At 41.8% G+C, this 57671-nt stretch carries 59 protein-coding genes, 1 riboswitch and 1 other annotated feature (2 of these 61 cut by a window edge); of the genes, 41 read left to right on the top strand and 18 right to left on the bottom strand.

The annotated features are described in order from the left end of the window. Positions 1-624: the 5' portion of an ABC transporter substrate-binding protein gene (locus tag MKY83_RS14480; protein WP_126741762.1), read on the bottom strand. It extends 378 nt beyond the left edge of the window; 624 of the gene's 1002 nt are visible here — the first part of the coding sequence; the start codon lies at positions 622-624; its stop codon lies off the left edge, out of view. A gap of 173 nt (positions 625-797) precedes the next feature. Here MKY83_RS14480 and MKY83_RS14475 point away from each other — a divergent pair, with 173 nt between their 5' ends. Genes MKY83_RS14475 through MKY83_RS14450 form a run of 6 tightly spaced genes read left to right on the top strand, consistent with a single transcriptional unit; the run spans position 798 to position 5934 of the window. After that, positions 798-1526 carry a carotenoid biosynthesis protein gene (locus MKY83_RS14475; RefSeq protein ID WP_268485082.1) on the top strand — a complete coding sequence of 243 codons (729 nt, stop codon included), beginning with the start codon at positions 798-800 and terminating at the stop codon, positions 1524-1526. Beyond that, positions 1495-2241 (top strand): lysophospholipid acyltransferase family protein, encoded by a 747-nt coding sequence (locus MKY83_RS14470; protein WP_342487440.1) that lies wholly within the window; start codon positions 1495-1497, stop codon positions 2239-2241. Before MKY83_RS14475 ends, MKY83_RS14470 begins: the two co-directional genes overlap by 32 nt. Beyond that, on the top strand, positions 2226-3353 hold the full coding sequence (locus tag MKY83_RS14465) for a glycosyltransferase (RefSeq protein ID WP_065098656.1): 1128 nt from the start codon (positions 2226-2228) through the stop codon (positions 3351-3353). The genes MKY83_RS14470 and MKY83_RS14465 overlap by 16 nt, the downstream gene beginning before the upstream one ends. Then, a complete protein-coding gene (crtI, locus tag MKY83_RS14460; protein WP_342487439.1) occupies positions 3350-4831 on the top strand; it encodes a phytoene desaturase family protein in 1482 nt (493 codons plus the stop codon). The genes MKY83_RS14465 and crtI overlap by 4 nt, the downstream gene beginning before the upstream one ends. Before the next feature lie 26 nt (positions 4832-4857). Further along, positions 4858-5652 carry a prolyl oligopeptidase family serine peptidase gene (locus MKY83_RS14455; protein ID WP_342487438.1) on the top strand — a complete coding sequence of 265 codons (795 nt, stop codon included), beginning with the start codon at positions 4858-4860 and terminating at the stop codon, positions 5650-5652. 39 nt (positions 5653-5691) lie between these two features. Continuing rightward, the gene (locus tag MKY83_RS14450) at positions 5692-5934 is read left to right on the top strand and encodes a DUF2584 domain-containing protein (RefSeq protein ID WP_044142154.1); all 243 of its coding nucleotides are present in this window, start codon (positions 5692-5694) and stop codon (positions 5932-5934) included. A gap of 45 nt (positions 5935-5979) precedes the next feature. Here the strand turns inward: MKY83_RS14450 and pckA are convergent, their stop codons facing one another. After that, on the bottom strand, positions 5980-7566 hold the full coding sequence (gene pckA / locus MKY83_RS14445) for a phosphoenolpyruvate carboxykinase (ATP) (protein WP_012010978.1): 1587 nt from the start codon (positions 7564-7566) through the stop codon (positions 5980-5982). Positions 7567-7793: 227 nt separating this feature from the next. Further along, a riboswitch (SAM riboswitch) is annotated at positions 7794-7927 on the top strand. Between the two features lie 195 nt (positions 7928-8122). On the opposite strand from pckA, the gene metK reads away from it, so the two are divergent. Continuing rightward, the gene (metK, locus tag MKY83_RS14440) at positions 8123-9325 is read left to right on the top strand and encodes a methionine adenosyltransferase (RefSeq protein WP_106066859.1); all 1203 of its coding nucleotides are present in this window, start codon (positions 8123-8125) and stop codon (positions 9323-9325) included. A gap of 148 nt (positions 9326-9473) precedes the next feature. Then, positions 9474-11372: an asparagine synthase (glutamine-hydrolyzing) gene (gene asnB, locus MKY83_RS14435; RefSeq protein WP_044142155.1), complete on the top strand. Its 1899-nt coding sequence runs from the start codon at positions 9474-9476 to the stop codon at positions 11370-11372. Positions 11373-11514: 142 nt separating this feature from the next. Here the strand turns inward: asnB and MKY83_RS14430 are convergent, their stop codons facing one another. Then, complete coding sequence (locus MKY83_RS14430; protein WP_012010975.1) at positions 11515-12030, bottom strand: gamma carbonic anhydrase family protein; 516 nt, start codon at positions 12028-12030, stop codon at positions 11515-11517. A gap of 45 nt (positions 12031-12075) precedes the next feature. Between MKY83_RS14430 and MKY83_RS14425 the strand changes: the two genes are divergently transcribed. Together MKY83_RS14425 and MKY83_RS14420 are read left to right on the top strand one after the other, a co-directional pair. Then, the gene (locus MKY83_RS14425; protein ID WP_065098653.1) at positions 12076-12855 is read left to right on the top strand and encodes an alpha/beta hydrolase; all 780 of its coding nucleotides are present in this window, start codon (positions 12076-12078) and stop codon (positions 12853-12855) included. Between the two features lie 31 nt (positions 12856-12886). Then, complete coding sequence (locus MKY83_RS14420) at positions 12887-13966, top strand: tetraprenyl-beta-curcumene synthase family protein (protein WP_065098652.1); 1080 nt, start codon at positions 12887-12889, stop codon at positions 13964-13966. A 15-nt stretch (positions 13967-13981) separates the two neighbouring features. On the opposite strand, the gene MKY83_RS14415 is transcribed toward MKY83_RS14420, so the two are convergent. Both MKY83_RS14415 and MKY83_RS14410 read right to left on the bottom strand, forming a co-directional pair. After that, the gene (locus tag MKY83_RS14415) at positions 13982-14563 is read right to left on the bottom strand and encodes a class I SAM-dependent methyltransferase (protein ID WP_065098651.1); all 582 of its coding nucleotides are present in this window, start codon (positions 14561-14563) and stop codon (positions 13982-13984) included. Further along, positions 14560-15525 (bottom strand): TIGR01212 family radical SAM protein, encoded by a 966-nt coding sequence (locus tag MKY83_RS14410; RefSeq protein WP_012010971.1) that lies wholly within the window; start codon positions 15523-15525, stop codon positions 14560-14562. Before MKY83_RS14410 ends, MKY83_RS14415 begins: the two co-directional genes overlap by 4 nt. A gap of 152 nt (positions 15526-15677) precedes the next feature. Between MKY83_RS14410 and MKY83_RS14405 the strand changes: the two genes are divergently transcribed. The 7 genes from MKY83_RS14405 (at position 15678) to MKY83_RS14375 (ending at position 20564) form a co-directional block, all read left to right on the top strand. After that, on the top strand, positions 15678-15953 hold the full coding sequence (locus MKY83_RS14405; RefSeq protein ID WP_034665376.1) for a YtzC family protein: 276 nt from the start codon (positions 15678-15680) through the stop codon (positions 15951-15953). A 141-nt stretch (positions 15954-16094) separates the two neighbouring features. Further along, complete coding sequence (locus tag MKY83_RS14400; protein ID WP_003217546.1) at positions 16095-16274, top strand: hypothetical protein; 180 nt, start codon at positions 16095-16097, stop codon at positions 16272-16274. A gap of 17 nt (positions 16275-16291) precedes the next feature. Continuing rightward, positions 16292-16684 (top strand): GntR family transcriptional regulator, encoded by a 393-nt coding sequence (locus tag MKY83_RS14395; protein WP_065098650.1) that lies wholly within the window; start codon positions 16292-16294, stop codon positions 16682-16684. Continuing rightward, a complete protein-coding gene (locus MKY83_RS14390) occupies positions 16677-17555 on the top strand; it encodes an ABC transporter ATP-binding protein (RefSeq protein WP_044142161.1) in 879 nt (292 codons plus the stop codon). Before MKY83_RS14395 ends, MKY83_RS14390 begins: the two co-directional genes overlap by 8 nt. Beyond that, entirely contained in the window at positions 17549-18544 is a 996-nt protein-coding gene (locus MKY83_RS14385; protein WP_065098649.1) for an ABC transporter ATP-binding protein, read from the top strand. Before MKY83_RS14390 ends, MKY83_RS14385 begins: the two co-directional genes overlap by 7 nt. 21 nt (positions 18545-18565) lie before the next feature. Continuing rightward, entirely contained in the window at positions 18566-19264 is a 699-nt protein-coding gene (locus MKY83_RS14380) for an ABC transporter ATP-binding protein (protein ID WP_065098648.1), read from the top strand. After that, on the top strand, positions 19254-20564 hold the full coding sequence (locus tag MKY83_RS14375) for an ABC transporter permease (RefSeq protein WP_065098647.1): 1311 nt from the start codon (positions 19254-19256) through the stop codon (positions 20562-20564). Before MKY83_RS14380 ends, MKY83_RS14375 begins: the two co-directional genes overlap by 11 nt. A gap of 65 nt (positions 20565-20629) precedes the next feature. On the opposite strand, the gene MKY83_RS14370 is transcribed toward MKY83_RS14375, so the two are convergent. Together MKY83_RS14370 and MKY83_RS14365 are read right to left on the bottom strand one after the other, a co-directional pair. Further along, positions 20630-21331, bottom strand: a complete 702-nt coding sequence (locus MKY83_RS14370; RefSeq protein WP_065098646.1) for a hypothetical protein — start codon at positions 21329-21331, stop codon at positions 20630-20632. Between the two features lie 86 nt (positions 21332-21417). Further along, positions 21418-22221, bottom strand: coding sequence for an STAS domain-containing protein (locus MKY83_RS14365; protein ID WP_003217570.1), 804 nt, complete (start codon positions 22219-22221; stop codon positions 21418-21420). A gap of 425 nt (positions 22222-22646) precedes the next feature. Between MKY83_RS14365 and MKY83_RS14360 the strand changes: the two genes are divergently transcribed. From MKY83_RS14360 to MKY83_RS14335, 6 genes are all read left to right on the top strand, one after another. Further along, positions 22647-22976 carry a DUF4257 domain-containing protein gene (locus tag MKY83_RS14360; protein WP_223250657.1) on the top strand — a complete coding sequence of 110 codons (330 nt, stop codon included), beginning with the start codon at positions 22647-22649 and terminating at the stop codon, positions 22974-22976. Positions 22977-23079: 103 nt separating this feature from the next. Further along, positions 23080-23301, top strand: a binding site (T-box leader). A 97-nt stretch (positions 23302-23398) separates the two neighbouring features. Next, positions 23399-25813 (top strand): leucine--tRNA ligase, encoded by a 2415-nt coding sequence (gene leuS, locus MKY83_RS14355; RefSeq protein WP_065098645.1) that lies wholly within the window; start codon positions 23399-23401, stop codon positions 25811-25813. 130 nt (positions 25814-25943) lie between these two features. Further along, a complete protein-coding gene (locus tag MKY83_RS14350) occupies positions 25944-26846 on the top strand; it encodes a dienelactone hydrolase family protein (protein ID WP_065098644.1) in 903 nt (300 codons plus the stop codon). Positions 26847-26892: 46 nt separating this feature from the next. Then, positions 26893-27645 carry an NAD(P)-dependent oxidoreductase gene (locus tag MKY83_RS14345; protein ID WP_065098643.1) on the top strand — a complete coding sequence of 251 codons (753 nt, stop codon included), beginning with the start codon at positions 26893-26895 and terminating at the stop codon, positions 27643-27645. A gap of 219 nt (positions 27646-27864) precedes the next feature. After that, positions 27865-28725 (top strand): carbohydrate ABC transporter permease, encoded by an 861-nt coding sequence (locus MKY83_RS14340; protein ID WP_113768708.1) that lies wholly within the window; start codon positions 27865-27867, stop codon positions 28723-28725. A 25-nt stretch (positions 28726-28750) separates the two neighbouring features. Then, the gene (locus tag MKY83_RS14335; protein ID WP_065098641.1) at positions 28751-30250 is read left to right on the top strand and encodes an extracellular solute-binding protein; all 1500 of its coding nucleotides are present in this window, start codon (positions 28751-28753) and stop codon (positions 30248-30250) included. A gap of 45 nt (positions 30251-30295) precedes the next feature. Here the strand turns inward: MKY83_RS14335 and MKY83_RS14330 are convergent, their stop codons facing one another. Both MKY83_RS14330 and MKY83_RS14325 read right to left on the bottom strand, forming a co-directional pair. Continuing rightward, positions 30296-31135: an aldo/keto reductase gene (locus MKY83_RS14330; protein WP_065098640.1), complete on the bottom strand. Its 840-nt coding sequence runs from the start codon at positions 31133-31135 to the stop codon at positions 30296-30298. A gap of 12 nt (positions 31136-31147) precedes the next feature. Next, the gene (locus MKY83_RS14325; RefSeq protein ID WP_065098639.1) at positions 31148-32335 is read right to left on the bottom strand and encodes an MFS transporter; all 1188 of its coding nucleotides are present in this window, start codon (positions 32333-32335) and stop codon (positions 31148-31150) included. A gap of 155 nt (positions 32336-32490) precedes the next feature. Here MKY83_RS14325 and MKY83_RS14320 point away from each other — a divergent pair, with 155 nt between their 5' ends. Next, positions 32491-32862 (top strand): winged helix-turn-helix transcriptional regulator, encoded by a 372-nt coding sequence (locus tag MKY83_RS14320; protein WP_003217763.1) that lies wholly within the window; start codon positions 32491-32493, stop codon positions 32860-32862. A gap of 37 nt (positions 32863-32899) precedes the next feature. Here MKY83_RS14320 and MKY83_RS14315 read toward each other — a convergent pair whose 3' ends face one another. Beyond that, the gene (locus MKY83_RS14315) at positions 32900-35200 is read right to left on the bottom strand and encodes a helix-turn-helix domain-containing protein (RefSeq protein WP_065098638.1); all 2301 of its coding nucleotides are present in this window, start codon (positions 35198-35200) and stop codon (positions 32900-32902) included. Positions 35201-35431: 231 nt separating this feature from the next. On the opposite strand from MKY83_RS14315, the gene MKY83_RS14310 reads away from it, so the two are divergent. The 7 genes from MKY83_RS14310 to MKY83_RS14280 all read left to right on the top strand — a co-directional run bounded on the left by MKY83_RS14310 (position 35432) and on the right by MKY83_RS14280 (position 40714). After that, entirely contained in the window at positions 35432-36397 is a 966-nt protein-coding gene (locus MKY83_RS14310; RefSeq protein WP_342487437.1) for a sugar ABC transporter permease, read from the top strand. A gap of 18 nt (positions 36398-36415) precedes the next feature. Further along, complete coding sequence (locus tag MKY83_RS14305) at positions 36416-37528, top strand: glycoside hydrolase family 105 protein (protein ID WP_342487436.1); 1113 nt, start codon at positions 36416-36418, stop codon at positions 37526-37528. Then, positions 37525-38049 (top strand): lipoprotein YteS, encoded by a 525-nt coding sequence (locus tag MKY83_RS14300; protein ID WP_126740829.1) that lies wholly within the window; start codon positions 37525-37527, stop codon positions 38047-38049. The genes MKY83_RS14305 and MKY83_RS14300 overlap by 4 nt, the downstream gene beginning before the upstream one ends. Before the next feature lie 17 nt (positions 38050-38066). Further along, a complete protein-coding gene (locus MKY83_RS14295) occupies positions 38067-39359 on the top strand; it encodes a Gfo/Idh/MocA family oxidoreductase (protein ID WP_126740828.1) in 1293 nt (430 codons plus the stop codon). Positions 39360-39380: 21 nt separating this feature from the next. Then, positions 39381-40064 carry a YesL family protein gene (locus MKY83_RS14290; RefSeq protein ID WP_342487435.1) on the top strand — a complete coding sequence of 228 codons (684 nt, stop codon included), beginning with the start codon at positions 39381-39383 and terminating at the stop codon, positions 40062-40064. A gap of 54 nt (positions 40065-40118) precedes the next feature. Further along, entirely contained in the window at positions 40119-40430 is a 312-nt protein-coding gene (locus tag MKY83_RS14285; RefSeq protein ID WP_044142182.1) for a rhodanese-like domain-containing protein, read from the top strand. A 101-nt stretch (positions 40431-40531) separates the two neighbouring features. Then, positions 40532-40714, top strand: a complete 183-nt coding sequence (locus tag MKY83_RS14280) for a sporulation protein Cse60 (protein WP_003217582.1) — start codon at positions 40532-40534, stop codon at positions 40712-40714. 45 nt (positions 40715-40759) lie between these two features. Here the strand turns inward: MKY83_RS14280 and MKY83_RS14275 are convergent, their stop codons facing one another. The 4 genes from MKY83_RS14275 to MKY83_RS14260 all read right to left on the bottom strand — a co-directional run bounded on the left by MKY83_RS14275 (position 40760) and on the right by MKY83_RS14260 (position 44761). Beyond that, the gene (locus MKY83_RS14275) at positions 40760-41284 is read right to left on the bottom strand and encodes a CbrC family protein (RefSeq protein ID WP_185107166.1); all 525 of its coding nucleotides are present in this window, start codon (positions 41282-41284) and stop codon (positions 40760-40762) included. Positions 41285-41623: 339 nt separating this feature from the next. Further along, positions 41624-43156 (bottom strand): BCCT family transporter, encoded by a 1533-nt coding sequence (locus MKY83_RS14270; protein WP_185107164.1) that lies wholly within the window; start codon positions 43154-43156, stop codon positions 41624-41626. 139 nt (positions 43157-43295) lie between these two features. Then, positions 43296-43493, bottom strand: a complete 198-nt coding sequence (locus MKY83_RS14265) for a hypothetical protein (protein ID WP_003217594.1) — start codon at positions 43491-43493, stop codon at positions 43296-43298. Continuing rightward, positions 43490-44761, bottom strand: a complete 1272-nt coding sequence (locus tag MKY83_RS14260) for an NAD(P)/FAD-dependent oxidoreductase (protein WP_185107162.1) — start codon at positions 44759-44761, stop codon at positions 43490-43492. Before MKY83_RS14260 ends, MKY83_RS14265 begins: the two co-directional genes overlap by 4 nt. Before the next feature lie 175 nt (positions 44762-44936). Between MKY83_RS14260 and MKY83_RS14255 the strand changes: the two genes are divergently transcribed. Next, on the top strand, positions 44937-46559 hold the full coding sequence (locus MKY83_RS14255) for a polysaccharide biosynthesis protein (protein WP_065098631.1): 1623 nt from the start codon (positions 44937-44939) through the stop codon (positions 46557-46559). A 16-nt stretch (positions 46560-46575) separates the two neighbouring features. Continuing rightward, on the top strand, positions 46576-47292 hold the full coding sequence (locus tag MKY83_RS14250; protein ID WP_268453153.1) for a pseudouridine synthase: 717 nt from the start codon (positions 46576-46578) through the stop codon (positions 47290-47292). A 76-nt stretch (positions 47293-47368) separates the two neighbouring features. Here the strand turns inward: MKY83_RS14250 and MKY83_RS14245 are convergent, their stop codons facing one another. Then, positions 47369-47590 (bottom strand): DeoR family transcriptional regulator, encoded by a 222-nt coding sequence (locus MKY83_RS14245; RefSeq protein WP_008356419.1) that lies wholly within the window; start codon positions 47588-47590, stop codon positions 47369-47371. Between the two features lie 371 nt (positions 47591-47961). Next, positions 47962-49260 (bottom strand): NCS2 family permease, encoded by a 1299-nt coding sequence (locus tag MKY83_RS14240; RefSeq protein ID WP_044142189.1) that lies wholly within the window; start codon positions 49258-49260, stop codon positions 47962-47964. Between the two features lie 94 nt (positions 49261-49354). Here MKY83_RS14240 and pepV point away from each other — a divergent pair, with 94 nt between their 5' ends. Both pepV and MKY83_RS14230 read left to right on the top strand, forming a co-directional pair. Continuing rightward, a complete protein-coding gene (gene pepV, locus MKY83_RS14235; RefSeq protein ID WP_342487434.1) occupies positions 49355-50755 on the top strand; it encodes a dipeptidase PepV in 1401 nt (466 codons plus the stop codon). A 23-nt stretch (positions 50756-50778) separates the two neighbouring features. Beyond that, on the top strand, positions 50779-51405 hold the full coding sequence (locus tag MKY83_RS14230; RefSeq protein WP_342487433.1) for a Type 1 glutamine amidotransferase-like domain-containing protein: 627 nt from the start codon (positions 50779-50781) through the stop codon (positions 51403-51405). 48 nt (positions 51406-51453) lie between these two features. Here MKY83_RS14230 and cysK read toward each other — a convergent pair whose 3' ends face one another. Next, positions 51454-52386, bottom strand: a complete 933-nt coding sequence (gene cysK / locus MKY83_RS14225; protein WP_111911330.1) for a cysteine synthase A — start codon at positions 52384-52386, stop codon at positions 51454-51456. 91 nt (positions 52387-52477) lie between these two features. On the opposite strand from cysK, the gene thpR reads away from it, so the two are divergent. The 4 genes from thpR (at position 52478) to MKY83_RS14205 (ending at position 56051) form a co-directional block, all read left to right on the top strand. Beyond that, entirely contained in the window at positions 52478-53029 is a 552-nt protein-coding gene (gene thpR / locus MKY83_RS14220; protein ID WP_052465550.1) for an RNA 2',3'-cyclic phosphodiesterase, read from the top strand. 25 nt (positions 53030-53054) lie between these two features. Then, complete coding sequence (locus MKY83_RS14215; RefSeq protein WP_044142194.1) at positions 53055-53990, top strand: hypothetical protein; 936 nt, start codon at positions 53055-53057, stop codon at positions 53988-53990. A gap of 48 nt (positions 53991-54038) precedes the next feature. Continuing rightward, positions 54039-54968, top strand: coding sequence for a YegS/Rv2252/BmrU family lipid kinase (locus MKY83_RS14210; RefSeq protein WP_044142195.1), 930 nt, complete (start codon positions 54039-54041; stop codon positions 54966-54968). 282 nt (positions 54969-55250) lie between these two features. Continuing rightward, positions 55251-56051, top strand: coding sequence for a phosphotransferase family protein (locus MKY83_RS14205; RefSeq protein WP_189286481.1), 801 nt, complete (start codon positions 55251-55253; stop codon positions 56049-56051). Here MKY83_RS14205 and MKY83_RS14200 read toward each other — a convergent pair. Beyond that, positions 56048-56323, bottom strand: a complete 276-nt coding sequence (locus tag MKY83_RS14200; RefSeq protein WP_268453160.1) for a YtzH-like family protein — start codon at positions 56321-56323, stop codon at positions 56048-56050. The two genes, MKY83_RS14205 and MKY83_RS14200, sit on opposite strands and share 4 nt — an antisense overlap. Before the next feature lie 188 nt (positions 56324-56511). Between MKY83_RS14200 and trmB the strand changes: the two genes are divergently transcribed. After that, entirely contained in the window at positions 56512-57153 is a 642-nt protein-coding gene (trmB, locus tag MKY83_RS14195; RefSeq protein WP_187704024.1) for a tRNA (guanosine(46)-N7)-methyltransferase TrmB, read from the top strand. 113 nt (positions 57154-57266) lie between these two features. Next, a protein-coding gene (locus tag MKY83_RS14190) for an MBL fold metallo-hydrolase (RefSeq protein WP_185107155.1) crosses the window boundary here: on the top strand, positions 57267-57671 show its 5' portion. The gene runs 444 nt beyond the window's last position; only the first 405 of its 849 coding nucleotides appear in the window; its start codon is at positions 57267-57269; the stop codon falls past the right edge of the window.

The raw sequence follows: 57671 nt of genomic DNA, 5'->3' as shown, positions 1-57671 counted from the left end.
GGCGGTAATGTACCCTTTCCCTTCTTTTTCGAGTAAGGAAGCGGTCGGTTCGAATAACTGTACAAAATCGCCAGTTCCAGAGGAGAACGCACCTGAAATGTTGGCAAAATCAATATTTTGAATCATACGAAGATCCTTTTTTACATCAATGCCTTCTTTTTTCAAGACATATTCACCAACCATTTGCGGCATGCCGCCTTTCCGCTGTCCTAAGAAGTCTTTTCCTTTTAATTGATCCCAAGAGAATTGGTTTACTTTCTCCCTTGAAACAAGAAATGTGCCGTCTGTTTGTGTCAGCTGTGCAAAGTTTATGACAGAATCCTTTGTGTCTTGAGCCTCTACATAGATAGAGGATTCAGACCCGGTCAGGGCGATATCAGCACCGCCTGATAAGAGAGCTGTCATCGTTTTATCGCCGCCCCAAGTGGTTTTTAGTTCAACCTCCAGGCCTTCTTCTTTGAAGAAATCCTCTGATAAGGCGACATATAGCGGAGCATAAAAGACCGAATGGGTCACCTCGGCTACTTGTACGGTCTGCTCCTGTTCTTTTTTACAGGCGACAAATGGAATAAAGAGCAGGACGACGACGATGAATGCCAGTCTGACTTTGATGGAACGATTCAAGAGTAATTCGCCTCCTTTGTTCTAGATCACTATTAAAGTATGTGAAAAGGGATTTTTGGTGAGTGCCTAGATGAAAATAAGAAGCGCATTGTTTATTTATAGAACGCGTCTTTTTTTCTATACTAGAGGCATGAAGGCTTTCTTGAATTTGGCAGAAATAAAGGAGCGGTTTCGTGTATAGATTGAGTTGGGTATTTATTGGATGGTATTTAGTAGGTCTGATCTTAATGGTCTTTTTTGAAGTGCCAGCATGGCTTCAGTTTGCAAACGGAATCTTTCTTGTGCTGTATGCTTGCTGCGTCATAGAGATTGGGCGACAGATTTATGGGTCATGGGGGTTTGTCATCAAAAGGGCAGCCATTGTCGGGGTGCTTACATTTACGGTGGAGTGGGTAGGGATCACAACGGGGTTCCCATTTGGGGCCTATGACTATTATCCGACGCTAGGTTTTCTAGTGGCGGGGGTACCGTTAACCATTGCATTTGCTTGGGTTGGCGTGTTTTTAAACAGCCTTTGTTTATCCAGTCAGCAGTCAAAGTGGAGACGAGCCGTCGAAACGGGAATATGGATTGTGTTGCTTGACCTCATATTAGATCCAGTAGCAGCTGAGCGGAAGTTTTGGGTGTGGTATGACGGCGGTGGGTTTTATGGTATCCCTTTTGAGAATTTTGTGAGCTGGGGTATGATTGGAGCAGGACTTTCATTTCTTTTCCCGCTTGTCTCAATTGATCAAAAGGCACTCAGCTGGACGAGTCGTATTTATCAGGCGATGGTGTTCTTTTTTGGTCTTTTGGCATTAAAGGGCGGACTCGATGTCATATTTTATTTAGCACTGATCATTGTCATTTTGTGTGAAGGAAGGGTTCGATTTGAAAGAAAGCGACAAAAGCCGATCGTTTAGACGTCTATTTTCACTTTATCTAGAGCGATATTTACTCCATAAGCATTTCCGCTGTGTCATGATGAAAGGTTCGGTGGACCCGAAGGAAAACCTGCCTGTTCTTTATCTCGCCAATCATAGCTCATGGTGGGATGGACTGATCATTTTTCTTTTAACAGAAAAGGTGTCTGAACTTGATCACTACATGATGATGGAAGAGAAGCAGCTGAAGCAATATGCTTTTTTCCGAAAGCTTGGAGCGTTTCCAGTTCATAAAGAGAATCTGAAAAGTGTGAAGCAAGCATTAATGACTGCAAGAGAGAACATGCAGGATGGCGGAGTGGTATGGCTTTTTCCACAGGGGAAAATTATGCACCAGGATGTGCGGCCGCTTCAACTGGAAGGAGGGGCTTCTTTTTTAGTGAGGCAATTTGAGCAAGTCGTGGTGAAGCCTGTAACCTTGCAGTATACATTTAATCAATTTCAAAAGCCGACAGTTTCTGTTGTGTTCGGTGATGATGCCATCGTATCTGGAAGCTCCCTGCGAAGCAAGGATGTGACGCGTATACTTGGCGATCTGCTTGAAACGCAGTTAAACAGGCATCAAGCACAGGTCATTGCGGATCCTGATTTTTCAATAAACGAAGAATTTAAACAGATCACAAGGACAAGTCAGTCAACAAGTGATGCGTTTGATTCTTTTAAAAAGTGGGTGAGAACATGGCGCTCTTCTTAACTGTAATCAGTGTGCTGTTGCTTTGTCAGTTTCTATTCACCATATGGAATATGAAGCAGTTCCCTGTGTTAAAGCCCGCTTCCTTTTCGCCAGATGAACCCATTTCGTTATCGATCTTGATTCCGGCTAGAAATGAGGAGAAACGGATAGAAGCCTGTCTTCAGTCGATCGTTGATCAACGTCTTTATCCGAAAGAGGTGATTGTACTTGATGATCATTCGACCGATCAGACAAGAGCGATTGTGGAGCGCTTCTCACAAACATATCCATGGATTCGTGTGCAGTCAGGCCGGCCATTAAAGCCAGGCTGGCTAGGAAAATCATACGCCTGTTCTCAGCTCGCTGAGGTGACAGCATCTGATTGGCTGTTATTTTTAGATGCGGATGTCCGGTTGAAACGGGGAGCAATTGAAGCTGTGTACGAGCAGTTATGCGCGCAAAAAACGGGCATGCTGTCAGGCTTCCCAGAGCAAAAAACAGGAACATTCTTTGAGCATCTTGTCGTTCCCATGATGATGTTTACGATTGGCTGTCATCTGCCTGTGAAGTGGGTCAGAAAATCAAAGAATCCGGCTTTTGCCGCCGCACATGGAGGCTTTATTGCCATTGAAAAGAATTGCTATCACGACATAGGCGGGCATGAAGCGATTAAGGATTCGCTAGTGGATGATATGGCATTGGCTAAACGGGTGAAGGAACAAGGCTTTCCGTTCACACTTGCAAGCATTCATCCGTTTGTGTATATGAGAATGTATGAGAGTGGACAAGAGGTATGGGAAGGTTACAGAAAAAATTTGTTTCCAGGTGTCAATCGAAGCATTGCTTTGTTAAGCAGTGTCTTTTGTTTATACACCCTGCTTTATTTGGCTCCAATCATTTGCTTGATGGTGGCTTTGCTAAAGCTGGATGTGCTTAGTATATGCTTAGCCATTCTTTGCTACGGACTAGGTGTGTCGATCAAAGCGGCAATTGATATTGAGAACGGAAGAACATCTGCAATGGCCTTTTTATTACCGGTCAGTATTTTGAGTCTGATCGCCATTGGCTTTGCTTCTATGAAAATCGGGCTGAAAAAAGAAGGGTATGAATGGAAAGGGAGAAGGTACGAATGAAAAAAGTGATCATCATCGGCGGCGGGCTTGGCGGATTATCAGCAGCGATCCGCTTACAGTCACGCGGGATTCAGGTCACCATATTAGAAAAAGAAGCAGCTTTAGGCGGGAAATTGCAGCGCCATCAGGAGGCTGGCTATTCTTTTGATCTAGGACCGAGTACCATTACAATGAAGTCATACTTTGAGGAAGTATTTGCTTCCTGTCATAGACGGATGGAGGATTACGTCACATTTTATCCGATTTCTCCTCTGACCAAAAATGTTTTTTCAGATGGACATACGGTCGAATTTACGCCGAATATTGAGCAGATGGAATCACAAATTGCAGCATTCAGTCCTGAAGATGCGAAGCAATACCGTGCATTTTTACAGGAATCAAAGATGCTTTTTCAACAGGCTGAGGATCAGTTTTTAAATCGTTTGTTATTGACGTGGAAGGATAAGGCGGATGTAAAGCTCGTGAAAGCACTTCTCTCTGTCAAACCGTTTACAACCGTTCAACGCTTGCTGCGTCAATATTTCCATCATCCGCATACATTGGCGATGTTTGGACGGTATGCTACATACATCGGCTCTTCTCCCTATGAGGCTCCGGCTATTTTTAATATGATGGCGTATTTAGAAGGGGAGAAAGGGATATATGGCATAAAGGGCGGTACATATCGTTTAGTTGAAGCATTTGAGACTTTGGCAAAGGAATTAGGCGTACAGATTCATCTGAATGAACAAGTCAACAAGATTCATGTGAAGGACCGGCGAATCAAAGGAGTAGAAACGGCTCACCAGATGTATGAAGCAGATCAAGTCATTGCCGGAGCGGACGCGCTGACTGTCTACCGCCATCTGATTGATGAAAAAGACCGTCCAAGCTTTTTAAATCAAAAGCTTGCTGCCATTGAACCGTCACTATCTGGCTTTGTTCTCTTATTAGGTGTACCTAAAGTCTATGAACAGCTGTCCCATCACAATGTGTTTTTCCCAGAGAATTATGAGCAAGAATTCAAGGATATTTTTCAGAAAAAACAACTGCCTCAGGATCCAACGCTTTACATATGTTATTCAGGTCATTCAGAACCAGCTTTAAGCGGAGGACCGGGAAGAAGCAACTTGTTTGTACTGGCGAATGCGCCTTATGTGACAAAAGAGCAAGATTGGGACATGCTAAAGGAGACATACCCGCAGCATATGAAAACAAAATTAAAGGAAAAGGGTCTCTTTGATCTGGATAATGTGGCCGAATATGAAGCGGTTCAAACTCCGCTTGATCTGCAGCAGAAAACGGGCGCATATCATGGAGCCATTTATGGTATGTCTTCCAACTCGTTCAAGCAGGCGTTCTTCCGCATCAATAATCAGTCAAAGGACATTGAAGGACTTTGGTTTGTTGGAGGAACGAGTCATCCAGGCGGCGGCACGCCGATGGTGACTAAATCAGGCCAGCTTGTGGCAGAAGCGATTATCAAGCATTTGACGTAAGAACAGATGAAAAGGAGAGAAATCCAGTGATTGTGGAAAAAAGAAGGTTTCCGTCCCCCCATCCGCATATTCACTTATTTACAGTGACCTATGAGGCAGATGGACTTCGGATCAAAGGGTTGCTCGCTGAACCAGCCGGAGAAGATCTCTATGACGGCTTTTTGTATTTAAGAGGCGGCATAAAAAATGTGGGGATGGTCAGACCAGGCCGGATTGTGCAATTTGCCGCGCAGGGATTTGTTGTATTTGCGCCCTTTTACAGAGGAAATCAGGGAGGCGAAGGAAACGAAGACTTTGCCGGAGAGGACCGGAAAGATGCTTTTGCTGCCTTTCAATTGTTAAAGCATCATAAAAAGGTGAAGCAGGAGCGTATTCATATCTTTGGTTTTTCGCGAGGAGGCATTATGGGCATTTGGACCGCTGTTGAAATGAAACAGGAGGCCGCTTCCTTTGTGACATGGGGAGGCGTCAGTGATATGAAGCTCACCTATGAAGAGCGTGTGGATATGAGAAGGATGATGAAACGTGTGATTGGCGGTCCCCCGCACAAGGTGCCAGAGGCCTATGAGGATAGAACGCCTTTAAATGATGTGGATAAAATTGAAGCGCCTATTCTCATCATCCACGGAGAAGAGGATCAGAATGTATCCATTGAGCATGCGTATTTATTAGAAGATGCGCTGCGCCAGCACGGAAAGTCAGTGGAGACTTGGTATTTCCATGGATACAACCATTATTTTCCGCCGCAGCATAATCGGGAAATTGTCAGAAGGCTGACGACGTGGATGCACAGCCGGAAAAACGGAAATGTGGTAAAATAAGCAGTATAACGAAATTTAGAAAGTAGGGGGATTTTCAATATGGGAATGCCTGTTGAATTTAATACAATGATTGTCACGAAGGGAAAAGAGACAAGAATTGAAGAGAATGTATTTGAACTCATGAAGGAAGGGTACCGCATTTATCCATTAAATATTCCGCTTGAGGTGCGTAAAACGAAAGACGGAGAAAAAACAGGGACAGCACTCGTTGAAAAGCTAGAGCTTACAGACAATGTGACAAAGGTGACTTACCGTCTCGTATCATTACATTCAACGAACTAACAAAAAAAGCTGAGGGAATGATTCCCCTCAGCTTTTGTCATTTGATTATACGAGTGGTCCGCCTTTGGCTTCAATGTCACTTGCTGCGTGGCTGAATTTTTGGAAGTTCTTTTTAAATTCATTGGCAAGGAAGTGTGCTTTTTCTTGATAAGCCTCTTGGTCATCCCATGTTTTAGATGGTTGAAGCACTTCATCTGGTACGCCAGGAATATGAAGCGGGATGTGTAATCCAAAGATGTCATCAGTGATCATTTCGGCGTTGTCGAGGTCGCCTTCGATCGCTGCTTGCACCATTGCTCTTGTATGCGCTAGGTTCATACGTTTGCCTGTACCATAACCTCCGCCAGTCCAGCCTGTATTCACAAGGAATACTTTTGCGCCGTGCTCATCAATTTTCTTGCCAAGCATTTCAGCATAGACGTGAGCTGGAAGCGGCAAGAATGGTGAACCAAAGCAAGTAGAGAATGTCGTTTCTGGTGATGTGACACCGCGCTCAGTTCCTGCTAATTTACTTGTGTAACCGCTCAAGAAATGGTACATCGCCTGTTCTTTTGTTAAACGGCTGATTGGAGGTAAAACGCCAAATGCATCAGCTGTTAAGAAGACAATGGCAGATGGGTGTCCTGCGATACTTGGCTTCACGATGTTATCAATCATTTCGATTGGGTAAGCAGCGCGTGTGTTTTCAGTAAAGAACGTGTCATCATAATCTGCTTCACGTGTTTCTTCATCAAGCACAACATTTTCAAGAACTGATCCAAAGCTGATGGCTTTGTAGATTTGCGGTTCTTTTTCTTCGCTTAAGTTCACACATTTCGCATAGCATCCGCCCTCAATATTGAAGACTCCTGAGCCAGACCAGCCGTGTTCATCGTCACCGATCAGCTTGCGGCTTGCACTTGCAGAAAGCGTCGTTTTCCCAGTACCTGAAAGGCCGAAGAATAGTGCGACATCGCCTTCTTGACCGACGTTTGCTGAGCAGTGCATGGATAAAATATCTTGCTCAGGAAGCAGGTAGTTCATGACAGAGAAGATGGACTTTTTCATCTCTCCTGCATACTCTGTTCCACCGATCAGAATGGTGCGTTTTTCAAAAGAAACGATAATAAACGTTTCAGAGTTTGTGCCATCTGTTTCAGGATCTGCTTTAAAATGCGGTGCAGATAAGATGGTGAATGGTTTTTCGTTTGAAGAAGGTGTTGATCCGTCAGGTCTGATGAATAGTTGCTTTGCAAAGAGATTGTGCCATGCAAATTCGTTTACCACTGTAATTGGCATACGGTATCTTTCATCTGCGCCGGCAAATCCTTCAAAGACGAATAGTTCATCACGTTCTTTTAAGTATGACACAACCTTTGTATATAAACGGTCAAATGCTTCTTTAGAAATCGGCTGGTTGACTTGACCCCAATCAATTTTATGTTCAGAGCTTTCTTCTTTCACGATAAATTTATCTTTAGGCGAACGTCCTGTGTAGGCACCCGTTGTAGCACGGACAGCTCCTGTTGATGTTAAAACGCCTTCATCACGTGCCAAAATCTTTTCAACAAGTTTCGGAACAGATAAATTTTGGTGCGTATTTTCTAATGAGAGCAATGACTGCAAATCTTCTTTTAAATCCACTGAGTTCATAAAAAAACCCTTCCTTTACCGTTGAATTTGTTTTGTTTCGATTAGTATAACACATTCATAACAATAGTCTATACTATTTAAATATTTTTGTGTGTGTTTTTTCATTTCTGCTATGAAAATATGCTTTTTGGTGATGCTCATATTGTGGTGAAAAAAAGGGAAGATAATTCTGATGAAGCATTGACATGACGCAAGTGTTTAAGATAAGATATCTTATTGAACGGATACTCTTATCCCGAGTTGGTGGAGGGACAGGCCCGATGAAGCCCAGCAACCGGTTTCTTATGAAAAGGCATGAATATGCTGAGAAACCAAGGTGCTAACCTGATGCAAGGTACAAGAACACCTTGAGCGATAAGAGTGAAAGGCATGCGATCCCAGACCCTTTCCTCGCAATGAAGGAAATGGTTTTTTTATTTTTGGGACATCATATGAACAAATTGCCAATAACATCTCTAATAGAAACGTTTTCAAATATAAGAGGGAACGAGTTCCGTATCATATTGGAGGCCTCATCTTGGGATGATGTGGTCTTGTACAGGAGGAAATAGCCATTATGAGTCAAAATCGTCGTTTATTTACTTCAGAATCAGTGACAGAAGGACATCCGGATAAAATCTGTGATCAAATTTCAGACAGCATTTTGGATGAAATTTTAAAGAAAGATCCAAATGCACGTGTTGCCTGTGAAACTTCTGTTACAACGGGTCTCGTATTAGTAAGCGGAGAAATTACAACGTCTACTTATGTCGATATTCCAAAGACGGTGCGTGACACGATTAAGGAAATTGGCTACACGCGTGCGAAATATGGTTTTGATGCGGAAACATGTGCAGTGCTCACATCTATTGATGAACAGTCTGCTGATATTGCGCAAGGTGTAGACAAAGCGCTTGAAGCACGTGAAGGCACAATGACTGAAGAAGAACTTGATGCGATCGGTGCAGGTGACCAAGGATTGATGTTTGGTTTTGCCAACAACGAAACCGAAGAACTTATGCCGCTGCCGATTTCACTAGCGCATAAATTATCTCTCCGTTTAACTGAAGTTCGCAAGGATCAAACACTTTCTTATCTACGTCCAGATGGAAAAACACAAGTAACAGTAGAATATGATGATCAAAATAAACCTGTTCGTATTGATACAGTGGTTATTTCTACGCAGCATGCACCAGAAGTGACGCTTGAACAAATTCAAAGCGACTTAAAAGAGCATGTCATCAGCCCTGTCGTTCCAAGTGAACTGATTGATGAACAGACAAAATACTTTATTAACCCAACTGGCCGTTTCGTGATCGGTGGACCTCAAGGGGATGCTGGTTTAACTGGACGTAAAATCATCGTTGATACGTATGGCGGATACGCTCGTCATGGCGGCGGTGCTTTCTCTGGGAAGGACGCAACAAAGGTTGACCGTTCAGCGGCATACGCTGCTCGTTACGTAGCGAAAAACATTGTAGCTGCCGGCCTTGCAGATTCTTGTGAAGTACAACTTGCTTATGCAATTGGTGTTGCACAGCCTGTATCGATTTCAATTGATACTTTCGGAACAGGAAAAGCTTCTGAAGAAAAATTAATTGAAGTGGTTCGTGCGAACTTCGATCTTCGTCCAGCTGGCATTATTAAAATGCTTGACCTGCGTCGTCCGATCTACAAACAAACAGCTGCATACGGACATTTCGGCCGTCATGATTTAGATCTTCCGTGGGAAAAAACGGATAAAGCCGATACACTTCGCAAGGAAGCATTAGGACAATAACAACATATAAAACCGCTTATTTTAAGCGGTTTTCCTTTTGATTAAAAAAAATTCTACAATAAGCGAAAAAATGTGAAACAAAATCGGACAAATAACTGTCTAATTATAGGTCTACTTTTAAGAAATAACATAACGTGGAGGCAATAATATGTGTGGGTTTGTTGGTGTGTTTAATCACCGTCCATTGTCCGAAACTACTGAGCAGGAAGAGTTAATTAAACAAATGAATCGTCTCATCGTTCACCGTGGTCCGGATGATGAGGGTTACTTTCATGATGAGCATGTAGGATTTGGATTTAGACGTTTAAGTATTATAGATGTTGAGCACGGAAAGCAGCCGCTTTCTTATGAAGATGAAAAGTATTGGATTATTTTTAACGGGGAAATTTATAACTATGTGGAGCTGAAGGAAGAGCTTGTGAAAAAGGGCTATACGTTCAGCACAGATTCTGATACGGAAGTACTGCTTGCCACATACCGTCATTATAAAGAAGAAGCGGCTTCTAAGCTTCGCGGCATGTTTGCATTTTTAATTTGGGATAAAGAAGCGCAGCAATTATATGGCGCAAGAGATCCTTTTGGTATCAAACCGCTTTATTTTACACAAATGGATGAGCAAGTGTATTTTGCGTCTGAGCGCAAAAGCTTGATGGCTGTGAACGAGAACATTTTATTTGATGAGACTTCATTGCAGCAGTACATGTCGTTCCAATTCGTTCCTGAGCCAAATACGCTTGATCAAAAGGTGCATAAAGTTGAGCCTGGTCATCAGTTTATTTTACGCCCAGGACAGGAGATCGAATTTAAGACATACTGGAAAGTTCAATTCAAGCCTGAGCAAACACAAGAACAGAAGTTAATCGAAGAAGTACGTGATGCGATCTATGATTCTGTGAAAGTTCACATGAGAAGTGATGTACCTGTTGGTTCATTCCTCTCAGGTGGTATTGATTCTTCCTTCATCGTGTCTGTCGCAAAGGAATTACACCCTGAACTGAAGACATTCTCTGTTGGCTTCCAGCAAGATGGCTTTAGTGAAGTCGATGTCGCGAAGGAAACAGCTGATAAGCTAGGCTTACAAAACTTCAGCGCCGTCATTTCTCCAGAGGAATATATGAACGAGCTTCCGAAGATTGTCTGGCATTTAGACGATCCTTTAGCTGATCCGGCGGCGATTCCATTGTATTTCGTGGCAAAAGAAGCGAAGAAACAAGTGACGGTTGTTCTTTCAGGTGAAGGAGCGGACGAGCTGTTCGGTGGATATAATATTTACCGTGAGCCTATTTCTCTTAAACCATTTGAATCTGTACCATCTATGCTGAAAAAGCTTCTTCTTCGTCTGGCTCGTTTAATGCCAGAAGGAATGAAAGGGAAGAGCTTTATCGTTCGCGGCTGTACGCCATTAGAGGAACGTTATATCGGTAATGCGAAAATCTTTGAAGAGCCAGTGAAGAAAAACCTCTTAAAGCATTATGATCCAAGCATCACGTATCGTGACGTAACGAAGACATACTTTGAGGAAAGCGCAGGCTACAGTGATATTAACAAAATGCAATATGTTGATATCCATACGTGGATGCGCGGAGACATCTTATTGAAAGCAGACAAGATGACGATGGCGAATTCTCTTGAGCTTCGTGTTCCATTCCTTGATAAGGTCGTTTTTGAAGCGGCTTCTAAAATTCCAGAAGAGCTGAAAACAAAAGATGGCACAACGAAATATTTATTGCGTAAAGCAGCAGAAGGCATTGTGCCTGACCATGTGTTAAACCGTAAAAAGCTTGGTTTCCCTGTGCCAATTCGTCATTGGTTGAAAAATGAGATGAATGCTTGGGCAAAAGACATCATCAAAAACAGTCAAACAGATGAATACATTAACAAAGAGTATGTGCTTGATTTATTAAATGAGCATTGTGCTGGTAAAGCAGATCATAGCCGTAAGATTTGGACCGTCCTTATCTTTATGATTTGGCACAGCATTTATGTGGAGCGCAGCATTGATCCAGAGCAGTTGAATCATCAACCGAAAGAAGTTATCTTTAGTTAATGAAAAAAGGTTTTCAGCACAAAGCTGAAAACCTTTTTTGTTATGATAGAAAGCGGCGGAAAAGGGTAAAATAACAAGCGGTTCATAGTTATTGCTTAATATCCTGAAAAAAACATGATAAAGTGAAGATACGCGTATGATGTTAACGGGATATAAGGGAACGATAGTATTGTCCTTTTTCTACATATTCTCTACGGATTCTGTCCATGTCTTGGATATCTTCATCTGTTAACTGCCGGACGACCTTGGCTGGACGGCCGAAAGCGAGTGATCCTTTTGGAATGACCTTTCCTTGAGGGACAAGACTACCTGCACCGATAAAGGCACCTTCGCCAATTTCTGCACCATCGAGAATGATAGACCCCATACCAATGAGGGCATTTTTTCGAATGATTGAGCTATGTAATGTGACTTGGTGTCCAATGGTAGCACCATCTTCTATAAGAAGTGTTTTTCCAGGACTTTGATGCAGACAGGATAAATCTTGAATATTGACGTTTTTTCCAATTCTCACAGGAGCGACATCGCCTCTGATGACGGTTTGGAACCACACGCTCGAATATTCTCCAATCGTGACATCTCCAGTAATGGTGGCGTTATCTGCAACAAAGACCGATTCATGAATCTCAGGTGTAAACTGATGATATGGATAAATCACTTTTTCGACTTCCTTTCTTAATACAACATTTGTGAGGTGTTTACTTTGTGGACTTGGCATGCTGAAAGACCAGTTGGTACAATTGTGATTGTACATGGTGCGAGTGAATATCACGGCCGATATAAATGGGTGATCGAAATGTGGCGAAATGCCGGCTATCACGTCGTCATGGGTGACCTCCCTGGGCAAGGGACATCGACACGTGCGCGCGGCCACATTCGTTCGTTTCAAGAATACATTGATACAGTAGATGAATGGATCGAACATGCGAAATCATTCAGACTTCCTACTTTTTTACTTGGACACAGTATGGGCGGACTCATTTCAATTGAGTGGGTCAAGCAGTATACCCATACGAAGATTGATGGCCTTATTTTATCATCACCTTGTTTAGGTCTGCAATTTAAACCGAAGAAGCTAATGGATTTTGCATCAAAAGGTCTAAATGTGCTCGCACCGTCCTTTAAAGTCGAGTCAGGGCTGTCGATTGAACTAGCCACACGAAATCAGGCTGTGATTGAGGCAGACTCAAATGATTCCCTTTACGTAACAAAGGTGTCGGTTCGCTGGTACCGAGAGCTGATCAAAAATATTGATGCAGCCATGCAGCCTACGAATGTCTTTAAATCGATTCCGCTCCTTTTAATGCAGGCGGGCGATGATAAAATCGTCGATAAAACGAGGGTGATCAAATGGTTCAATGGCATTGAATCAACCAATAAATCATATCGTGAATGGGAAGAGCTGTATCACGAAATTTTTAATGAACCGGAAAGAGAAGATGTGTTTAAGGCAGCAAGAGCCTTTACAGATCAATATATTTGATGGTGAGCTTTTAAGTTAGGGGTGGATTGATTTGTCAGTACCAGAGCGTCCTTTTGCACTGATGACAAAGGTGTATAAAGATATTTTTCCGCTTGTTCATCAGGAGCTAAAAAAGTGGCGAGCTCATGCAGAAATGATTGAAAATGAAGAACTGCGAACGCAGGCATTAGCAAGCATATCGAGTAAAACCTTTCACTGCGAAGGCGGAGGTATTTTATCTCTTCTAGCAGGTGAGGCGAAAGAAACGTGTATTGAATTCATTGTGGCGTATCAAACCATCAGTGATTACTTAGATAACCTATGTGACCGCAGTACGTCGCTTGATCCAAAAGATTTTCATATGCTGCATCAAGCAATGAGAGATGCGCTTGATATTCATGCTGAGCTCAAGCCGTATTATCAATTCCGTGATGAGCAAGAGGATCATGGGTATTTACATGCGCTTGTCCGCACATGTCAAGACGTGCTGTCACGCCTTGAGCATTATTCGATTATTCAGCCGTATTTACACACGCTGTGTGATTATTATAGTGATTTACAAGTACATAAACACGTGGTCCCTCATGAACGTGTGCCTCGACTAGAGTCATGGTTCCGCCAATATGAAAAGGATTTGCCTAAGATGGAATGGTATGAATTTTCAGCTTGTGCAGGATCAACGTTAGGGATTTTCTGTCTTGTGGCGTACGCGCTGCAGCCGGACTTTACAGAAAAGCAGGCGAAGCAAATTTACGAAAGCTATTTCCCTTATATTCAAGGTCTGCACATTTTACTTGATTATCTAATTGACCAAGAAGAGGACCGGCTTGGAGGAGATCTGAACTTTTGCTCCTACTATGCCTCTCATCATGAGATGATGGATAGACTTCAGCATTTTATTGAAAAAGCGGATGAACAGCTGAAAGGCATTCCGCACGAAAACTTTCACAAATTAATTAACAGAGGATTATTGGCAGTCTATTTGTCCGATGAAAAAGTAACAGCCCAAAAAGAGATGAATAAGCTGGCAAAACGGCTGATCAAATCAAGCGGGAAAACATCGTTCTTTTTCTATATCAACGGAAGAGCTTACCGGACCTATCAGAAAATGCCTTGGATGAAATCCTCATAAAAAAGCTCAAATCCATTAGGATTTGAGCTTTAGCTTTTTTTCAATGGCGACCACAAAAGGCGGGTCGTTTTGAATATTCATGTATTGATATGATAAAACTTGTACCTCTTCATGAGGAAGTGATCTGCAATAGTCGAGAAGCACTTCTTTTTCTCTTTTCCCTTCTGGGTGTCCATGATAAATCACAAGGACGATCAGACCTCCGGGTTTAAGCCAGTCGAGGAGCTGCTCAATGGCTTCAATGGTTGTATCGGCATGAGTAGTGACGGCTTTATCGCCTCCGGGCAAGTACCCAAGGTTAAACACCGCACCAGAGATATGTGCATATACATCTCTTGGCAAGTGTTGAGCCAGTTTTTCATGACCATCGTGAATCAGATGAACATATGGATATCCCTCGCCAAGCCTTTGGCGCGTCTGCTGTATGGCTTCTTCTTGTACGTCGAATGCGAAAACTTGTCCATCATGACCTACAAGATCAGCTAAATAGAGTGTATCGTGGCCATTTCCCATCGTTGCATCAATGACGATGTCGCCTTTTTGACAAGCCCGTTCTAACAGCTCTTTACTAAAAGGGAGCATGCGTTTCAAGATCATTTTGCTGCTTCTTCCAATCTGACGAAACGTTTGCCTTGGTAGCTGTTACGTCTTTCAAGCTCAGCATTAATGGCATTTAATACTTCCCACTTATTTACACTCCACATTGGACCGACCATTAATTCAATCGGGCCATCGCCTGTAATACGATGAATAATCATTTCTGGCGGCAGGATCTCCAGCTGATCACAAACAAGCTGGACATATTCTTCCTGGCTTAGAAACTCCAATTTGCCTTTTTCATATTGCTTGACCATTGGGGTTCCTTTTAAAAGGTGAAGCAAATGAATTTTAATTCCTTGCACATCTAAATCAGCAACAGCTTTTGCTGTCTCCATCATCATGTCCCGGTTTTCAAGAGGCAAGCCGTTGATGATATGCGAGCAGACACGAATGCCGTGTTTACGCAGTTTTTCTACACCTTCTACGTAGCATTCATAATCATGGGCACGGTTAATGAGCATCGCTGTCCGTTCATGAACCGTTTGAAGACCAAGCTCTACCCAGAGATAAGTGCGCTCATTTAATTCAGCTAAATACTCCACCACGTCATCTGGCAGGCAGTCAGGTCTTGTCGCAATAGATAAACCAACCACACCATCCAAATTCATCACGGTTTCAAATTTTTCCTTTAAAACAGGAAGCGGGGCGTGTGTGTTTGTATACGCCTGAAAATACGCCATATATTTTCCGTCTTTCCATTTTGTATGCATCCGGTCTTTGATTTCGTTAAATTGAGTGACGAGATCATCCGCCCGGTTTCCTGCAAAGTCACCAGATCCTGCGGCACTGCAAAATGTACAGCCTCCGTGGGCTACAGTACCATCACGGTTTGGGCAGTCAAAGCCGCCATCTAATGCCACTTTAAATACTTTATGACCAAAGTGCTCTCGCAAATGATAGTTCCATGTGTGATAGCGTTTTTCGCTGTTTGAATATAAAAAAGGGTTATGCTGATCCAAGTCAGTAACCTCCTTGCGTAATAATAGGCATCCTTAAAGTTTAACAAAAATCAAGAAGGAGGACAATTAAATCTGTCCAACATTTTCTTTAGTGAAAAAGCTTTACGTGGGCAAAATAGGCGTGAGCAATGATGAAATGGAGGGAATGCAGGATGGCAACAAGGCAGTCGATCGACGAATTTATCCAAAAAAGTACTGAAACCCTTGAGTTTGCAAATGAGCAATTTGATTTGAACTTACGCCAAGAGCATTATAATGAGGACGAATTTTCTAAGGCGCAGCTTATGCTTGAAGATGCAGTCAACGAATTAGAAAAATTAAAAGATGTCGCCAATGACCAGCAAAGAGAGCGGTTAGATAGGGCGCGTGTTCAAATTCAAAGCTTGCAAAATCAAATGATTTTAGGTATTTCTTACGACAACGAATGATAAACAGATCCTTTTTTAAAGGGTCTGTTTTTTATTTTTGAAAGGCTATTGACTTTTTATTTGAGTGTCTATATTGTATTGAGTGTACTACATCAACTAATACACTAAAGACACTTAAAAAGTGAAGAAAGGTGTTCAACCATGAAAAAAGAAAAAAAACCAATCAATTTGAAGTGGATGGTGCTGGCTGTTGTGTTAGCATGTACATTTTTTTTCGTTCTCGTTTTCATTGGTTTTGAAGTTCAAAAAGATTTGATACTTAATTCAATCCCTTTAATGCAAGGGCATGAACAAGCAATAGGACTGCAAAAGCATGAATGAGGAAAGAGGGAGCCGTCATGATTCAAATAGATCCACGAAGCGCTGCGCCAATATATGAACAAATCATTGAGCAACTCAAAATTTTATGTCTAAAAGGTGTAATGAAGCCTGGTGACAAACTGCCCTCTGTCAGAGAGCTCGCCACTATTATCATCGCCAATCCAAACACCGTCAGTAAAGCATATAAGGAGCTTGAGCGGGAAGGGATTATTGAAACACTAAGAGGTCGCGGTACGTATGTAACAGTAGAGGCTCAGTTAAAGCTGAATGAAGGGAAGGTATTGGAGATGAAGGAGCAATTAAGACAACTCATTATAGAAGCTCATTATGCCGGTATTGATATTCAACAACTGAAGGAATGGATAGAAGAGATCGGCTCAAGTCTTGAGGGAGGAAAAAAAGTTGATTGAGGTTAGAAATGTATCGAAGACATTAAATGGACGTGAAGTACTCAGTAACGTTTCCTTCAAAATAGGCGAAGGTGAGATCTTTGGTTTGCTTGGCAGGAATGGCTCTGGTAAAACAACACTTCTCCGCTTGATTCAGCAAATTCTTCTTCCAGATGAAGGAGAGATTTATTTTAAAGACGTGCTTGTGAAAGACCACCCGTTAGTAAAGCAAAATATTGTGTATATGCCAGTCGTCAATCCCTACTTTGACAGATACAATTACGGGCAGCTTGTCCAGCTGTTAAAGCATATTTATCCGAAGTTTGACGTGACATATGCCAATGAGCTTGTGAACCGCTATGAAATTCCGGAAAAAGTAAAATACCGTGAACTATCGACAGGGTTAAAAAAGCAGCTCTCATTAATTTTAAGCTTTGCGATCAAGCCAGCCGTGATTCTGTTAGATGAACCGACAGATGGTATTGATGCCGTCACAAGAAATGATGTTCTTCAGCTCATGATCGACGAGGTAGCGGAACGTGAAACGTCGATTCTCATCACATCGCACCGATTAGAGGATATTGAGCGTATGTGTAACCGAATCGGTTTTTTAGAAGGAAATCAACTCACAAGTGTCATGGATCTTGATGAATTAAAGAATGATTATCTAAAAATCCAGATGGCTTTTGAAGAAGATATGAACTTGAGTATACGAAAAAATGGTGTTGCTATATTAGATCAAGCTGGCATTTTTTATACAGCGCTTGTTCTTAAAACCGATGTAGAGGCTAAAGAGTACTTAAAGTCGCTGCAACCAAAAGTATGGCATGAACTGCCTGTGAATTTAGAAGAAGTATTCATTGCAAAGTTTGGAGGGAAACGGAGATGGTGAAGCGGCAATTATTATATAAGGAATGGAAGCAATCAGAGCTGACATTTATTTTAGTCATGCTGGTTGCGGTGTTTGCAACGCCATTATCCTTTTTACTGGGATACTCATCCTTTCAAACTTGTTTAAATGATACGACATGTACAACAGTAGATGATGGTTTTTATTATAATTTCAGTTCTGATATTTTTATCGCCCTCTCATGGCTTATGGGTTTGCTTTTTGCGATTATCCAGCTGGGATATGAAAGAAATAAAGGGCAAATCGATTTTACTTTATCCTTGCCGTTCAGTAGAAGTACCATTTATCAAACAAAGTTTTTCTTAGGTGCCGGAATCATAACGCTCGTTCATGTGTTGTCATATGCTTTCACTTACTTACTCATATTAGGTATTCAACCAAAAGAGACATTTGACTTTAATAGTGGTTACTTCATTGCGCTCGTGTCAACCTTAATGATTTATAGTTTGTGTCTTGCAGCAGGTGCTTTAACAGGAAGCGCAATTAGTCAAGCCATTGTTACATTCAGTACATCGATATTGCCATATTTATTAATTTGGCTTCCGATGTTTCATTTAGATTTTATTTTAAGAACGAATAGGCATTGGGTCGATGTCAGTTATGAATACTTTATTATGCCTATCGCCCCAATTACTTATATAACAGACCGTTTTCAATTTCGAGATATAGATAAATATCCACTTTGGTTCACTGGTGAAGAATTCATCATACCCATTGTGATGATGATTGTATTTTATCTCATTGGTTTGTTTAGCTTTATCAAGCATCCTATTGAACGAAATGGCCGTTTCTTCCTTTACTCAAAAATGGATAGACCGATTCAGATTTTGGTTATTGTCTTCGGTGTTCTAGGATTTGGCTGGGTTGGATTTTCTTCAGATAATTCTATATTTGGTTATATCGCTGGCATGCTCATCGGTGGAGCTGTAGGCGCACTAACAAGTTATTTCTTAATATATCGAAAAAGATAAACAGAGAGTAGGGGAGTAGAGATGATTCAGGTTCAAGCGTTAGATCATGTGTTTACAATTGGTAAAAAAGGCAGAGAGAATGAGATTCCTGTGCTGAAAGGGATTGACCTATCCATCAAAAGAGGCGACATTGCTTGTATTGTGGGTCGGAGCGGTTCGGGGAAATCGACCTTATTGAACTTAATTTCAGGATATATTACGCCAACGAGCGGACAAATTGTCATTGATGGGACCGATGTGACTGGCTTTAATGAAAAAGAATGGGCGGACTTCCGCTTAGATCACTTTGGTTTTATCTTTCAAAGCTTTCAATTGATCGGGAGCTTAACGACGTATGAAAATGTTGAACTTCCGCTCACTTTAAAAGGTGTGAAGCCGTCTGAACGAAAGGCGAAAGTAGAAGAAATGCTGAAACGAGTAGGTCTAGAAGATCATGCAGGGCATTACCCGAATGAGTTGTCAGGCGGGCAGCAGCAGCGTGTGAGTATTGCAAGAGCCTTGATTTTAAATCCATCTATTATTTTAGCGGATGAACCAACAGGCAGTCTAGATTCAGAAACCGAAGGAGAAATTTTAGCCTTTATCCAGCAGCTTAATCGTGAAAAAGGAATCACATTTGTCATCATTACACATGACGATGAAGTCGCTTCAATTGCAGATACCACGTTCCAGCTTCATGATGGTGTATTAAAGAAAGGGGAACAATCCATTGAAATTTAGAGATCAGGTCAAATTCATTAGAAGAAACATGAAGAAAAATAGATTGCGTGTGTTTATGACCATTCTTGCGACGACAATGGCATGCTCTTTCTTAATCGTTTTAGCATCTGTTGGTTTTGGTCTGCAAAAATCGGCGCAAGATGAAATCATGAAACAGCAAATCATCACAGAAGTGAAAGTGTTAGGCAAGGAAAAAGGTGACGTCAAAGTAGATGATTTAAAGAAATATGATCATGTGAAATCTGTCGTCTCAAGAACGGCGCTTATTCCAACGGTAAACGTCGAGCTCAATGATCGCTCAGGTGAAATGCAGGCTGCTCTAACCGATATGAAAGAAGAAAAAGAAGCAGGGCTTGAGCTAGACCGAGGGAAAGTCCCAACATCAGCGAACGAAATTGTGGTCGGGTATCATATGGCTGAACAACTGTGGACAAAAAAAGAACGCCAAGCCTATGAAAAAAAATTAAATCAGACATCAAATGGTGAAGAAATGCCAAAGGAGCCTAAGGGCTACACGAAAGATATTTTAAATAAAGTGATTCAAGTCAAAGTACCAAAACTCAATGAAGAAAATGAAGTCGTCAAAGAAAAAACATTTGATTTCCGTGTAGTAGGTGTGTTGAAAAAGCCGAATCTGGAGTGGCAAGAGGATCATAAAATTTTTATTCCGAATGCGTATGAAAAGGAATTTGGTCAAATACTCGATCTATCTCCTGAAGCAGGAAATGTCGAGAAAATGACTTCTGTTTATGCAGATAAATTCGACAATGTCGGTGCACTCACGAATAAGCTGACAGATGAGGGCTACCAAGTCATCTCTGTGACGAATCAGCTTGAAGGTATGGATATGTTCTTTACAGTCTTCAAAATTGGACTTATTTTTGTTGGATGTATTGCGGTCATTATTTCTGCAATTGGTATTTTTAATACGATGACAATGGCAGTAACAGAGCGAACACAAGAGATTGGTATTATGAAAGCCATTGGCGCGAATCCATCGATTATCAAGCGAATGTTCCTGATGGAAAGTGCTTATATTGGGGTGATTGGGTCAATCATCGGAATTATCATCTCATATATCATTAGTTTCGCCGTCAATTTAATCATTCCAGCTATTTTGTCGTCCATGTCAGAGGGAGGGTCAAGTGATCAATTCTCGATCACCTTCTCCTACATTCCACTCAGCCTTGTGATTACGGCAACAGTGATTAGCGCAGGGGTAGCGATCCTTTCAGGGCTCAACCCAGCACGTAAAGCAACAAAAACGAATGTATTAGCAGCATTAAGAAGAGAAATCTAAAAAAAGAACCTCCTAAGGCACCCAATTGGGCTGACAGGAGGTTCTTTTTTTCGTGACAAAAATGGCTATTGCTTAGGTGCCCGGTACCCTGCACGCTCTGCTTCTTCTACGGAGCAAAACATTTTGGTTACATTTTTGGTTCTAGAGTAGTATCTGCTGCTCGGTGTGTGATAAATACCGTTGACACTTCCTTTAATGTTACAGGCTGCAGATTCTTTTTTTGTTTCCTTCTGTGATTCATGACCGCCTGTGCTTTTTCCTTCATCTTTAGGAGCGGAGCGCTGAACGGTAGAAGACTCCGTATCGCTGCTGTTTTTCTTGTTCTCTTTTTTAAGTGTTTCAATGCTTGAGGCAAGCTTGTCTATTTTCTCTTCAAGCGCTTGAATGGTCTTTTCTTGCTTTTTGACTGTTTCTTTTTCTGAGGTGATGGTTTCTAGCTTTTTCGCTAGTTTTTCTTTATCCTTTGTTGCGTCCTCTAAAGAAGCGGTAAGTTCCTCTTTATCAGCTTTTAAGCGCGTTATGTCAGATGTGAGCTGCTTTTGATCCTTTAACAGCTGTTCTGAAGATGGATCTGCTTGTGCCTTCGGTGCATCTGTGGCAGCAAACGGTAATGACATAATGGAAAAGATGAGACCCAAGATCAAGAAAGGATAAAATAGTTTCTTTGAAAAGATCTGCGCATTCTGGTGTTTGAGTAATAAGAAATTGACGGCATATCCTATGGCAAAACAAACACATAAAAGACCTATGATGAGTAACATCATCATCTAGTAGCCCCCCTACATCTTTCATTACACCTATCATACCTCATTTTTCCATTTTTAGGGGGCGTTTCAACTAAAAAAACCCTGTTTTACACAGGGTTTTCAGCTAATGGTAATCCTTTGATTGCTTCCTTAACCGTCAAATAAGTGATTGTATCCTGAAAATCTGTATCCAAGTCTTTCATTTTCATTGCAAGCTGCGGTTTGATCCCTGTGATGATCAGTTCGGTTCCGGTTAGATTAAGAAGACGATGCAGCTTGAAAATGCGTGCTGCAACGGAATCATCGACATCGATTAAACCAGAAAGATCGACAATTAAATAATCATCCTTTGAATCATCTAATATACAAGTTAACTTCGCGACAATGGCATCAAAGCGTTCTTCAGATAGTTTTCCAATGAGTGGCAGAGCAGATACACCATTTTTGATTGGGACGATTGGCGTCGAAAGAGAGGTGACTTCCTGTAAGGAATCTTCTAGGAGCTGTTCATATTCTTTCTGTTTCGTAATATCCTTTTGAAAGCCAATGAAAAATGTTTTATCATCTTGTTCAATGTATAGAGGATCTATATTGAGTTCATTCCAAAAAAAAGTTCCGTCTTTTTTATAATTTTTTAGCTGTGTGGTAATAGGTGTTTTATTCTGTATTCCATGACGTATTAAATCGAGCTGCTTTTGATCTGTGTCTTTCCCTTGAAGGAATCGACAATTACGCCCAAGAATCTCATCTGGTTTGTATCCAGTCATGTGTGTAAAGCCATGATTCACATAAACGATAGGGTTATCCTCTAAAGAAGGGTCTGTAATGACAACACCGATCCGCGCATGATCTAGCGCTTTTTTTATGAGTTCAAGCTGTTTTTGTAAGCCGAAGATGTTCGAGCTGACCATATTACCCTCCTTTGTTGCTGCTATCAGACATATCAAATGGTTGTCTTTTCAACCAAAGGTATTCCTTACTAACGTAACATAACATATGTTCTGTTTCAACGATTGCAATGGCTTTGTTAAATTTGTCATCATAGTTTGTCCTCCATTAGAATATAGTAAGTAAGGAGACTTTTCTTTAGAAAAAGAAGGAATCAATTGCTTATAATTCATAAAATGACATAAATAGTTAATATGAATTAGGTAAAAATGATTCCAATGCATCAAGATTGTTTTGGGTCATTCACATATAATGGAAGAAACAAGCTTTTTTTCTTCGTTAGAGAGAATAGACCTTTTACATGGATTATGACGGAACAGCAGAATGGCATTACAGGGGGCTGGACAGCCTGAAGTCGCTTTACTATTCTAAGGGCTTTAGGAAGGTGATGAAAATGCTGCAACAAGTCATTATTGCTTGCGCCATTGGAGGGGTCATGGGCATTCTCGGTCACGTAAAGAAAAAAGGCAGGCTAGAGAAGCCCAGAATGACAAAAAAGTTTATTTATTTAGGGTTTATTGAAGATTGGCTCGTTGGGATGATTGCCGCTACACTGCTTGTCTTATCCTCAAATCCCGATTCTAGTCTGCACTTGGTCATCTTATCAATTATTTCAGGTTACGGAGGAGAAGCAGTTCTGCGAAGCTTTGATTTTGTAAGAGAACAGCATTCACAGAATGCAGACTCCAACCGTCATAACCGATCTCCACACGAATAATATCCTCTACTTTACCCTGATCTAGGGTACATTCCCATTGTATACAAACCTGCTTGCACTTATGATCATAATTCTATAAAATACTACTTAGATGACGGTTACGATAAGAACAGTGAAGAGGAGTAGTAGGAAAGCAGTATTTGTCTTTAGAGAATTGACGGCTGGTGAAAGTCAATCAAATCTGCTTCTGAACTCGCCTCAGAGTTGCAGTTGCGTTAAAGCTTCTGTCGCATGTCTGCGTTAAAGATATTAAGTGAGCGTACAAACAGAAAGTTACGCTAACAAGGGTGGTACCGCGGGAACCAAAAAATCTCTCGTCCCTTTCCAGGGATGAGGGTTTTTTGTTGATTTTAGAAAAATCTGAATTCTTGCAGTGGTCATCTGAGCAGATACAGCCGTACATATTAAAGGAGGTTTTCACATTGAGTTTTCAGCATCGGGAAATTGAAAAGAAGTGGCAGGATTATTGGCTGACACATAAAACATTCGCCACATCTGACTCGGAAGATAAACCAAAGTTCTATGCACTTGATATGTTTCCATACCCATCAGGAGCAGGACTTCATGTCGGGCACCCTGAGGGCTACACAGCAACGGATATTTTATCACGCATGAAACGTATGCAGGGATATGATGTTCTTCATCCAATGGGATGGGACGCATTTGGTCTTCCAGCAGAACAGTATGCACTAGATACAGGGAATGATCCGGCGGTCTTTACAGAAGAGAACATCAATAACTTCCGCCGCCAAATTCAATCACTAGGGTTCTCATATGATTGGGATCGAGAAATCAACACGACTGATCCAAATTATTATAAATGGACACAATGGATTTTCTTGAAATTGTACGAAAAGGGATTGGCGTATATCGATGAAGTACCAGTGAACTGGTGCCCAGCGCTTGGCACAGTCCTTGCAAATGAAGAAGTCATTGATGGAAAAAGTGAACGCGGAGGGCATCCGGTTGAAAGACGTCCGATGAAGCAATGGATGCTAAAGATTACGGCATATGCGGACAGGCTGTTAGAAGATTTAGAAGACATTGATTGGCCTGAAAGCATTAAAGATATGCAGCGTAACTGGATCGGACGTTCAGAAGGTGCACATGTTCATTTCGAAGTAGAAGGACATGATGAACAGTTTACTGTATTTACAACGCGTCCTGATACATTATTTGGTGCAACCTATGCGGTACTTGCACCAGAACATGCACTTGTTGAAAAAATCACAACAGCTGCTCAAAAAGAAGCAGTCGAAGCATATATGAAAGAAATTCAATCTAAGAGCGACTTAGAGCGGACAGATCTTGCAAAAACGAAGACGGGTATTTTCACAGGCGCTTATGCCATCAATCCATTAAATGGTGAAAAGATGCCGATCTGGATTGCAGATTACGTGCTGGCTACTTATGGAACAGGCGCGATTATGGCGGTACCTGCCCATGATGAGCGTGACTATGAATTTGCCAAAACATTTGATCTGCCAATCAAGGCAGTTGTCGAAGGCGGAGACATTGAAAAAGAAGCTTACACAGGTGATGGAAAACACATTAACTCTGATTTCCTCGATGGATTAGGAAAAGAAGAAGCGATTGAAAAAGTCATTGCATGGCTGGAAGAACATCAAAAAGGCGAAAAGAAAGTCACTTATCGTTTAAGAGACTGGCTATTTAGCCGCCAGCGTTATTGGGGTGAGCCAATTCCAATTATTCATTGGGAGGACGGAACTTCTTCAGCTGTTTCTGAGGAAGAGCTTCCACTCATTTTGCCTAAGACGACTGAGATTAAGCCAAGTGGTACAGGTGAATCACCTTTAGCCAATATTAAAGATTGGGTTGAGGTTGTCGATCCTGTTACAGGTAAAAAAGGACGCCGTGAAACCAATACAATGCCGCAATGGGCAGGCAGCTGCTGGTATTTCTTACGTTATATTGACCCGCATAACTCAGAAGAGCTTGCATCTCCTGAGAAGCTAAAGAAATGGCTTCCTGTTGATGTATATATCGGCGGAGCAGAACATGCTGTACTTCATCTTCTATATGCACGCTTCTGGCATAAGTTCTTGTATGATATCGGTGTTGTTCCGACAAAAGAACCTTTCATGAAATTGTTCAACCAAGGAATGATTCTTGGGGAAAATAATGAAAAAATGAGTAAATCAAAAGGAAATGTCGTCAATCCAGATGATATCGTAGAATCTCATGGTGCGGATACATTACGACTTTATGAAATGTTCATGGGACCTTTAGATGCATCAATCGCTTGGTCTGAAACAGGACTTGATGGCGCTCGCCGTTTCCTTGATCGTGTATGGCGTCTATTCACAAATGAAGATGGCACAATCAGTGATAAAGTAACGGAGCAAACTGGAGGCGCATTAGAACGAAGCTATCATGAAACCGTGATGAAGGTAACAGACCATTATGAAGGCCTGCGCTTCAATACAGGGATCTCACAATTAATGGTGTTTATCAATGATGCCTACAAGGCTGATACACTTCCGAAAGAATATGCAGAAGGCTTTGTGAAACTACTTTCTCCAATTGCACCGCATGTAGCGGAAGAGCTTTGGAATAAACTTGGTCATGAAGGGTCTATTTCTTATGAAGCATGGCCGCAATATGACGAGTCAAAGCTTGTCGACGATGAAGTAGAAATTGTCGTACAATTGAATGGGAAAGTGAAAGCAAAATTAACCGTTCCTGCTGATGCAACAAAAGAACAGTTAGAAGAGCTTGCGAAAAATGATGCACGTGTAAAAGAACAGCTTGAAGGGAAAACCATTCGCAAAGTGATTGCGGTTCCTGGGAAGCTTGTCAATATTGTTGCGAATTAGTGATGACACCCATCGGTATGAACCGGTGGGTGTTCCTTATTTCCCGGGACATAATTTTGTCGAAAACAAGGTGATTGCACTATCGATCTCGTATGTTAACAGATGATCAACAAAAGGAGGAGTGACGTCAATGGAAAAGGAAAGCAAACGTGAACAACTGCTCAGTCTGTTAGGAGAAATGCCAGAACGCCATCGCGTGGAGGCATATACGTTAAAGATCGAGGATCGTGAATCGTACGTAGTCGAAACACTCATTCTTTCAATTCATGGTGTGGAGGAAGTGCCCGCTTATTTTGTGAAGCCAAAGGATACGGTGAAAAAAAGACCCGTTGTGCTCTTTCAGCACTCTCATGGTGGGAACTACGTCGATGGGAAGGAAGAGCTCATCAAGGGTGCTCATTATTTGCAAGAGCCTCCATATGCGAAAGAGTTCACCTCAAAAGGCTATAGTGTCCTGGCTATTGATCATGCAGGATTTGGTGAGAGAAGAGGAAGAACCGAAAGTGAAATTTTTAAGGAAATGCTTTTAACAGGGAAAGTGATGTGGGGCATGATGCTGTATGAAAGCATGTGTGCAATTGATTATGTGCTGTCTCGACCTGATGTGCTGCCGGACCGGTTAGCTGTTTTTGGAATGTCAATGGGCGGGCTTCTTTCCTGGTGGACGGCTGCGCTTGATGAGAGGGTCAGTGTGTGTATTGATCTTTGTGCACAGGTCGATCACCACACATTAATTGAAACGAACAATTTAGACAGGCATGGCTTTTATTACTATGTACCAAGCTTAGCAAAGCACTTTACGGCAGCTGATATTCAAGCAATGATTTTTCCAAGGCCGCATTTAAGCTTAGTTGGAAAACTTGATCCACTCACGCCTGCTGAAGGCGTCGCACGCATTCAAAAGGGATTGAGCCAAACTTATCAAGCGGCTTCATTGAAAGTACGGTATCAGCTTGTTGGTCTTCATGCAGGTCATTTTGAAACAGCCGCTATGCGTCACGAGGCCACTCGATTCTTAAAAAAATGGCTGTAATCTATAAAGGCTTGGACATACTACGTCATTAGAAAGGAGGAGACACATGAAGAAGATCACGATCATTGGCGGGTGCGGTGTGATCGGCCGTATTTTAACAAAAACGCTCTCTTCTGAGTATGAGATCACCATTATTGATCAAGCGAGCTGTGTAAAAGGAGTTATTATTGCAGATGCAACGAATGAACAGGAATTATATGAGGCGATTCCGCGAGATACAGATGTCATCATACACCTTTTAAACATGGAGATGACGCATGATGTGATGAATCATGAGGAGTTTGAAAAAATGAATGATATTTTTTGGAGGAGCTCTTATTCTATGTTTCGATCAGCTACAAGTCTCGGCATACGAAAAGTCATTTTTGCAAGCAGCAATCACGTGACTGATCGTTATGAAAAAGATGGACGCTCCTTACTAGGGAGACATATTACAACAAACGATGTACCTGCGACTAAAAATGTCTATGGCATTTTAAAATTTGCTTCTGAACAGCTAGGCCGTCTGTTCCACGATCAAACGGGAATGTCTGTTATCAATTTACGGATTGGAACGGTTGTGACAGATGAGATGGAGGCATTACACGAGAAAGAACGGACGAAACGAACACTTCTTTCACATGAAGATCTAGCAGGGATGATAAAGGCAGCGATTGAAACGGCCGTTCCCTTTGGGACATATTATGCCGTATCAGAAAACGAAGAAAAGCCTTGGTCTACGGAAAACACGAAGCAGGAGTTAGGCTACAGACCTGATGTGAATACGACGGAAATCCTTGAAGAAAATGATCGGGCGTAGGGCATAATCATGTCATTAGCTGATGATCTTATTCTTTTGTTTCATGAGCATAAAAGCACGACTGACAGGATCGACCCAGTTGGACTGTCAAGATGATTATAGACGCTTTCTTCCCCCATTTGTTACATTTTAATCACGATATCGTCACAGGCTGCAGCTTATTTTCGGATAAAATGATAACGCTTTCAAAGAAAGGGTGTGATGAACATAGATCGTTCTATTAAAGGCCGATTGTTCAACTTATTTAATTACTCTTTTCTACTTATGTTCGCATTAATATGTGTGCTTCCGTTCATCCATGTCATTGCAGCCTCTTTTGCTACAGTAGAAGAGGTCATCACGAAGAAGTTTATCTTGTTCCCGACCACGTTTTCTTTAGAGGCCTATCGGTATATTTTCTCTACGGATATTGTGTACCGCAGCCTTATCGTGTCCATTCTTGTGACACTCGTTGGAACAGCTGTCAGCATGTTTTTGTCCTCACTCATGGCATATGGGCTGTCTCGTAAGGAGTTAAAAGGCCGGAGAACATTGATGTTTCTCGTTGTCTTCACGATGCTGTTTAGCGGAGGCATGATTCCGACGTTTATTGTGGTGAAAACACTTGGTCTACTTGATACCTATTGGTCACTGATTCTACCGGTTGCGATCAATGCGTTCAATTTGATCATCTTGAAAAACTTCTTTCAAAACATTCCGGCAAGCCTTGAGGAATCAGCGAAGATGGATGGCTGTAACGATTTAGGGATTTTCTTTAAAATTGTGCTGCCACTTTCTTTGCCAGCTATTGCGACCATTTCACTTTTTTATGCCGTGACGTATTGGAATACGTACATGACCGCGATCCTGTATTTAAATGATTCAGTGAAATGGCCGATTCAGGTACTTCTAAGGCAGATTGTCATTGTTTCGAGCGGAATGCAAGGGGATATGTCGGATATGGGATCATCCACACCACCGCCAGACCAAACGATTAAAATGGCTGTCATTGTGGTAGCCACCATTCCTGTTCTGCTTGTCTATCCATTTATTCAAAAGCATTTCAACAAAGGGGCATTACTAGGTTCTGTAAAAGGTTAAAAAGAAGGAACAACGGAGGGATCTTATGGGGAGAAAGAAATTATGGTTGATTGCGTTTGTCCTGTTATTTGCAGCAAGCGGTATTCTATCCGCATGTTCAAGCAAAGGAACAAGTTCATCAGATGAAAAGGTTGATTTAGACAAAAAAGTGAAGCTGACATGGATGGCCATTTTGTATCATCAGCAGCCGCCGAAAGATTCGGTTTTAAAAGAGATTGAGAAGCTCACAAATACAGAACTTGATATTACGTGGGTGCCGGATGCTGTGAAGGAAGACCGGTTAAATTCTGCACTTGCCGCCGGGAATTTGCCGCAGATCGTGACGATTCAAGACATTAAGAATTCGTCTGCTATTAATGCGTTCAGATCAGGTATGTTCTGGGAAGTCGGTCCGTATTTAAAGGATTATCCAAATTTAAGTAAGATGAACGAACTGATTAATAAAAACGCCTCTATAGACGGTAAGCTTTATGGCATTTATAGAGAGAGACCACTTTCAAGACAAGGAATTGTCATTCGAAAGGATTGGCTTGAAAATTTAAATTTGGATACACCAAAAACCTTAGATGATCTTTATGAGGTAGCGAAAGCCTTTACTGAAAAAGATCCGAATCAAAACGGAAAAGCGGATACAATTGGCTTTACGGATCGGAACGATTTGATTTATGGCGCATTTAAAACACTTGGTTCATATGAGGGAATGCCAACAGACTGGAAAGAAGAAAACGGCAAATTCACGCCAGACTTTATGACAGATGAGTACATGAATACGATGAATTATATGAAAAAACTGCGTGATAATGGCTATATCAACAAAGACTTCCCTGTGACAAGCAAAACACAGCAGCAGGAATTATTCTCACAAGGAAAAGCAGGAATCTATGTTGGAAATATGGTTGATGCTGTGAACTTGAGAGATGACGCGACAGATAAAAACATGAAAGTCGATATCTTGAACCGAATCAAAGGTCCAGATGGCAAAGAACGGGTGTGGGCATCAGGTGGTCATAATGGCATCTTCGCATTCCCTAAAACAAGCGTGAAATCAGAGGCAGAATTAAAGCGAATTTTGGCCTTCTTTGATCGCATTGCAGAAGAAGATGTCTATGGTCTCATGACGTACGGTATAGATGGTGAGCATTATAAGAAAGAAGAAGGGAATACATTTGTCAGGGAAGAAAGCCAAGTGAAAAGCTGGCAGACAGATGTACAGCCGCTTGTCAGTCTAGTAGGCATTGATAAACGTTACTTGAAAAATAAAGGGGATGCAGTTCGTACAAAATATGAAGAGCTAGAAGAAGACAATCAAAAGATCATCGTCGCCAACCCTGCTGAAAGCCTGTATTCAGAAACAGCCTCAGAACGAGGAAATGAATTGAAAAAAATCATCGATGATGCGACCTATAAGTTCATTCTTGGAGACATCAGTGAAGATCAATTTAAGAAAGATGTAGAGAAGTGGAAATCAAATGGTGGTCATAAAATCATAGAAGAATATGAAGCTTCCTTTAAAAAATCAAAATGATCAACATCAACACCCCCGCTCAGTTAAAGAGCGGGGGTGTTTTTATTAAAAATCAAAGTTGTCTGGGTCTGGACCGATACGTTTGTTTTCATTTAAGTCAGAAAGACGTTTCATATCCTCATCAGATAAGACAAAATCAAATATATCTGCATTTTCTTTTAAACGATGGGCTTTCGTTGATTTTGGAATGGTAATGACGCCTTTTTGCACATCCCAGCGCAAAATAATTTGAGCAGGTGTTTTGCCGTATGTGTCCGAGAGTTCTTTGATCACCGGATGATGAAGCAGATCCCCCTGCATTAGCGGTGACCAAGCTTCCATTTGAATACCATGTGTGTTCAAATACGTATAGAGTGCTTCCTGCGTTAGTTTTGGGTGAAACTCGACTTGATTGATGGCTGGTATGATGTCTGCATCTTTTAATAGTTCGTCTAGATGATGCGGCTGGAAGTTGCTCACACCAATGGCTCTAACCTTTCCTTCACGATACAAGGTTTCCAGCGCACGCCAAGCGTTTTTATATTTTCCTTCAACCGGCCAATGGATTAAATATAGATCCAAGTAGTCAAGCTGAAGTTTTTTCAAGCTTTCCTCATATGCTTGTAGAGTGGATTCATATCCTAAATCGGCATTCCACACTTTTGATGTCACAAAGAGGTCTTCGCGGCGCAGTCCTGTTTCTGCAAGACCAAGTTGTATGCCTCGTCCAACCCCTTCCTCATTGCCATAAATAGCCGCTGTATCAATACTGCGATATCCTATTTGAATGGCTGTTTTGACGGCGTCTATTAATTCTGCACCATCTTCAACCTTGAATACACCGAGACCAAATCCTGGCATGTGGACCCCATTGTTTAATGTTTTTGTACTTTGTAAATGATTCATTTTGAACACTCCTTAGATGGTTTGATTTTGTTCTTGTTGTTCCATTCGAAAACTAATCATCGTGAGAATCGCTGCGATGAGGACCATGATACCGCCGACCCAGCCTGTATGCACAAGCCCAAGAGTATCTGTCACGATGCCTCCTAAAAATGAGCCGATGGCGATACCAGCATTAAAGGCAGCAATATTCATAGCGGAAGCGACGTCGACTGCTCCTGGTGTGTATCTTTCTGCAAAATCAACGACAGCTACTTGAAGCCCTGGTACATTCATGAAAGCAAACAGTCCCATCAGCATGACGGTTGCGATGCCTAGCACCGTAAATCCAGCAGTCAAGCTAAGGATAAACAAAATGATGCTTTGGATGATAAACATGTAAATCAGTGCTTTCATTGGCTGCTCATTAGCAGCCTTTCCGCCAATGACATTTCCAGCTGCGATCGTGATCCCGTATAAAAGCAAGATCAATGCCACCGCCCCAGGCGCAAGACCTGTCACATGCTGTAAGAGAGGGGATAAATACGTAAAGACGACAAAGGTTCCTCCGTATCCTGTTGCTGTAATGACAAATAGAAGCAAGATTCTTTTTGTTTTTAATAAGACCGCTTGATCCTTAAATGATGTTTTCACGCCTTGCTTTAATTGAGATGGAACAAGAAAATAGTTAGATATTAGTGCAATCAGACCAATAATGACAATCACACCGAATGATGTCCGCCACCCGAGCTCCTGGCCAAGAAATGTCCCGAATGGCACGCCCGTCACAGTAGCAACTGTTAATCCAGTGAACATGAAGGCAATCGCACTTGCCCGTTTTTCTTTCACTACAAGGCTTGCAGCAATCGTAGAGCCAATGGACATAAAGATTCCATGGGACAAGGCTGAAATGATCCGTCCGATTAAAAGTACTGAAAAGGTCGGAGCCATCGTGGCAAGTGTATTTCCAATCAAAAAGACGAGCATAATGAGCAAAAGCAATGTTTTTCTTTTCATCGTTGAAGTCAGAGAAGTCAAAATAGGCGCGCCGAATGTCACACCAAGTGCATATAAAGAGACGGTCCAGCCCGCCTGGCTGACGCTCACTCCAAAGTCCTCCGAAATCATTGGCAAAAGACCGACACTAATAAATTCAGTGGTTCCTATAGCAAAAGCACTAATAGCTAGTGCGAGAAGGGCAAAGTGGTTTTGTTTTTTCTTCATGAATCAGTTCACATCCTTCTGTGATGACATTTTGATAGACGAAGCCGATCGGCAAGAGTTATTATCTAACATAGATGACGAAAAAAAAAGTACGTACTTTTTTGTAATATAGGTACTAAAAAGTGCCTGTTCGTATAAAGAGGAGTGAGGATTTAATGGAAAAGAAAAAATATAATATCTCTGTGGAAGCGACCCTTGAGGTCATTGGCGGAAAGTGGAAGTGCGTGATTTTATGTCATTTAACACATGGGAAAAAACGTACAAGTGAATTGAAGCGGCTCATGCCAAACATCACACAAAAAATGCTTACACAACAGCTGAGAGAGCTTGAAAGTGATGGGGTGATTAACCGGATTGTGTATGAGCAAGTGCCGCCTAAAGTGGAATATGAATTAAGTGAATACGGTCAGTCGCTCGAAAGAATTCTCAATGCGCTATGTGATTGGGGAGCAGCTCATATTGAACGTGTGTACGGAGAGCCGCTTTCAGTGCTAGAAGACAGCATTTTAAATGAACAGTTTAAATAAAAAAGTCCCGCTTCCTATGAGAGCGGGAATTTTTGTCTTATATGCCTTTTTTCTGGTCACGGTATTTGCCAGGGGTCGTGCCTTCTAGTTTTTTGAAGGAACGGATGAAGTTTTGCGGGTTTTTATATTTCAGTTTTTCCGAAATTTCTTTGACGGACATATCGGTCTCCACGAGCCAGTTTTTGGCGACATGGTGTCTGTAGGATGAGAGATATTCACTGAAGGAAATATCCATTTCCTTTCTAAAAATACTGCTTAAATAATTTGGGTTGTAATGCAGGCGTGTGGCAATTTCATCCAATGTGAGATCTGAGTCGAATTCTTGATGAATGATATGGATGATCTTTTCTGAGATGTTTTTGTATTGTGATTCCTCGCGTGCACCTAGCTGGTCAATAATCGGCCGAATGATCTCGTGTTTCAGCCATGCTTCGGTATCTTCAAACGTTTTAAATTCAAAAATCGTATCATACAGCATTTTATTGTCTTCGACCTCAAATAATTCAATGCCAAGCAAATGCATCAGCTCAATCAAATTGTTTAAAAAACGGGCGAGGGCGATATGGTACTCGTGCGGTCCTGCATTTTTAGAGAAAATGGATTGCAGGAGCACATGTAAATAGTGATCTGCCTTCCCTTGATCACCTGCTTTCATCGCATCAAATAAATCATGCTGCAGCTGCTTTGGAAAATGGGTTTTAAACGTTTTTCCTTGCTGGATATGTTCATATAAGATAATGGACTTTTTCTCTGCTTTGAGTCTGTATTTTAAGGCCTCTTTTCCTTCAATGTAAGCCTGTTTTGCCATCGTGAGCTCCTGAAACTGACGGCTGATTCCGATGCTGATCGATAAACCAAGCTGTTCCTCGATACGCAGCTGAATCGTTTCCGCTAATTGGTTTAAATATTCAGTAAACTCTTCATCTGACTTTGAGTGATTTAGGATAATCGTCGTTTGATGCTGATTGACAACTGTTGGCTGAAGGTGCTCCTCTTGCGGAATAATCTGCTCAATCAGTCCATTGATCGCAAATAAAAGTAAGTCAGCATCCTTTTTTTCATAAGGTGTTCCTTTTAGCGTATCAATTTGGGTCACAAGCATGGATAAGTGAGACCAGTCCTGAGGGAATCCTAAACTTTGGAACCGGTTGTTAATCTCTTCTTCTGTCAATTTTCCGAGTAATAGCCGCACCATAAAGTATTGCTGGAGGTGCGTGACTTGCTGCTCAATACGTTCCTCTAAATCATTGTTTTGATCCTTCATTTGTTTAATACTCGACTCAATCAACTCAAATTCATTTTGAAAAGGCTGCTTTTGCAAAAAGGATTCATTGCGTGCAAAGGACTCGTATAACAAGCGGATTGGTTTATAAAAATGTCTGGACCCAAACCATGAAAATAGTAATGAAAGCGCTAACAAAATAAAGCAGATAATAAAGGTGATCCAGCCAATTGATTTCGTTTGTGCCTTGAGTTCTGGTATGGAAACAAAGGATAGGTACGTCCATTCGTTATAGTCTGATTTTTGAAACGTAATTTGATAGTTTAGTTCCTCGATCTTCATGTTAAATTGACCTGATCGCTCTTCACGTGATAGGACATGCTTGACGAACTCTTGATTTTTCAAGGATTCACCAATCTGTTCTTTGCGGTTATGTAGCAGCACTTTTCCGTTTGTATCAATGACAAACATACTGTCAGATTGAGAGAAGTCAGGCATATTGTCAGCAATCATGCAGCTCGGAATGCTGGCGACAGCGATCCCTTTTTTCTGGACACTGTTCATAGGGAGTTGTTTGATTAAGTTCACATTGTATTTGCAAAAGGAGGCCTTTCCTTCTTTTGTCGCAACAAGCGGATTATTCTCTTCAAGTGCCCAGCTGGAATGACTCGGAATATTGAGGTAAGAGGTGAGCGCTTTCTCTTGGTCTCCACTTGTGACATGATAAAGCCCCGAATTGTTCATGTACCAGTCTTCCATTTTACTGACGAGCGTAATATTGGAAAGATCGGTGTCAAAGGTTTGCAGGTAGTTCAGTTCCTGCTGTACTTGATTATAAAGCTGGAATTGGTCTGGATTTAAAGGTTCTGCCAGTGTTTGAAGGAGAGGCGGCGAACTGACATAGTGAGTGAGAGAATGATCAACTGTCTTTAAAATATGCTCAATATTGGATTGCGTTTGTTTAACGCTGTCCAGCTTTTCATTTGAGATATTTTCGAGTGCTGTTTTTTGTGAATGCTGATAAGAAAAAATACCGACAATGATGACAGGAATCGTACTAAGCATGAAAAAAAACGTGACGAGCTTGTAATAAAATTTATATTGCCTTCTTTTCATAAAACCCCCCATTTCAAACGGAACAATCTTTTCCTCTTTATTTATTAATCCAAAAATCTGGTAGGTTTGTCAATAATCATTTTCTGAGATTAGGATCATTTTCTCATGTTTTATGTAACGTTTTGAGTAGCTTCCCCTAAGTAAATATGATCTGATGATATGATTGTAGACGGATTTTTCATCCTTAAGATACAGTTAACACATGCATCAGCATGAGGGGAGGCTTTATCTATGAAAACAGAGGATGTCATTGCCAAGGGTATGCCTGCGGCAGCTTTGAAAAAAGAAAGAAGAAAGCGCTTACTTAATCAAATGCTTAGTCAAAAGTTTTTGTATGTCATGATTTTGCCAGGGCTCATTTATTTTCTTGTCTTTAAATATGTGCCGATGTGGGGGCTGATCATTGCCTTTCAAGATTATCAGCCGTTTCTCGGTATTCTTGGCAGTGAGTGGGTTGGCTTCAAACACTTTATTCGATTGTTTACAGAACCAACATTTTTCATCTTATTAAAAAATACACTGATTTTATTTGCCATGAATGTTGTGATTTTCTTTCCAATTCCGATCTTATTGGCCTTGCTTTTAAACGAGGTCAGATTGACCTTGTTTAAGAAATTTGTGCAGACGATGATATACATTCCTCACTTCATGTCATGGGTGATTGTCGTGTCCTTATCCTTTGTTTTGTTAACAGTAGATGGCGGGTTAATCAATGAATTGATTGCTTTCTTTGGAGGGGAAAAGATTAACTTCCTTCTTAGTCAGGAATGGTTTAGGCCGATGTACATTTTACAAGTGATTTGGCGGGAAGCAGGCTGGTCGACGATCATTTACCTTGCGGCGATTACAGCGGTAGATCCGCAGCTATATGAAGCAGCGAAAATGGATGGAGCCGGCAGACTGAGACAAATGTGGCACATCACTCTCCCTGCCATTAAAAGCGTAATTGTCGTTCTGCTTATTTTAAAAATTGGTGACACATTAGAGCTTGGCTTTGAGCATGTCTACTTATTACTCAATGCAACGAACCGGGAAGTAGCAGAAATCTTTGATACGTACGTTTATACAGCTGGTCTTAAGCAAGGGCAATTCAGCTATAGTACCGCTGTTGGTCTATTTAAAGCAGCCGTTGGACTCATTTTGGTTATGCTGGCGAACCGTTTAGCGAAGAAATTTGGGGAAGAAGGTATTTACTAAAAAGGGAGATGAAAAAGAATGACATTATCGACTAAAAAGGGATCACCACTTGAGCATGCAGAGAAATTAGCACAAACAATTATGAAAGCGCATACACCGATCGAGCTGCCTCCAGCTGGAAGATGGCATTATCATCAAGGCGTTTTTCTTTGCGGTGTGATGAAGCTATATGAGTCAACGGGGAACGAGACATATTTCAATTATGTGAAAAGCTATGCAGATTCGCTCATTGATGAGTATGGAAACCTGTTATTCCGGAGAGATGAGCTTGATGCGATCCAAGCAGGGCTCATTTTATTCCCTCTTTATGAACGAACAGGAGAGAAGCGGTATGTGCTGGCAGCGGAGAAGCTCCGCGGGCTTTATCGCACATTGAATCGCACATCTGAGGGCGGATTTTGGCATAAAGACAATTATGCTTATCAAATGTGGCTGGATGGTCTCTACATGGGCGGACCTTTTGCCTTAAAGTATGCAAAGCTGAAAGGTGAAGAGGAACTGGTGGATATGGTGATCCAGCAAGAGCATCTCATGAGAAAACATACAAAAGATGAAAAAACAGGTCTGTATTATCACGCGTGGGACGAACGAAAAGTGATGCCATGGGCTGATCAAAAGACAGGCTGTTCTCCCGAGTTTTGGGCAAGATCATTTGGCTGGTATGTCCTTGCATTAGCAGATATGATCGAGGATCTGCCAGAGCAGCATGAGGGGCGAAAGGTGTGGAAGGAAACGCTGACAGACATGCTGGAAAGTGTAGCTAGGTACCAGGATCAAGACACAGGTCTCTGGCATCAAATCATTGATAAAGGTACTCATAGCGACAACTGGCTTGAAAGCTCTGGATCGTGTTTATTCATGTACGCCATGGCAAAAGCCATGAACGAAGGGTATGTCAGCCTCTGCTACGCTGATCATGTGGTGAAAGCATATCAAGGCTTAATTCAGCATAAGACGGCTGAGATAGAAAACGGTGATTTTACCATCAATGATATATGTATCGGAACATCCGCTGGATTTTATGATTACTACGTCGGTAGAGAGAGAAGTACAAATGATTTGCACGGTGCAGGCGCTTTTATTATGGCGTTAACTGAGCTAGAGAAGATGCCTGTTTTTCAAAAGGCATGAAGAGGCAAAAAAGGGCTGCTGCATGGCTCATCAGCTTCATCGCTGCCTTTTGTTTGTCAGCCTGTCATGGGAAAACAAACGGTATCGATGTTCTGATTTTTTCTGACATGTCAAAGGGGATGAAGGATCAATTAGTCGAGAAGGCTTTTCAAACAGAACAAGAAACGTATAGCGTCCACATCTTTCCGGCGATTCCTGAAAAGCTTCTTGTTGAAATTACCGCAAAAGAGGGGGACATCATGCTTGTCCCGGAAGAAATGTTTCGAACGTATGATGATCCTGAAAGCTTTCAACTGCTTGAAGAGATGGGCATAGATGATCAAGTGGCAGGGCCATATACGATCGAAGATCAAAAGACAGGGAAAATGGTCGATTATGCGGTTCAAGTCAATAAAGGCACGAAAAAGCTAAACGGCTATACCTTTCGATTACATCGAGATATGGTCGCTTTTATTCCCGTTTATGCAGACAAGTCCAAAGAGGCGCTGTCTCTCATGAAACAGCTTCGTGAAAATCGATAGAAAAAGGGGTGGGGCCTGTGAAACGGATTGTGGTTTGCGGACTCAGTCATCGTGCGTTCAATATGTTTATTAAACCACTCACAGAGGATTTCAATGAGTATTACAGGATTACAGGGCTTTTAGATATAGATCATCATCGGTATACACTTTGTCAGGAGCGTTTTCCATCACTGCGGGGCGTCTCGTTTTTTCATGAAGAGGCATTTGATCAAATGGTGAAGGAAGCAAAGCCAGATATCGTCATTGTGGCAGGCAGGGATGACACACATGTCACCTATATTTTGCAAGCACTTGACTATGATCTCGATGTCATCACTGAAAAGCCGATGGTCACAACAGCAAAAGACGCCAAAAAAGTAATGGAAAAAGAAAAGGAAAGTAAAGGAAAGGTCACAGTCACTTTCAATTATCGCTACAATCCATTTCATCGAAAGATCAAAGAACTCATTTTAGAAGGAAAGATTGGAAGGGTCACATCTGTTGAACTGAGCTGGCTCATTGATACGTATCATGGTGCTAGTTATTTCAAAAGGTGGAACCGAACGCGGCAATTCTCTGGCGGGCTATCCATTCATAAATCGACTCATCATTTTGATTTGGTCAATTGGTGGATCAATCAAAAGCCGAAGCAAGTATTTGCCTATGGGGCGCTGAACTATTACGGAGATAAAAGTCCTTGGAATCCTTTGCAGGGGGAAGAAAACAGGTATTGCGGAACATGTCATGTGAAGGATACATGTCATTATGAAGCAAGGTGGAATCCGAGGGTAGTACGCTCAAAGGTCGAGGACGATCATATCGAATCCGGTCAGGAGCAAACGCAGCAATACACCAATTATCGCCCAGACGCCTGTATTTTTGATGAGGAAATTGACATTGAGGATACATATGTGGCATCAGTGGCATATGACCAAGGGGCTCTTTTCAGCTATTCGATTCAATTCTCAGCTCCATATGAAGGATACCGGCTTGCCATAAATGGGACGAAGGGGCGTATTGAAACAAATGAGTTTCATGTGCCATCAAGAATTCCTTTTCAATTCCCAGAACAGACGATTTCTTATTATCCGATGTTTGGTGCAAAAGAGACGATTGAAGTTGTGAAGCAGCCAGGAGGACATGGCGGCGGAGATCCTCTGCTTTTGGCCGATTTATTTATCGGTAAAGATCCTTTAATTCACTATGATATTTCGGCAGGGGCAGAGGCTGGTGCTTATTCAATTGCACTTGGGGAAGGCATGTGGCGGTCTGTTGCAGAGAAGCGCCCAATTGACATAGAAGAGTTGCTTCATAAAGAGACGGTGTCATAAAAAAGAGAGGAGGGGAAAGAGATGGATCATGATGGTTCAATGAGCAGAATGCTTCGAATGTGTGAGTGGGTGATGCGACTCGCCTATACGAATTTACTATGGCTGCTGTTCACCATGCTGGGGCTTGGGATCTTTGGATTGATGCCTGCGACCACTGCGTTATTTTCGGTGATGAGAAAGTGGATACAAGGGCATGAGCAAGTTAGTGTTTTCCGGACTTTTTGGAAGGTGTACCGTGAGGAGTTTGTACGCTCTAACTTGATTGGAGTGGCGCTTTTGATCATAGGAACGATTATATACGTAGACTTTGCGTATATTTATCCAACAAGCTGGTTTTTGCATGTGCTTCGTTTTGCCATTTATATCTTTGGTTTTCTCTTTGTTGTGAGCTTGTTTTATATTTTTCCGCTGCTGGCTCATTATGATTGGAAAAAACGTCTCTATCTGAAATTCTCTCTTTTGCTTGGTATCTCATATTTGCAATATACACTCTGTATGCTCGTTTTTTCGGCTCTGCTGTTTGTTCTCTTTGCTTATTTGCCGGGGATCGTGCCGTTCTTTAGTGTGAGTATACTCGCCTATGGTCATATGTGGCTGGCCTACCAAGTATTCAAAAAAGTAGAGTTCGAAAGTGAGCAGCAGACAGCCGAAGTAAAGAAACGCCTGCCGTCTTTCCTGCAATCGAAGCGGGTGAATACACAGTGATGGGGTTCATTTGCTATAATGGTGTCACCGTAATTAAAAGGAGAGATGAGCGCCGTGTCAGTAAAAGAAATCACAATAGAAGAATTAAAACAAAAGCTAGAGCAAGAAGAAGCGATTCAGCTTGTTGATGTGCGTGAGGACGAGGAAGTAGCAGAAGGAATGATTCCAGAAGCTGTCCACATCCGAATGGGAGATATTCCTGAGAAACTGGATGCATTCGATCAAACGCAGGAGTATTATATTATTTGCCGCTCTGGTAAACGTAGTGAAAATGTCTGCTATTTCCTAGAAGACCAAGGCTATCAAGCGACCAATGTCGTTGGCGGAATGCTTGCTTGGACAGGAGAAACAAAACCGAAGCTGTAAACAGAAGTCCTTTCATCTCATAGATGAAAGGCTTTTTTTGTTCATATGCCCGCCCTCATGTGCATAAAGATAGAGTAGCGAGAGAAGGGAGAGTGGCATATGTGCTAAAGGTAGCTGTATTTGATGAAGAGCACGAAAAAGATTTGCAGAGCGAAATCAATCTTTTTTTAAAAGGAATGGATGACGACCAAATCATTGACATCAAGTACAATGTAGCGGTGATCTGTGAGCAAGGAGGAGAACAGCTCTACTGTTTTTCTGCACTCATTTTATATAAAAAATAGACGGTATCAAAAAAAGGACCTGTTTGAAGGGTCCTTTTACTTTGTTTAACTGGCGTCAATATATAAACGATGCTTGTTGCAGTGAACACATTGAAAGAGATAGCCTTGCAGATCACCGAAGTTGACAAGCCATTGCTTTAGGTTCTCTTTCGTTAATCCTCCGCCGCTGCAAATGTCTTCGATATCTTCTGTGAGCTCTTCCTCTAAATGTTCTATCTCTTTCCATCCGACATACTGGACGATCGCACAAAAATCTCCGCAATGGCTTAACCAATATTCCTGCTGCCAGCCGCGATAACCTGGCGTTCTAAAGATCAGTTCATCTATATATTCCTCTTGCTCAACGTCGTCACAGCTTGCATCGTCTTGAAAGATGCCATCGTATTTTTTAGCGGCTGAACCATCTTTAATGCACCAAGGGCAAATTCCCTTCACATCTTCAACAGAATAAAATGGACCATGATACACATATTCTCTTTCTTTTTCACAAACAGGACATGTCGTAGGCTCTTTTTTGATCACGTTTAACGAAACTGGATCTGGGTTGTACTTGAATGTAGGCAGCGTCATATAAACCTCCATTATGTAGAAATGATTTCATCATTATTTTACAGGAGTCCTCCTGCTTGCAACAATCTTAAATTGTATATATAGATAGAAAAAAGCCGTTCTTATGAGGAACGGCTTTTCAGCGTGTAGACAAACCCTCGCATTCGGTGTCAGTCCTGCGTGCTGGTGCTCACGAATGTCAAATTCGCTCCGCTTCAGTACTCGTCCTTCCTAGACTTCAAAGGTTTTCTATCACGCTGAGCTGAAAAGAAGACAAATGGCTAAAATAAAGATCATTTTAGCCATTTGTCAACAATCTGAAAAGCCGTTCTTATGAGGAACGGCTTTTTTCGCTTGAGATTATGCTTTTTTTACTCTTGGACTTCGTGGTTTACTGACTTTATTGGCTTGCTTGATGGCTCTTCGTTCATCATTCAGTGACTTGTACAGTGAGATAATCATCAAAATAATGACAACGGAGAACGGCAAGGCTGCGAGCTTGGCTGTATTTTGCAAGGCTTCAAGTCCCCCTGAAAATAAAAGCACGGCAGCAACAGAAGATTGGATGATACCCCAGCTAACTTTGACACTGCCAGAAGGGTTCAATGATCCATAGGTTGTCTGCATTCCAAGCACAAATGTAGCTGAATCAGCCGATGTAATAAAGAATATAGCGATTAAAATAAGTGCTAGAATCGATGTGATCATCGCCAGCGGATATTCATTTAGTACACCGAAGAGCATTGTTTCTGTTGATAGACCCGCAACATCGACAATATTCTTTTGCTGTAAATCCATCGCAGATACACCGAAAATCGAGAACCATAGGAATACTAGGATAGAAGGAGCCACTAAGACACCTAATAAAAATTCTCGAATCGTTCGTCCGCGTGACACCCTTGCGATAAAGATACCGACAAATGGTGCCCAAGAAATCCACCATGCCCAATAAAAGATTGTCCATCCATTAATCCATTCTCTCTTCTCAGGATCATTTGGAGATAGACGGAAGCTCATTTGAACGATGTTGGATAAGTATTGCCCAATTGAGTCAGTAAATGAATTTAAGATAAAAACAGTTGGACCTACCAAAAGTAAGAAAAACATCAGAACAGCTGCTAATACCATGTTGATATTACTTAAGTATTTAATGCCTTTTCCAATCCCGCTTAGAGCAGATGCTAGGAACAGCACTGTCACAATCATGATAATGATCAATTGTGTGCTAAAAGCATTCGGAATTTGAAACAGGTAATTCAATCCACCGTTTATTTGTGCCGCGCCTAATCCTAGGCTTGTCGCAACACCAACTACAGTTGCAAATACCGCAATACAATCGATGGTTTTTCCGATCCATCCATTCGTTTTATTTCCTAATACTGGCTGCAACGTTGCACTGATTAAGCCAGGTGCATCTTTTCTGAATTTAAAGTAAGCAATACAAAGTGCAACAATGGCATAAATAGCCCATGCATGAAGCCCCCAATGGAAAAAAGTATATCGAAGTGAATCTCGGAATGCCTGCGCCGTTTCAGTATCACCTGTTGGTGACTGGATAGCATAGTGGCTGATTGGTTCAGCTGCTCCGTAAAAAACAAGACCAATTCCCATACCGGCACTAAATAGCATCGCAAACCAAGAAAATAAGCCGAATTCAGGCTCTTCCCCAGGTTTTCCTAGCGTAATCTTACCGATTGGGCTAAAGATAAAGAATAGACAAAAGCCGACGAGTAGTGACACCACTAACAAGTAATACCAGCCAAAGTCATTTGTAATGTATGTTTGGATTTGATCTGTGACATTTTGCAGTGTTTCTGGAGAAAAAGCTCCCCATATGACGGTAACAAATGTGATCGCAATCACAATCCAAAATACACTTGATACGTTTTTCACACCATCTCACTCTCCTGTTGTTCTACACGTTTAAGCAGAGGATTTACTTAATATCCCCTAACTCAACTAATTTCAAACAAAAAGAGGCGAGCTTCTCACTCGACCTCTACTTTACCGTAACATGTTTTGCTTCCATTAATCAACTATCGATATGTGAAGATGATTTTTCTTCGATTCGTTTACGAAGACGATAAACGTATTCTTTTAAACAAACAGCGAAGATGGTAAACGCCAAAACAATGGCTACTTTTAACGGGTTAATGGACAGCTTCAAGAAAAAAGCGGCTGTCAAGCTAATAACGACTGCAAATACAATTGGAAATGCACGTCTGATCATTGATCTCTCTCCTTTGCTTCTAGTGCAGCATTCATACCAGCAAGTCTGCCTGTTACAAGTGCTGACGTGATATTGTATCCGCCTGTATAACCATGGATGTCTAGAATTTCTCCGCAGAAATAAAGACCGGGCATTTTTTTAGACGCCATTTTTTTCGGTTCAATTTCTTTCACAGAAACGCCGCCTCCTGTGACAAACGCTTTGTCCAAAGAGAGTGTACCGTTCGCATGAACGATAAAATGTTTGCAATCATGGGCGAATGCGCGCAGTTTGTCCTTAGCAAGACCAGAAAAAGTGTCTTGCGGATCTATACCGTTCCTCTCTAACAGAAACAATAAATAGCGTTCTTGCATCCAAGACTTCAGGACATTTTTAATGGCTTTTTTTGGTTCATCTTTTAGGTCTCGATGAAGCTTTTGGAACAGATCTTCGTCATTAAGCTTCGGATATAAGTCTATTTGCAGACGGACGACCTGCTGCTTTTTCAATTCTTTCACCACAAATCCGCTGCATCTAAGAACAGCTGGGCCGGATAAGCCAAAGTGTGTAAAGATCATATCCATGACATGTGTGACGACGGGTTTTCCTTTTTTATTTAAAACACTGACAGCCACACTTCTTAAAGAAAGCCCTTGGAGCACTTTTTCTTTTATAAAACGTTCATCTGATGTGACCGGTACTTCTGTTGGGAAGAGCTCTGTAATTGTATGACCAGCGGCTTCTGCCCATGCGTAGCCGTCACCAGTAGAACCAGTATGCGGCACACTTTTTCCGCCAACAGCAATCACAACGGAATTACTTGAAATTTTTTCATCATTATTTGTAACAATTCCGGCTGCTTGTCCGTCTTGATACAGAACTGTTTTAATCTTCTCATTCGTTCGAATGGTAACATTGAGGTTGCGGAGCCTGTCTAAAAGGGCATCCACAACAGATTGTGCTTTGTTTGAGACAGGGAACATACGTCCATGGTCTTCTTCTTTAAGTTCAATGCCGAGGTTTTCAAAAAATGAAATAATATCTTCGTTATTGAACTCAGAAAATGCACTATATAAAAAACGGCCGTTTCCGGGAATATGCTTGATGATTTCTTCTACTGGAAGGCGATTGGTGACGTTACAGCGTCCACCGCCAGAAATGGCGAGCTTTCTACCAAGCTTGGTTCCTTTGTCAATTAACAGAACAGTTGCACCATGCTCTGCTGATGCAATCGCGGCCATCAGTCCAGAAGGTCCACCGCCAATGACAATGACATCATAATGTTTCATGTTACATTCCTCTTTCTACTTTCAGTCATTCATCTATTATAACGAAAATTGGGGAAGGCTGAAATATGAATTGATTGGTTTTGTACCTTCTGTATTGGATTTGTTACCTGTGCGTCGAAATGATGTGGTAAAATAGTTGAGTTGAATATTCATTAGAAAAATGGTGGTTAAGCGCATGTCTAATAAACTGCTTCGTGGTACGTTGGTTTTAACGATAGGGACTTATCTCTCTCGTATTCTTGGTATGATTTATTTAATTCCATTTAGCGCAATGGTTGGAGCTACTGGTGGAGCGCTATTCCAATATGGATACAATCAGTATACGATCTTTTTAAGTATTGCTACGCTTGGTTTTCCAACAGCGGTATCAAAATTTGTTTCTAAATATAATGCAATTGGCGATTATGAGACAACGAGAAAAATGTTCAGGGCGGGTATGTCGGTCATGCTTGTCACCGGGATTATCGCCTTTTCTATTTTATATTTGACCGCACCGATTTTTGCCAAGATTCAGCTTGGCGGATCAAATGAAATAGGCGGTTTGACTGTCGATCAAGTGGTATATGTGATTCGGATGGTCAGTTTAGGTCTTTTGGTTGTACCTATTATGAGTCTTGTGCGGGGGTTCTTCCAAGGACACTCTATGATGGGACCGACAGCTGTTTCCCAAGTCATTGAGCAGCTTGTCAGAATCATTTTCCTATTAACAGCAACGTTTATTATTTTAAAAGTGCTTGACGGTGGTCTTGTCATCGCTGTCGGATATGCTACATTTGCAGCACTTATCGGCGCATTTGGCGGCTTATTCACGCTTTATTTATATTGGCTGAAGCGCAAGGATCGGCTCTTATCCATGCAGCCGAATACAGGTGCTTCCTCTGACTTATCTTATAAGCAAATGTTTACAGAGCTATTTAGCTATGCGGCACCGTATGTGTTTGTTGGACTGGCGATTCCAATTTATTCTTATATAGATACAAACACTATTAACAGAGCCATGATTGCATCAGGACATCAGGATATTAGTACAGCGGTATTGTCTATTGTGACGTTATATTTACCGAAGCTCGTGATGATTCCTGTGTCGCTTGCAACAGCGTTTGGCTTAACCTTGATACCAACGATTACAGAATCATTTACAGCTCGTAACTACAAGCTGCTCAATAGACAAATTGATCAGACAATGCAGGTCATATTATTTTTCGTGCTGCCTGCTTCATTTGGTATCTCGGCATTGGCTGGACCGGTTTATTGGTTTTTCTATCCGTCTGTTCATCCTGAGATTGGGATGTCAATTTTATTCTGGTATGCACCTGTTGCGTTATTGTTTTCTTTATTCACCATTAATGCAGCGATTTTGCAGGGAATTAACAAACAAAAATTTGCCATCGTCAGTCTGTTGTTAGGGATCATCATTAAAACGGTTCTGAACATTCCGTTAATCAGTTGGCTGCAAGGAAATGGTTCTGTGCTTGCGACTGCGTTAGGCTATAGCGCGTCCATCTTGTATATGTTTATCATGATTAAGCGCCATGCCGGCTATTCGTTCCGCAGGATTTTCAAACGATTTATTCTCATTGGTATTTTGACTGCGATTATGGCTGTAGTGGCGTATGTGACATGTCAGCTTGTGAGCCAAGTGATTTCGTATGAAGGTGGAATTGTTAATGCGGGTATTGTCATTCTGATTTCAATGATCACTGGTAGCGGTGTGTATCTGTTCTTGTCTTATAAGGTAGGATTACTTGAGCGTGTACTCGGCAGCCGTATGCCGACATTTTTAAGAAAAAAGAGCTAAGAAGAGGTGGAGTTTCATGAGGCTTGATAAATTGCTTGCTAGCAGCGGCTTTGGTTCAAGAAAAGATGTAAAGAAGCTGGTCAAGGCACGGGCAGTCACCGTGAATGGAGAACTGGCGAAGCAGGTGAAAGATCATGTTGATCCATCGAATGATGAAGTGCTCGTACACGGAGAGCGTGTAGACTATAAAGAATTCATTTACTTAATGATGAACAAACCAGATGGGGTCATCTCAGCAACTGAAGATTTGCGGGATGAAACGGTTGTCGATTTACTTGAGCCGGAGGATATCGCAAGAGAGCCATTTCCTGTCGGGAGACTGGACAAGGATACAGTCGGTCTTCTCCTCCTCACAAATGATGGACAGCTTGCACATCAATTACTTTCTCCAAAAAAGCATGTGCCAAAAACGTACGAAGTTCATTTGAAATATCCATTAGGAGATCAAGACATCAAGCGCCTTGAAGAGGGTGTTATTATTTTAGATGATTACCGTACGAAGCCGGCAAAGGTTGAAGTAGATGCGAATGAAAGTGAAGATACACGCATCCGTTTAACGATTACTGAAGGAAAGTACCATCAAGTGAAGCTGATGGCGCAAGCAGTGGGAAATGAAGTCATCTTTTTAAAAAGGCTCTCGATGGGGGCTGTCTCTTTAGATGAAGACCTAGCGCCTGGAGAGTACCGTGAATTAACGGATGAAGAATTAGACAGCTTAATCAATCGACCATAAATATAGAACAAAAGACAAAAGAAAAGAACCGGCATGTCGCCGGTTCTTTTTGTTATATGGACAGTTCATTATACGCTTAAGATGATATTTTTACTTTTTTTCTCGTTGTTTCCCATTTGCCTCTGCTTGGACTATGAACAAGATCGTTATAGGCAAGCACGTTTAAGTCTCTTTGAATGGTTCTAGGTGTGATCCCGAATTCATCAACCAGCTCTTGTGTCGTCACAAGACCTTTCTCTTGAATGAACATATAGACTGATTTTATTCGAGTCATCATACGGTTTGTTGAAGGTTTCAAAAAACCACTCCCTATCAATAAGATCGGATGGACTTGACTAACCACAACTTACTACACTAAAACTGCGAAATAAGGACATGCAACAATGGTAAATGTTCGTGTTTCTTAATGTTTTATTCTATTATACACGTTATTATGCATCTAGTTCCACCAAAAAGTCAACTTTACATGTTATTTAACTTGTCTTCATGAATCGAAACATGGTATATACCATGTTTTGAATTCGGTTACAACCCAATGGGGGTAAGGCGTATGGAGAATACTGTCACATTCAAACGCCCAAAAATGAAACACAGAAAATTTACAAAATAAAAAATTCACTCATCTTAAAAAGACACATCCCTTGTTAGAATGTGCCTTTTTTGTTTCTGTTATCCTTCTAAGAAAAAGAGCTGAATGAAAAATAAAATGGCAAAGATAAGGACAAGAACATGTACTTCTCTCCATTTCCCTTTTGCCAGTTTCACAAGTGGATATGAAATAAATCCAAGTGAAATTCCGGTTGAAATACTAGATGTCAGCGGCATGGAAAGAATCACAAGAAAAGCAGGGAATGCTTCGTCTAGCTCGTTCCAGCGAATGCGTGACACGGAGTTCATCATCAAGCACCCGACAATGATGAGAACAGGTGATGTGATGGATGGTAAAGAAGAAATGGCTTGAACGAGCGGACCGAAAAATAATGCCACAATAAACAGTGCAGCGACTGTTAAAGACGTTAGCCCGGTTCTTCCGCCAGCAGCAACCCCAGAGGATGATTCAATATAAGCTGTTGTTGGGCTTGTCCCAAACATAGAACCGATCGTCGTTGCAGCAGAATCAGCGAGCAGGGCTCTGCGTACTTTTGGCAGCTGGCCTTTTTTCATGAGTCCGGCTTGTTCAGCCACTCCGATCATTGTGCCCGTTGTATCAAAAATCGTCACTAGTAAGAAGGAGAAGACGACCGCATATAAATGATGAGAGAATACATCACCAAAGGCAGCGAATGGATTTGTAATCAGCATACCTTCTGGAAGTGCAGGGATGTCCATCAGCATCTTAGGGAAATGAAGCTGTCCTGTTACAAGGGCAATCAGTGTCGTTGCTAACATGCCGATAAACAGAGCACCATTGATTTGAAGTACCATTAAAATAACAGAGATCATTAAGCCGACAAGCGTTAAAATGACAACAGGCGAGCTTAAGTTGCCAAGCTTCACTAGATTTTCCGGGTCAGCTGTGATAATCCCAGACTGACGGAGGCCGATAAATGCAATAAAAAGCCCGATTCCGGCTGTAATGCCGTATTTTAAATTATCTGGAATGGCTTGAATCAGTTGTTTTCTAAGGGATGTTAACGATAAAATAATAAAGAGTATACCAGCAACAAATACCGCACTGAACGCTGTTTGATAGCTGATGCCGCCACCACCGACAACTGTAAAGGTGAAATAGACATTCAGCCCCATACCTGGTGCAATCGCAATCGGATAGTTTGCAAAAAGTGCCATCCAGAGCGTACCGACGACAGCAGCGATAATTGTTGCAGTAAAGACTTGGTCAAAAGGAATGCCTGCTTTTGAAAGAATTCCTGGATTAACGGCAACAATATATACCATGGTAAAGAATGTCGTCATACCAGCGATTAATTCTCTCTTTATGTTGGTTTGGTTTTCTTTTAACTGAAACATAAAATCCTCCATTTACGAACATTATTACAAAACAATTAATATAATATTCGTTTTAAGGGTGGATTGCAACCTTTTTTCAAGGAGGAATGGAAAAATGAATTGGGAAGCTGAAGTCATACGAAAAAAAGACGACTTAATAAAGGACACACAATCTTTTTTGCAAATTGAAAGTGTCCTTGATGAAGAAGGTGGAAAAGAAGGACAGCCATTTGGTGAAAAAGTCGATCAGGCCCTTCAGTATATGCTGAAAAAAGGGGAATACGAAGGCTTCACAGTCAAGAATGTGGATGGCTATGCAGGTCATATTGAATATGGAGAAGGCGAAGACATTGTAGGTGTGCTATGCCATGTGGACGTTGTGCCTGCTGGTGACGGCTGGACAACCCCGCCATTTTCAGCAGACATAAGAGAAAATAAAATATTTGCACGAGGCGCCATTGATGATAAAGGGCCAACCATGGCGGCTTTCTACGCACTGAAGATGTTAAAAGATACTGGGATGAAGTTGTCAAAAAAGATTCGAATGATCATTGGAACAGATGAAGAAAGTGATTGGCGCTGTGTGGACCATTATTTCAAGCATGAGGAGATGCCACAAATTGGATTCGCGCCAGATGCTGATTTTCCGATTATTCATGCTGAAAAAGGGATCGTTGATGCCATTGTGTCATTTACATATCAACGTACAGAACAACATCAGCGCTATATGCTCAAGCAATTCACATCGGGTATGCGGCTGAATATGGTGCCGGATGATTCAACTGCCACTGTGACAGCGGCACAAGAACACGATGCTGAATCATTAAAAACAGCTTTTGAAGCTTATCTTGCTGACAATCAATTATCAGGTGAGGTAAAGAATGTAGCGGATGGACTGCATTTCACATTAAAAGGTGAATCAGTTCATGCCATGGAGCCGGCGCATGGCATCAATGCGGGCATTCATATGGCCAATTTTCTATGTGGACAAGAATTAGATGAAGATGGGCTTGCGTTTACCTCTCAAATCAATGCTTTATTTGATCAGGATACAAGAGGGAAAAAGCTGGGGATTGCTTGCAAAGATGACATTAGCGGAGATTTGACTTTAAATGTTGGCACGATCCGCTATACACAAAGCGAGGAAGCGAAGCTAGGATTAAATGTCCGCTATCCAGTGACAGCAGACGGCAAGGACGTTAAAAAAGGGATCGAAGGCATCAAAGGGGCTACCCTTCTGAAATTTGACGACAGCCCTCCGCATCACGTCTCAAAAGATCATCCGCTTGTGAAAACATTGCAGCGGGTATATGAGGAACAAACGGGAGATCCAGCTCATCTGATTGCCATTGGTGGAGGAACGTATGCGAGATCTTTAGAAGCGGGCGTTGCCTTTGGTCCTCTCTTCCCTGGCAGACCAGATTGCGCACATCAGAAGGATGAATATATCGAAATCGATGATCTACTAAGAGCAACCGCACTATATGCACAAGCCATGTATGAATTGGCAAAATAGAAAAAGAGAAGAGGGGATTCACAGTGAAAAAAATGTTCTTATGCTCTTCATTCAAAGACAGCTATTCTCTCTTGTCTGACTTTGCGGGTGAATCATTAAAAGGAAAACGCGTGACATTTTTTCCAACAGCAAGTGCTGTGGAAGAAGTCACGCACTATGTAGAGGTAGCAAAAGAAGCCTTTCATCAACTCGGTATGCAGCTAGAAACCGTTCAAATAGCTGAGCAGTCTACCGAAGAAATCACAAAGATGATGAAACAAAATGATGTGATGTACGTATCAGGAGGCAACACCTTCTATTTGCTGCAGGAATTGAGAAAGCACGGTCTCGATGACGTGCTAAAAGAAGAAATCAATAAAGGCAAGCTGTACATTGGTGAATCCGCAGGGAGTATCATCATGGCGCCAAGCATTGAATATATTTCCGTGATGGATGATCGGCAGAAGGCACCAGAGCTTTCATCTTATCAAGGATTCAATGAGATAAGCTACTGTCCGGTACCGCATATGTACAATACCCATTTAGGCGAGGCTGCGCAGCAAATCATGGAGCAGTATGAGCAGACGCTCGATTTATGCCCGCTTACTGATGAGCAGGCTTTACTCATCACAGGGGAGCAGGCTGAGGTGAAGGCTGTCAAATCGTCCTAACCGAGAAAAGAAGAAAAAGGAACAGGGATTCATTGCCCTGTTCCTTTTTTAATCTTGAAAAACATCACTTGATAAGTATCGTTCGCCTGTATCTGCTGTCATACAGATCACAATTTGATCTGCCGGTAATTGCTTGGCTGTTTCAATCGCAGCATAGCAGGCTGCACCAGATGATGGACCAACTAAAATTCCTTCAAGACGGGCAAGCTGACGTGTGATAGTGTACGCATCTTCATCGCTTACTTGTACGATCTCATCATAGACATGCTCATTTAAAATATGAGGAATAAATCCTGGACTTGTGCCAACAAGTTTATGTTTGCCAGGTTTCCCGCCAGATAAGACTGGAGATCCCTTCGGCTCTGCCACACGTATGGTCAAATGAGGGAATGCTTTCTTTAATTCCTCACCAGTGCCTGTAATGGTTCCGCCAGTTCCTGCTGTTGCGACAAAGGCTCCAAGGGGCTTGCCAAGTTGTTTGACAGCTTCCATGATTTCAACAGCCGTTGTGCCTCTATGAGCATCTGGATTCGCTCTATTATCAAATTGCATCGGGATAAAGCTATGAGGAATTTGAGCTGCCAGCTCCTCTGCTTTGCGAATACAGCCTGGCATTTTTTCTTCTCCTGGGGTTAAAATGACCTGCGCCCCGTAAGCCTTCAAAATATTGATTCGTTCCTTTGTCATCGTATCAGGCATCACAAGGATGGCTTGATACCCTCTAGCTGCTGCGTTCATAGCTAAACCAATCCCTGTATTCCCACTCGTCGGTTCAATAATGGTCGCTCCTTTTGTAAGCTTCCCTTGTTTTTCAGCCTCAACGATCATATTGTAAGCAGCGCGGTCCTTCACACTGCCGCTAGGATTAAACGATTCCAGCTTTAAATAAACAGCTGCCGCATTGTCTGGCTGAAGCCGCTGTAATTGAACAAGTGGTGTATCGCCAATCAGCTCAGCTATATTTTGTGCAACCTTCATCATGTGACACCCTTTCTTCTCATTCCGCATTTCTTTAGTTATACTATCATCAATGGGGATTCGTAAAGTTTGTTATAAAAGGACAGGTGATATTGTGTCAGAAAACCGTCATTATTTTATTGGGGTTCACATCCCTGAACAACTTGCGCATCAAATCAAAAAAGACATTGATCAAAGAAGCGGACTGTCTTTTCAAAAATGGACAGCACCACATGATTATCATGTGACCTTGATCTTTTTAGGTGCCATTCCAGATGAGCGCTTAAAGAAGATCATCGAGCTGCTTGAGATCCTCTCAAAGGAAGCCGCTGCATTTTCACTTGAGCTGAATGAGGTCGGACAGTTTGGCACGAAGGAGCGCCCAAGAGTCTTTTTTGCAAAACCTGATGAAAGTGAACCACTCATGCAATTAAGAGAAAAGGTGAAAGAAGCCGTATTGTCAGCAGGACATCCTGTTGAAAAGAGACCGTTTCATCCGCATATGACGATTGCACGCAAATGGAACGCGGATCACTCTTTTGCAGAACAAGCGCCTTTACGCAAAGAGCCATACGTGATAGAGGTTTCTTGTATGACTCTATATGAAATACGTCCGAGAGAAACCCCGCGTTATCACGCAATCAAACAATTTGCACTACATAAATGATTCTAAAAGTTGGAGTGAGCAGCAGATGGCGCAAATTATCAAAATTCAAGATTATATATCACGATATGAACAAGACCCGCATCACTACATCAATCAATTCATTCGATTGAAAAAGCAAAGGTGGGACGAGTTAAAAAAAGCTTCAAAAGAGAAGACGCAGCATTCATTTGACCAAATCTCTGAACAAGTGCCTAAACAAGAGGAGGAAAAGAGAAAGAAATTCTCCTTAAAGAGAAAGCAAAAAGAAGCCGATATGAAGAAGGAACGGGACCTGAGTCTTTTTAACGAGCCGACAGATATAGAGCAAGGTGTCTTTACAAACGTTCCTACAGATGAAACGAAGCTCATTCATTTTTTTAAGGATCATCTATTCGATGTTCAATTAAAATGGGCGAGCTCGACGATTTCCAACATTTCGACCGTTTCCCATCACATTCGATATGACGAAAAGCTGCGCATGCTTGCTAGGCAGCTTCCGGATTCATATTTTGTGATGTACAAACCGGTGCTGCTCATTCAAAAAGCAGAGATGGAATTATGTCCAGTCCTCATTACGCCGCTGGAAGTGATTTGTTTATCCTTCTTAGAGGCAGAGCCTGACAGCGTATATATCGGAACGAAGGAACGTTTTTGGGAAAAGCGGGCGAATGGGAAAGCGGTTCAGTCCGTTTTGAATCCTTGCGCAAGCCTTCTACGCTCTGGCACCGTCGTGTCAAAGATCTTACAGCAAAGCGGTGCCCATCTTCCTGTGAAAAAAATCTTGATCAGCCGTACCTCTTATATTGACTTACCGGAAGTTCCATACGGGATGGAGGTTGTCGATAAGAAGAAGGCGGAAGATTGGTTTGAAAAGCAGCGGAAAAATACTGCGCCGACAAAGCATCAGCAATTTAAGGCGACAAAAGCATTGCTTGCTTATGGTGAATCAGACAGCAAAAGAAGGCAGGAATGGCTCGATTAAAGGCATAATGGAAGGTCACGAAAAATGAGACCTGAGTGGAGCTAATATATGAATGAATGGTACTTTATCGTTAATCCAGCAGCAGGACATGGAAAAGGACTTCGTACATGGAGGAGCATAGAGAAAGAACTACAAAAGGTGGAGATCTCATATCGATCGTTTCTCACCCAGCATGAAGGTCATGCAGAAGTATTGGCAAGACAAATTAGCGCCATGCAAGATGACAGGCTGAAGCGCCTGATTGTCATTGGCGGTGACGGAACCATTCATGAAGTCCTAAATGGCTTAAAGGAAATGGATCATGTGCAGCTAAGCTTTGTCCCCGCCGGTCATTGGAATGATGCGGCGAAGGGCCTTGGCATCCATCGTCAAGATGTCCTAAAAGAAGTGAGAAAGCAAAAGAGAATGCTCACCAAAACATTTTCACTCGGCTCCTTTCAAGATCACGCAGAAAGCGCGCAATCCGTTCTCTTTCTCAATCATATCGGTGCGGGGTTTGATGCGCATGTGCTAAGGAAAACAGTGTATTTCAGAGGAAAAAAATGGTTGAAACGACTGGGGCTTGGGTTTATCATCTACCCGCTGTCATTTCTCCATTCTTTATGGTCCTTTAAGCCGTTCGACCTTGCGCTGTTTATTGAAAACGAGAAGAAGGTCTTTCGCCAAGTGTGGTTTGTGATTGTTTGTAATCATCCCTATTACGGAGGCGGGCTGGAAGCAGCACCAGAAGTGAGCGCGAGGCAGCCAGGCTTTCAAACACTCGTTGTCACAGATTTGAATCCATTTAAAGTGCTCTTGTTTCTAAGTGCGATGGTGTTTCGCAAGCACCTTGGAATGAAGGGCGTTACCCTGTTTCAGCACGAAGAAGCGTACTTGGAGGCAGATGGAAAAATCTTATTTCATGCAGATGGAGAAGTGATTGGTGCAACGCCTGTTTTTGTGAAGACGAGTGATCGCTCCTTAAAATTACGTGCTTAAATCATGTCTCATGAATGTCCTAGTCAAAGAACCATGAAAAAAGCCTTTCTTTTCATAAGGTTCTTGTCCTGATTTTCTAGTTTTGCTTGACGAGTATAAGAAGGTAACGATAAAATCTATAGGACGGCTATTGTTTAGCATCTCATTCTCAATAGCTGTCCTTTTTGTTTTTATGATCATATAAATAAAAAAAACAGCCTATTGACCTTCAATCGGCTGAATTTTGTCGACTAAAAAAGCACGATTTAAAATATTTTAAGAAATGATGGGTTGAAAATTGATATGAACTGGTTGGGACAAATATTAGGTAGCGAATGGCACATCTCTCCTGCTGGAGGCGCTACGGGAGATGCGTACTTCGCAACACACAATGACCAAAAGCTATTTTTAAAACGCAATACGTCACCGTTTCTTGCGGTTTTGTCAGCTGAAGGCATTGTGCCGAAGCTTGTCTGGACAAAACGGATGGAAAATGGGGATGTCATCACTGCGCAGCACTGGCTGAGCGGCAGAGAGCTGAAGCCAAAGGACATGAATGACCGTCCTGTCGCAGAGCAGCTAAGAAAAATTCATACATCGAAAGAATTGCTTGATATGCTGAAACGATTAGAGAAGCACTCTCTAGACCCAGCATCCATTCTGAAACATTTAAAACAGTCCATATTTAAAGAGCAAATTGATTCGCGCGACGTCACACGTGCCATCCAGTACTTAGAGAAGCATGTGGAGGCAGTTCAATTTGAAGACAAGGTCGTGTGTCATTGTGACCTCAATCATAATAATTGGCTGCTGACAGATGAAAACCAGCTTTACTTGATCGATTGGGATGGGGCGATGATTGCTGACCCAGCCATTGATCTTGGACCACTTTTATACCATTATGTTGAAGAAGAGAACTGGGAAAGCTGGCTCTCAATGTACGGTGCCCCGCTGACGGACAATTTGCGAAAACGCATGGCTTGGTACGTCCTCGCTGAAACCGTATCGTTTGTCGTGTGGCATAAAAGAAAAGGAAATGAAAAAGCGCAGCAAGAAGTGCAAGCGGAGCTGAGCGCACTCTTACAGCGGTTAAACATTCATTAAGACAGAGGAATATTCTCGACCCACTCTGACAAATGCGATTGATGCGCCTCAATATGTGCATCAATTGAACTGACAGAAGTGCCCTTTTGGCTGTAATCATGAATATCTGTTAATAATTGACGAATGTCGGCATCAAGGTCTTCTTTTGCCAGCATGAATTGAATCACGCGTCCCACCTGTTCATATTCTGCAACAGTCCCGCAGCAATCCAACTGGTGATCGGTTAAAATATCTTTGATTAATTGAAGCTGATGTTGACGGTTTAATCCCATACGTATGCTCCTTTTCTGCGTGTCATTTATGTGGTTAAACTGTGCATTCAGCGCCCAATTTATACATGCGGCAGACCAGCTCAAGCGAAGGGCTGGTCTTTTTCATATGCGCATAAAGATGCTGTCTTGCGGGTCTTTATGTTTCATGGTATCTTGATAAAATGTAAAGAAAATAGAGGTGTATCAAATTGAGAATGCGACATAAACCATGGGCTGATGATTACTTAGCTGAAAATGCTCATATTGCCTTAGCAAGCCCCGAGCAATATAAAGGGAAATGGCATGAGCTATTTGGAAATGATCATCCAATCCATATCGAAGTTGGCACAGGAAAAGGGAGCTTTATCGCTGGAATGGGCAAGCTTCATCCTGATATCAACTATATTGGCATTGAATTATTTAAAAGTGTCATTGTGACAGCAGTAGATAAAATCAAAGAGACAGATGTTGAAAATGTAAAGCTCTTGAACATTAATGCGGAAACGCTGACAGATGTGTTTGCGGAAAATGAGATTGACCGAGTGTATTTGAATTTCTCTGATCCGTGGCCAAAAGCAAGACATGAAAAGCGCAGATTGACGTTTAAGGCCTTTTTAGAGCGATATGAACATATTCTTCGTCCAGGCGGTGAATTGCATTTCAAAACAGATAACCGCGGGTTATTTGAATATTCTTTAAAGAGCTTTTCTGCATATGGCCTTCTTTTAACGTATGTAAGCTTAGATTTACATAAGGACGGACTAGAAGGAAATGTGATGACGGAATACGAAGAGAAATTCTCGTCTATGGGACAACCTATCTATCGATCAGAAGTGAAATTTCCAGAATAACAAGTGACATCAAGCTGGCTGCAAAAAAATGCAGTCAGTTTTTTTCATGAAAAGATTGATGCATGCGATTTTTGGCTGTATTTGCTACGATAGAAAAAGGAGGGATGACAGCAATGGAGACAATGAACATAGGTGACATGGAACTGTTCTGGTTAAACGGGGGAGATACACACATGGACGGCGGTGCGATGTTTGGTGTGGTGCCAAAGCCGTTATGGTCAAAAAAATACCCGGTGAACGATCGCAATCAAATTGAACTGCGGTGTGACCCAATCCTTATACGGTGGAATGGTCTTCATTTTTTAGTGGATTCCGGCATCGGATCAGGTAAGCTGACGGATAAACAAAAACGCAATTACGGCGTAACAGAAGAGACGAAATTGGAAGAGTCACTCGCGGCACTCGGCCTGCAAACAGCAGATATTGATTACGTCTTAATGACGCATCTTCACTTCGATCATGCAAGCGGATTAACAAAACGTGAAGGAGAAAAGCTCGTGTCTGTTTTTCCGCAAGCA

Origin of the sequence: Bacillus sp. FSL M8-0266, assembly GCF_038613425.1 — a bacterium.
GTDB lineage: Bacteria > Bacillota > Bacilli > Bacillales > Bacillaceae > Bacillus > Bacillus pumilus.
Note: the sequence above shows the minus strand (reverse complement) of the source record. Positions and strands in the feature narration are given on the sequence as shown.

What these genes read in the sequence shown, in the direction of transcription:
- cysK (WP_111911330.1), bottom strand. Translation starts at nt 52,386, where the DNA reads ATGATGAAGGTTGCACAAAATATAGCTGAGCTGATTGGCGATACACCA.
- MKY83_RS14325 (WP_065098639.1), bottom strand. Translation starts at nt 32,335, where the DNA reads ATGAAGAAAAAACAAAACCACTTTGCCCTTCTCGCACTAGCTATTAGT.
- MKY83_RS14320 (WP_003217763.1), top strand. Translation starts at nt 32,491, where the DNA reads ATGGAAAAGAAAAAATATAATATCTCTGTGGAAGCGACCCTTGAGGTC.
- asnB (WP_044142155.1), top strand. Translation starts at nt 9,474, where the DNA reads ATGTGTGGGTTTGTTGGTGTGTTTAATCACCGTCCATTGTCCGAAACT.
- MKY83_RS14405 (WP_034665376.1), top strand. Translation starts at nt 15,678, where the DNA reads ATGGCAACAAGGCAGTCGATCGACGAATTTATCCAAAAAAGTACTGAA.
- pepV (WP_342487434.1), top strand. Translation starts at nt 49,355, where the DNA reads ATGAATTGGGAAGCTGAAGTCATACGAAAAAAAGACGACTTAATAAAG.
- MKY83_RS14400 (WP_003217546.1), top strand. Translation starts at nt 16,095, where the DNA reads ATGAAAAAAGAAAAAAAACCAATCAATTTGAAGTGGATGGTGCTGGCT.
- MKY83_RS14380 (WP_065098648.1), top strand. Translation starts at nt 18,566, where the DNA reads ATGATTCAGGTTCAAGCGTTAGATCATGTGTTTACAATTGGTAAAAAA.
- MKY83_RS14240 (WP_044142189.1), bottom strand. Translation starts at nt 49,260, where the DNA reads ATGTTTCAGTTAAAAGAAAACCAAACCAACATAAAGAGAGAATTAATC.
- MKY83_RS14385 (WP_065098649.1), top strand. Translation starts at nt 17,549, where the DNA reads ATGGTGAAGCGGCAATTATTATATAAGGAATGGAAGCAATCAGAGCTG.
- MKY83_RS14360 (WP_223250657.1), top strand. Translation starts at nt 22,647, where the DNA reads ATGAAAATGCTGCAACAAGTCATTATTGCTTGCGCCATTGGAGGGGTC.
- MKY83_RS14275 (WP_185107166.1), bottom strand. Translation starts at nt 41,284, where the DNA reads ATGACGCTGCCTACATTCAAGTACAACCCAGATCCAGTTTCGTTAAAC.
- MKY83_RS14465 (WP_065098656.1), top strand. Translation starts at nt 2,226, where the DNA reads ATGGCGCTCTTCTTAACTGTAATCAGTGTGCTGTTGCTTTGTCAGTTT.
- MKY83_RS14315 (WP_065098638.1), bottom strand. Translation starts at nt 35,200, where the DNA reads ATGAAAAGAAGGCAATATAAATTTTATTACAAGCTCGTCACGTTTTTT.
- MKY83_RS14200 (WP_268453160.1), bottom strand. Translation starts at nt 56,323, where the DNA reads ATGGGATTAAACCGTCAACATCAGCTTCAATTAATCAAAGATATTTTA.
- crtI (WP_342487439.1), top strand. Translation starts at nt 3,350, where the DNA reads ATGAAAAAAGTGATCATCATCGGCGGCGGGCTTGGCGGATTATCAGCA.
- MKY83_RS14450 (WP_044142154.1), top strand. Translation starts at nt 5,692, where the DNA reads ATGGGAATGCCTGTTGAATTTAATACAATGATTGTCACGAAGGGAAAA.
- MKY83_RS14370 (WP_065098646.1), bottom strand. Translation starts at nt 21,331, where the DNA reads ATGATGATGTTACTCATCATAGGTCTTTTATGTGTTTGTTTTGCCATA.
- MKY83_RS14250 (WP_268453153.1), top strand. Translation starts at nt 46,576, where the DNA reads ATGAGGCTTGATAAATTGCTTGCTAGCAGCGGCTTTGGTTCAAGAAAA.
- MKY83_RS14215 (WP_044142194.1), top strand. Translation starts at nt 53,055, where the DNA reads ATGGCGCAAATTATCAAAATTCAAGATTATATATCACGATATGAACAA.
- MKY83_RS14335 (WP_065098641.1), top strand. Translation starts at nt 28,751, where the DNA reads ATGGGGAGAAAGAAATTATGGTTGATTGCGTTTGTCCTGTTATTTGCA.
- MKY83_RS14365 (WP_003217570.1), bottom strand. Translation starts at nt 22,221, where the DNA reads ATGGTCAGCTCGAACATCTTCGGCTTACAAAAACAGCTTGAACTCATA.
- pckA (WP_012010978.1), bottom strand. Translation starts at nt 7,566, where the DNA reads ATGAACTCAGTGGATTTAAAAGAAGATTTGCAGTCATTGCTCTCATTA.
- MKY83_RS14300 (WP_126740829.1), top strand. Translation starts at nt 37,525, where the DNA reads ATGAAGAGGCAAAAAAGGGCTGCTGCATGGCTCATCAGCTTCATCGCT.
- MKY83_RS14290 (WP_342487435.1), top strand. Translation starts at nt 39,381, where the DNA reads ATGGATCATGATGGTTCAATGAGCAGAATGCTTCGAATGTGTGAGTGG.
- MKY83_RS14260 (WP_185107162.1), bottom strand. Translation starts at nt 44,761, where the DNA reads ATGAAACATTATGATGTCATTGTCATTGGCGGTGGACCTTCTGGACTG.
- MKY83_RS14310 (WP_342487437.1), top strand. Translation starts at nt 35,432, where the DNA reads ATGAAAACAGAGGATGTCATTGCCAAGGGTATGCCTGCGGCAGCTTTG.
- MKY83_RS14395 (WP_065098650.1), top strand. Translation starts at nt 16,292, where the DNA reads ATGATTCAAATAGATCCACGAAGCGCTGCGCCAATATATGAACAAATC.
- MKY83_RS14415 (WP_065098651.1), bottom strand. Translation starts at nt 14,563, where the DNA reads ATGATCTTGAAACGCATGCTCCCTTTTAGTAAAGAGCTGTTAGAACGG.
- MKY83_RS14205 (WP_189286481.1), top strand. Translation starts at nt 55,251, where the DNA reads ATGAACTGGTTGGGACAAATATTAGGTAGCGAATGGCACATCTCTCCT.
- MKY83_RS14305 (WP_342487436.1), top strand. Translation starts at nt 36,416, where the DNA reads ATGACATTATCGACTAAAAAGGGATCACCACTTGAGCATGCAGAGAAA.
- MKY83_RS14210 (WP_044142195.1), top strand. Translation starts at nt 54,039, where the DNA reads ATGAATGAATGGTACTTTATCGTTAATCCAGCAGCAGGACATGGAAAA.
- MKY83_RS14255 (WP_065098631.1), top strand. Translation starts at nt 44,937, where the DNA reads ATGTCTAATAAACTGCTTCGTGGTACGTTGGTTTTAACGATAGGGACT.
- MKY83_RS14345 (WP_065098643.1), top strand. Translation starts at nt 26,893, where the DNA reads ATGAAGAAGATCACGATCATTGGCGGGTGCGGTGTGATCGGCCGTATT.
- MKY83_RS14350 (WP_065098644.1), top strand. Translation starts at nt 25,944, where the DNA reads ATGGAAAAGGAAAGCAAACGTGAACAACTGCTCAGTCTGTTAGGAGAA.
- MKY83_RS14330 (WP_065098640.1), bottom strand. Translation starts at nt 31,135, where the DNA reads ATGAATCATTTACAAAGTACAAAAACATTAAACAATGGGGTCCACATG.
- metK (WP_106066859.1), top strand. Translation starts at nt 8,123, where the DNA reads ATGAGTCAAAATCGTCGTTTATTTACTTCAGAATCAGTGACAGAAGGA.
- MKY83_RS14265 (WP_003217594.1), bottom strand. Translation starts at nt 43,493, where the DNA reads ATGATCAGACGTGCATTTCCAATTGTATTTGCAGTCGTTATTAGCTTG.